This window comes from Leisingera sp. (assembly GCF_982940295.1).
On the sequence record NZ_CEYXRG010000012.1, the window covers coordinates 1 to 55,818 of the forward strand.

Below are 55,818 nucleotides of genomic sequence, written 5' to 3' on the forward strand. Positions count from 1 at the left end.
GCGCCAACAACCTGGCCGAGCCGGAAGGCCTGACTGCCTGAAGCGCAGAACAGCACTGAAAGTGATGCTCCCGCCGGACGCCTCCGGCGGGAGTATTTTTTGAAAGGTGAGCGGCGGGGGTCAGGCAGTGACCGGCACCATGGTGCCTTGCAGGATTGCGACCAGCTTTTGCTCATGTCCTGTTGCTGCGTGAACCTCTGCTGTGACGATGACCAGGCGGCGGCCTGGTTTGATGACCTTGCCGGTGGCGCGCAGGTGTTCTCCGGCGCCGGGAGCCAGCAGGTTGATCTTCATCTCCGCCGTCATGACTTCGCAGTCCTCGGGCATCATTGTCAGCGCCGCATAGCCTGCGGCCGTGTCGCCGATCGCAAAGCTGAGCGCGGCATGGGCCACGTCATGCTGCTGGCGGCTGCCAGGCAGGATGGGGGCGGTGATCACCACTTCACCTGCTGTGACGCTTTCAATCTCTGCACCCAGAGTTTGCATCATGCTCTGCTTGGCGAAGCTGCTGCGGATGCGGTCTTCCATTTCGGTGTCCTTCTGCTGGTTTGCCCGCAGCATAGAGGAGCGCCGGCGCCTTGCGCAGGTGACGCTGCGCCATTTGCCCGGTCAGCGCGGCATTGGCACCGGCAGCGGCCGCGGGCCGGTCAGGATGGCGAGAGCATCGGGCGCCATCAGCGGTGTAAACGCAGGATCGCTGCTGCGCAGGCCCCCGGTATAGGTGCCGAAGGCAGGCAGGATCACGCGGGCGGCATCCACCAGAAAGGCGGGCCGCGAAGTGCTGCGCAACCGTGCCTTGGGGTGGTAATGGCCGGAGATTTCCGCGCTCGCTTGCGGGTTGGCAATGTGGCGGAAGGTTAAGGGGCCCAGCGTCAGGGCGGCGGTGTGCTCTCCGCCCAGTCCCGGGGGGTCAGGGTCGTGGTTGCCCTCGATCCAGATCCAGCGGCGGTCCTGCATCAGGCGGGTGATGCGCTTCAGGTCTGCCTGCGGCAGCGCGCGGCCGGCTGCGTCATCGTCGAAACTGTCGCCGAGGCAGATGAGCGTTTCCGCGCGGGTTTCATTGAGAACAGCTTCGAGCCGGTCAAGCGTTTCGCGGGTTTCATAGGGGGGCAGAGCGCTGCCGCCGCGCCGCGCGTGGCGTTCGGACTTACCCAGATGCAGGTCGGAGACGCAGAGGGTGCGCTGCTGCGCCCACCAGAGAGCGCCGCTGCCGAGGGCGGTTAGGCGGACGCCCGCCAGAGTGAAGTCAAAGCCGTTCATGATGCGTTCTTAATGGTGCCAGCGGCACTGGCAAGGGTTATTGCGGCAGGGCGCTGAGACCGGACTGCTGCATCAGCGCTTCGGTTTCCCGCAGCAGCAGTTTCTCCTCTGCGGCGCCTTTGACCGGGACTTTGCCGGCCTCCAGCAGCAGCGGGGCGGCCAGCGGGGAGATGCGCTCCAGCCGCTGGAGGGTGATGCGGCCGCCGATGCGGGCGATCATCTCCTCGATACGGCCGAAGTCGACCAGTCCGCGCAGCGCTTCCTCGCGGGTGATGTCCAGCAGCAAGTGGCCCGGGTCGTATTTGCGCAGCGTGTCATAGAGGATGTCGGAGGAAAACGTCGCCTGCCGCCCGTTCTTGCGCTGGCCTGGCGTGTTGCGCTCGATCAGCCCGGCGATGGTGGCGGCCCCGCGGAAGGCGCGTTTCATTACCGCATTGCCGGCCAGCCAGCCCTCCAGTCCATCGCGCAGGGCGTGAATGTCGAACAGCGGCGCCGGATCGGTGAGTTCCTCCAGCCCCCAGATCAGGGTCGCGTAATCGGTGGAGACGAAGCCGAGGGGATCAAGGCCCAGTTCCTCCATCCGCTTGGTCAGCAGAAGCCCCAGTGTCTGCTGGGCATTGCGGCCTGCGAAGCCATAGACGCATGCGTGTTCGCGTCCGTCATGCGGAAAGCTTTCGATCAGCAGACTGCCGGCGCGGGGCAGCTCGGACACCTCGCGCTGAAGCTCCAGCCAATCGGCGGTATGGCTCGGCAGGCTGGGCCAGCTGTCCTGTTTGAACATCTCCAGAATGCGGGCGCTGAGCTGGGTGGAGGTGGCGAATTTGGTGCCGGAGAACACGGCGATCTTGGGTTTCTTGCCGGGGTTGCGGCTGACCTCCACCGTCATTTCCCGCAGCCCTTCGTAGCGCACCGTCTGGCCGCCGATCAGGAAGGTGTCGCCAGGGGTGAGGGTGGCGGCAAAGGCCTCCTCGATCTCGCCCAGCGGCTTGCCGCCGCGGCTGCGTTTCAGCCGGACCTTCACCAGGTCCGTGTCCTGGATTGTGCCGAGGTTCATACGGATACGGGCCGCGGCGCGGGGGTCGCGCAGCTGCCATCTGCCGTCCGGGCGTTGCAGCAGGCGCTGCCACTGGTCGTAAGCTTTCAGCGCGTAGCCGCCGGTGGCGCAGAAATCGAGACAGGCATCGAATTCCGCGCGCGTGAGGCCGGCATAGGCACCGGCCTGGGTCATCTCGGCATAAAGGCTGTCAGCGTTGAAAGGGCCTGCGCAGGCGGCGATCAGGATGTGCTGGCACAGGACGTCGCGGGGGCCTGCGCCGCGCGGCTCGCCGTCCAGGTCGCCTTCGCGCACCGCCTCCAGCGCGGCGCGGCATTCCACCACCTCAAACCGGTTGGCGGGCACCAGCAACGCCTTGGAGGGGGCGTTATAGCGGTGGTTGGCCCGGCCGATGCGCTGCACCAGACGTTTCACGTTCTTGGGGGCGCCGATCTGGATCACCAGGTCCACGTCGCCCCAGTCGATGCCGAGATCCAGGGAGCCGGTGCAGACGATGGCGCGAAGCTCGCCCCGGACCATTGCCGCCTCGACCCGCTCGCGCTGGACCCGGTCGAGCGAGCCGTGGTGGATGCCGATCGGCAGCGCATCCTCGTTGGCGAGCCAGAGGTTGTGGAAGAAAATCTCTGCCTGGGCGCGGGTGTTGTGGAAGATCAGCGTGGTGTTATGCGCCTTGATCTGCTCCATCACTGCCGGGATCGCATAGGCCGCGCCGCCGCCAGCCCAGGGGGGCGGTTCAGCGGTTTCCAGCATCCGGATATCGGGAGCGGGGCCGGGATCGGCCAGCACGATCTCGCAGGGGTCCGGATGGCGGGCCAGGTAGCTGGCAATCGCCTGCGGGTCGTCCACGGTGGCCGACAGCCCCACCCGGCGCAGGTCCGGGCAGAGGGTTTGGAGCCGGGCCAGTGCCAGCATCAGCTGATCGCCGCGCTTGCTTTCTGCCAGAGCGTGGATTTCGTCCACCACCACCCGCTTGAGCCCTTTGAAGGTGCGGGCAGCGTCCTCGTAGGAGGTGAGCAGGGCAAGGCTCTCCGGGGTGGTCAGCAGAATATGCGGCGGATCGGCTCGCTGGCGTTTCTTGCGGCTGGAGGGGGTGTCGCCGGTGCGGTCGTCGATGCGGATGGGCAGGCCCATCTCCTCTACCGGCGTGCGCAGGTTACGCTTGATATCGGCCGCCAGCGCCTTGAGCGGGGAGATGTAGAGTGTGTGCAGCCCTTCGTGGCTGCCGTCTGCCAGGTCTGCCAGGGTCGGCAGGAAACCGGCCATGGTCTTGCCGCCGCCGGTGGGGGCGATCAGCAGTGTGCAGGGCTGGGACGCCCGCTCCAGCATGGCGTGCTGGTGCGGGTGGATCGACCAGCCCTTAGAGGCAAACCAGTTTTCAATGACGGGTGGCAGATTGCTCATCCGTCCCATGTAGGGGCTGCCGCAAAACTTTTCTAAAGAGTTCTGCCCAAAGTTTTCAAAAAACTTTGGGGCCGGGTCATTTCACGATGGTCTCATCCTTGACGAACATGTTGGCCCAGGCGCGGTCGATCAATTCCGGCGACATTTGATAGGGGATGCCTTCGAACTCGCAGATCGCGATCATCTGGTCGACCAGGAATCCTGGCTGATAGTTGGCATAGATGTTGCGGATCGTCGGGTATTTGTTCCGGAGAAGGTGCACCAGGGTGCTTTCGTCCAAGGGCATACCCTTCTTGCGGGCGACCATGGCAAAGATCTTGAGGTAGTTTTCCTGGTCCGGCCCGTCGATCTTGATCTTGAAAAAGATCCGGCGCAGGGCGGCCTGGTCGAAGATCTCGTTCGGGTGGAAGTTGGTGGAGAAGATCACCAGGGTGTCGAAGGGCACCTCGAATTTTTCGCCAGACTGCAGCGCCAGGATGTCCTTGCTTTCCTCCAGCGGCACGATCCAGCGGTTGACCAGCGCCTGCGGCGGCTCTGCCTGGCGGCCGAGGTCGTCAACGATGAAAATGCCGCCGGTGGATTTCAGCTGCAGCGGCGCTTGGTAGGTGCGGGCAGTGGGGTTGTAGACCAGGTCCAGCATGTCCAGAGACAGCTCGCCGCCGGTGATCACGGTGGGGCGTTCGCACATGACATAGCGCTCGTCGAAGCGGCGGCGGCGGCGCAGGGCATTGGGATCATCCGGTTCCTGCTCGACCATGGTGTGCACGATCGGGTCGTAGACGGTGATCACCTGGCCTGCGTATTCGATGGCGCGGGGCACATAGACGTGATCACCCAGCGCATCGCGGATGCCGTTGGAGATCGAGGACTTACCGTTGCCCGGAGGGCCGTACATCAGGATCGAGCGGCCGGCGCTGACGGCCGGGCCCAGGTGGTCCAGCAGGCTGTTCGGCAGGATCAGGTGGCCCATCGCATTGGTCAGCTGATCGCGTGTTACCTGGATGTTGCGGATCGACTGGCGCTTGACCTGCTCGCGGTAGACCGCCAGCGGCACCGGCATGGCGCCAAAGTATTCGGACTGGCTGAGCGCATCCAGCGCACGCGCCTTGCCTGCGTCGGTCAGCTGGTAGCCCATCTCGTTGCCGCTGTTGGCGTTGAGCGTGCCGGTGGCCTCCAGCAGTTTCTGTTCGCGGGCCAGGTCGACCAGCTCCTGGGTGACGGCGCCGGGCAGGCAGATTGCTTCTGCGATTTCGCTTACCGTCTCGACGTTCTTGCGGAAGATGGTCTTGAGCAGGATGTCCCGCATCATCACCAGCGGCAGCTGCATCTGCTCCAGGCCCTTGGGGGCGGGAGGGGCCATCACGGCGAGGTTCTGCATGTTCATGGCGGTGCCTGTCCCTGAAATCCGGAAATCTGCCCCCAGCAGGAGGCGGTCTTGGAAACAGACTATTCAGGACTGTGGCAACAGCGGGGCGGGGGTGCAGCAATTCCGCGGAGGCGGCAGTAAATCCGGATGAATTTGAGGGACTAGCCCGGCTCAGCTGCCGAACAGGGCGGCCAGGGTCAGGTAGATTGCGAGGGTGCCGCCGAGGCAGAGCCCCATGGGAAAGCTCTTGCCGGTTTCCCAGCTTTGCCAATGCGGTGCCAGTTGGCGCAGGGGCGTGTATTTGGCGATCCGGTGGGCCGTGAAGCCTGCCAGCAGGGTGGCTGCGAAAATGATCATCAACAGCCGGAGGTCGCCAAGCGCAAAGAAAGGCGCGGCAACACCGGCAAACTTGGCATCGCCGGCGCCAACGGCGCCAGCGGAGTAGAACAGGAAACCCAGGCCGACCCCGACCGGCAGATGCAGCAGGTGCCAGCCGTAGTCCGCCCAGGAGGGCATCACCAGTGCCCCCACGGCCACATAGATCACCGCCAGCACATCAACCGCCCAATTGGGAATGCGCATGCCGCGCAGGTCGGTCAGCGCCACCGTGTAGCACAGCGGCAGCACGAAAGGCAGGAACCACAGGGCGGCATGGGCCGGGAATTGCATGGGTCAGCCGTTTTCCAGCGCCGCCAGCGAGCGTGAGGCTTCCTCGAAGTGCTGCGGGTGGGTGTCGATCGCCTCGCGCAGCAGGTTTTCGCCGACCTTAACGTCGCCTTGTTTGACCGCCGACAGCGCCAGCGTATGCAGCAGCAGCGCCCGTTCGGTCTGGTCCAGCGGGATCACGGGCAGGGTGTAGTTGCGCTGAGCGCCACGGGCGAGCACCAGGTTATTCTTGGCGGTGAACAGGGCCTGGTCCTGGCGGATCGCTTCGCCGAACAGACGCTCGGCACCGGCGAAGTCACCGCGGGTCAGCTTGGAGTAACCCCAGTTGTTCATCACCTTGGCCGGCTTGGTGGTCAGACCGGTGGCAATCTCATAAAAGCTGTCGGCGCGCTTCCAGTCCTTACTTGCATCCGCCACGACGGCCTCAAGCCGGTAGCGCTCATAGGTTTCATGGGTCGGCGGCACTTTGTCCAGAATAGCCTTGGCTGCGTCCCATTCGCCGCTGCGCACCAGCGCGCCTGCGAGTTGCACGTTGTCCTCGCTGGTGGAGCCCTTCATCGACACAACCTTTTTCCAGGCGGTGGTGCCCTCGGTGGTGCGCTTGGCGCGGATCAGCGAGTAGGCCAGGCCGCGCTGCAGCTCAATCCGGTCCGGGTTGTTCTTGAGGGTGCGCTGGAAATGCACCACCGCCTCATTCGGGTCTGCCACGGTCAGCATGACATCGTTGAGATTGCTCTCGTCGATGACATTCACTTCCTGGAAGGCCCGTTCGACGGTTTCATCGGCTTTCTCAGCGCAGGCCGATAAGACCAGCGCCCCTGCCAGAGAAGCGGATAGGAAAAACTGCTGGCGCATTTGTGCGTCCTTTTTACTGCTCTGCCTCGGTCATGGTGCTTGGCGAATCAGGTAGCTGCCGCCGCCCTGCCGCACCAATTTATAATCTTGGTTTTGCGGCTCAGTATGCGTGGGATTATCAAGTTTTGCGAGGGCCAGGCGCAAATTATCGCGGATTGCGTCACTTTCGCCATTGTCCAGCGCATAGGCGCGCTGGAACACCTGCACGGCTTCGGCGGTTTTGCGGCGTTCCATGAGCACGACGCCCAGGTTGTTCATCGGCTCCGGCCAGGCCGGGTCGGCGTCGACCGCCTGGCGCAGCAGTTCTTCTGCCTGGCCCAGCCGCCTGAGGCCCAGCTTGGCCGAGCCCATGCCGGACAGCACCTCAGCGGTCAGACCCTGGTCGAGCGCGGCGCGGGTGAAGGCCTCCAGCGCCAGCTCGTGCTCGCCTGCGGCCATCAGCCGGTGGCCGACCTGCAAGCCGTCCTCAGCGGACTTGCGGTGATCGGCGCCCGGCGCCCAGGGGCTGCCCTTGTCCTGTTTCAGACCGCCCGGCGCACAGGCCGCCGCCAGCGCAAGAACGCTGGCGGCGGCAAGAGCACGGCTGAGGCGGACAGGCGCAGCCCGTCCTTTTGATGTCATGTTCAGTTGCCTGCGTTGCCCATATTCATGATGCCCTGTATCGACGGGCCGACCAGAATGATCAGCAGCGGGGGCACCGTCAGGCCCATTGTGGCAAGGGTCATCTTCACGGGCAACTTGTTTGCGGCCTCTTCTGCGCGCATGACGCGTTTGTCACGCATTTCCCCGGCATAAACCCGCAGCGCATCAGCGATCGAGGTGCCGAAGCTGGCGGACTGGATCATCACCGTCACAAAGGAGGAGACGTCCAGCACCCCGCAGCGGGTGCCCATGTCGCGCAGGACCTTGTCCTTTTCCTTGCCCGCCTTCATCTCATAGGCGACGACCTCGAATTCTTCGGCCAGGTCCGGGTAGGAGGCGTGCAGCTCCTTGGCAACGCGGACAATCGCCTGGTCCAGCGACTGGCCGGCCTCGACGCAGACCAGCATCATGTCCAGTGCATCGGGGAACCCTTCGGTGATCTTCTGCTTGCGCTCTTCGATGCGGCGGGTGATCCAGTATTTCGGCAGCATGTAGCCGGCCGCGCCCGGGCCGATGATGCGGATTGCCATCTGCTGGCTGTCATAGTCGATGTCAGCTTTGAGCACATAGACAAAGAACAGGCCTCCCATCAGCCCCAGCAGGCCGAGGGCAAACTGGGCAAAGTGGAACAGACGGACCGAGTCCTTGGAGTGGTAGCCTGCCTGGCGAAGCTTCAGCTCCATCGCCGACAGCTCATCGGCGTTCTGCGGCTCCAGGAAGCCCGCGAATTTCTGCAGCTGCTCGTTGCGGTTGGCCTGGCGCAGACGCTCCTTCTTCGAGTCGGTCCGGGTTTCCGGCTTGATGTTTTTCTGCAGCTTCTTCAGCGGATCTTCCGGCTGGTTCAGCAGCAGCGGAACCGCCAGAAGGATCATGAACAAACCGGCAATGCCAAGCGCCAGGAGCGGGCCGAACTCGCCGAACTGCGATGTCAGGTAGTCGTTAATTCCGGTCAGAAAATCCACGGCCGCCTCCTCAGACTTTGATGTTGGTCAGCATGCGCATGACAAACAGGTTGGCTGTCAGCATCACGCCTACGGCGAAACAGGCGGGGATGAACCAGGGATGGTCCAGCACGTTGTCGTAATAGTTGGGATCTTTAACGAGGATGCCGACCAGGCAGAACAGCGGGAAACCCGAAAGGAACTTGCCCGACCATTGCGCCTCGGCAGTGATCGCCTTTACCCTGCGGAACAGGCGGAAGCGGGCACGGATCACCTTGGCAAGGCCTGCCAGAACTTCGGCCAGGTTGCCGCCTGACTGCTGCTGGATTGTCACGGCGACGGCCAGGAAGCGCATGTCCTGCATGTCCAGCCGCTCCGCCATTTCCTTGAGCGCCTCGCCCACATCGCGGCCATAGGCGCATTCGTCGGAAATGATGCCGAATTCAGTGGCCAGCGGGTCTTCGACCTCATTGGCGACGATCTGCACCGCAGACGTAAAGGGGTGGCCGACGCGCAAGGAGCGCACCATCAGTTCCACCGCGTCCGGCAGCTGCTCTTCGATCATTGCCATCCGCTTGGCGGCTTTCTTGTTGACCCAGAAGAACACCGCGCCGACGCCGATGACGACAGAGCCCAGAACCCGGACGGGCAGGGGGGCGGAGGTACCGATGCTGAGGCCGACAAAGGCTACGGCCGCCAAGCCGGCCATGATCAGGATCAGCTGCTTGGGGGAAAAGGCAATGGCGGCCTTTTGCGCCCGTTCCGACAGCAGGGAATACAGCGGGATCGACTGCGATCTTGCGTGCTGGCCCAGCTCCTTGCGCAGCTGCTCCAGCACCTGCTCGCGGTTGCTGCCCTTCTCCATCATCTCCAGCCGGCGGTTGACCCGGCTGTTGAGACTGATGGATTTGCCGAAGGTGAACAGATACAGGCCTTCGACCAGGGCAAGCACCCCAAAGAAGATCAGGCCGTAGATAAGCGGTTCCGCACTCAGTTGCATCAGCGCTTCTCCATCACGGTGGGTTCATAGATCGAGGGCGGCAGATCGAAGCCCCACAGGCGGAAGCGCTCGGAATAGTGGCTGCGCACGCCGGTGGCGGTGAAGTGGCCGATGATCTTGTTGTCCGGGGTCAGGCCGACGCGCTGGAAGCGGAAGATTTCCTGCATCGAGATCACATCGCCCTCCATGCCGGTGATTTCGGTGATTGAGGTCATCCGGCGTGAACCATCCTGCAGGCGCGAGGCTTGCACGATCAGGTTCACAGCTGACGCGATCTGACTGCGCACTGCCTTGATCGGCATCTCAATCCCGGCCATGGCGATCATGTTTTCCAAGCGGGAGATGCCGTCGCGGGCGGAGTTGGCGTGGATCGTCGTCATCGAGCCGTCGTGGCCGGTGTTCATCGCCTGCAGCATGTCGATCACTTCCTCGCCGCGGGTTTCGCCGACGATGATGCGGTCGGGGCGCATCCTGAGCGCGTTTTTCAGACAGTCGCGGGGGGAGACCTCGCCCTTGCCTTCGACGTTCGGCGGGCGGCTTTCCATCCGGCCCACGTGGGTCTGCTGAAGCTGCAGTTCCGCGGTGTCCTCGATGGTCAGGATGCGTTCGGCGTTGTCGATGAAAGAGGACAGCGCGTTCAGCGTCGTGGTTTTACCGGAACCGGTACCGCCGGAAACAATCACGTTCAGGCGGGTGGATACCGCAGCTTGCAGATAGGCCGCCATTTCCTCGGTGAAGGCGCCGAACTGAACCAGGTCGTCGATGCCCAGCTTGTCCTTCTTGAATTTCCGGATCGACACCAGAGAGCCGTCCACCGCGATCGGCGGCACCATAGCGTTGAAGCGCGAGCCGTCGGCCAGGCGGGCGTCCACATAAGGGTTGGATTCATCGACCCGGCGTCCCACGGCAGAGACGATCTTGTCGATGATCCGCATCAGGTGCTTTTCATCCTTGAAGGTGATGTCGGACAGCTGCAGCTTGCCGTTGCGCTCAACGAAGATCTGCTGCGGGCCGTTCACCAGGATATCGCTGACCGTGTCGTCCTGCAGCAGCGCCTCCAGGGGGCCAAGGCCGGTGACTTCGTCATACAGCTCCTTGTTCAGTTGCTGCCGGTCCTCGCGGTTCAGGACAATGCTTTTCTCGGCCAGGATCTCGGTGGCGATGGTGGCGATCTCAGAGCGCAGCTCCGCTTCGCCCGCGCGCTCCAAGGCGGCCAGGTTTAGGTTTTCCAGCAGCTCCCGGTGCAGCTGGATCTTGATCTCGCCCAAACGCTCCTTGCGCTTGCGCTCCTTGTCCATCGGCTGCGCTTCAGCCGCCTTGCGCTGGACCGGCCGGCGCAGCGAGGCAGCAGGCGCAGCAGCGGCTGCCTGAGCGGCAACCGGTTCAGGTGCCGGAGCGGCAGGCTTCGCCGCTTGCTTCTTGTACTTGGAAAACATCAAATCACCCCCAGTTCAGGCCGCTCAGGCGGCTTCTGCTTCGCTTCGGCCCAGCGCATGAAGCGAGGCCGCGAGCTTGGCGATTTCCTTGCGCAAGGGATTTTTCGCTGCCGAAACGGCCAGCGGCAGCCCGTGGTCGCAGCTCTGCAGAACCTGCTTGCCGCCGTCGGGCAGCTGCAGGTCGATGGAGATGCTGAGGGATTCTGCCATCCGTTTGACCCGGCTTTTGCCGGCAAGATCTGTGAATTTCGGCGCCCGGTTCAGGGCAAAGCGCAGCTTTTCGAAGGGCAGGTCCTCCGACTGCAGGGCCCGTTTCATCCGCAGAGCGTTCTGGGCAGACCGCATGTCCAGTTCGATCAGGGCGAAATATACGTGCGCCGTATTGAGCACTGTTTCGGTCCACTGCACCAGCGTGTGCGGCATGTCGATGACGACAAAGTCGAAATGGCTGCGCGCCATTTCGATAACCCGGGCGATGTCCTCGGGCGACAACAGGTCAAGCGGCACCATTTCCGAGGGTGCGGTCAGAACCTGCAGCTTCTCCTGGAACGGCAGCAGCGCCTGGCCGAACAGGTCCTCGTCCATGCTTTCGGACTCGCTGAGCATTTCCATCACCACCTCGCGGCGGGGCAGGTCCAGGTAGGTCGAGACCGAGCCATGCTGCAGGTCCAGATCCAGCAGGCAGACGCTGGGCTCCTCCCGCTCGCTGAGCGCGGCAAGCTCCCAGGCCAGGTTGACGGCCATGGTGGTTGAACCGGTGCCGCCTGCGAGCCCGTGGCAAACGATCACAGCGCCTTCGCGCTGGCTGCCGGATTGCAGCTGGTGCGGGTTCTGCTCCACGGCCGGGGGCGGCGCCTGCAGCCGTTCGATGGCCGCTTGCAATTCCTGCTCGGGCAGAGGGTAGGGGACAAACTCATCTGCGCCCTGGCGCAGCAGCGTGTGCAGCGCGGCCGGGGTCACGTCCTCGGCAATCAGGATCACCTTGATACCGCGCGCCTTGGCCTGGGTGATGATCTCGCCCATCAGCGGCAGGTCGCCCTCGTCGGCGCTGTCGATGGCCAGAGCGACGAACTGCAGCGGCTCCGCCTCGGTCTGGCCGAAGAAAGCCAGCGCCTCGGTAAAGCCCAGATCGCCCCAGGCTTCTCCCAATGCGGCTTCCATGTCTTCGATCAGGAGGTCGAAGTTCTGCACATCGCGGCTGATCGTGCAGGCAACAATTGCAGGTGTCTCTGTTTGCGGCATACCGCTGCTCATCGCCATCATCCTTGTTCACATGGGCGGAACCGGGCCATGGGCACAGTCCGCCTCTTGGAAACAATGTCGGTGGCAATCTAGGCGATATTGGGGCCAAAAATCCCCAAATATGGGGAATTGTTACTACTTCGTAACCGACCGCCAGCGCGGCGGGCTTATTGCAGGGTGCGCTCCAGCGACTTCTGCTGGGTCAGGGTGGTGCCAGGAATCGCGCTTTCCAGATACTCGCGGTAGATGATCTGGGCATATTTGCCGTCCAGCACCGACGGGTGGCGCTTGAGGAAGCCGCTGACCTCAGTCACGGTGCGGCGGTTGCGGCGTTCGCGTTCAGGCGTCGGGATCAGCGGCTGGGTTTCCCCGTGCGAGATCACCGCTTCCAGACGGCTGCGGCTGATGCCGCGGGAGACCAGGTAATTCACTGCCGCCCGGGCCCGGCGCAAGCCAAGCGCGCGGTTGTAGGCGTTGCTGCCCACCGCATCGGTGTGGCCGAAGACGCGGAACCGCACCTCGGGGAACTGCCGGATCCAATGCGCCTGCTGGTCCAGCACCGTTCGTGCGGTCTGGTCAAGCCGGGCGCTGTCAAAGTCAAAGGTGATGGTGGTGGGCACTTCCTGGGCGAACCGGCCGGCCAGCTGGATGGCAAAGCTGCGCTCGCCGCTCATCACCGCCGCGTTGTTGAGGGTGGCCTCGCCAAAGGTTCCCTTGCGGTTCAACTCGCGTCCGGCTTCCCGCTCGCAGGCGGCGGCGGTCAGGAGGAGGCCGAGAATTGCAGCGGTTCTGATCATCTGTGCCACTCCCTATCAGTCCAGCACGTAGCCGTAAGAGCCGTTGAAATCCTGCTTGGCGACCTCGGCGGCAGGCCCGGCCCGGTTGCGCGACGTGCGCCCGAACAGGAACAGATCCTTCTCGCTGGGCGGGGCCACACGGTCGGTCGGCAGTGTCAGCGCCTCGCCGCGGGTGGGGGTCACCAGATGGGCGCTGACGATGATCACCAGTTCGGTCTGCTCGCGCTGGTAGTCGGCGCTTCGGAACAGCGCGCCCAGCACCGGCACGTCACCCAGCCAAGGCAGCTGCGAGGAATTGTCGAGGAATTCGTCGCGGATCAGCCCGGCAATGGCAAAGCTTTCGCCGTCGCGCATTTCCACCGTGGTAGAGGTCTCGCGGCGGGAGAAGGCGTCGATGGTCAGGCCGCTGAGTTCCAGCGAATTGGTCGGGTCGATCGCAGAGACTGCGGCGTTCAGTTCCAGATTGATCAGATCGCCGTCAACCACACGCGGGATGAAGTTCAGCTCGATCCCGAAGGGTTTGAATTCGATGGTGATCACGCCGCCTTCCTGGGCGACCGGGACCGGGTATTCGCCGCCGGCCAGGAATTTCGCTTCCTGCCCCGAGAGGGCGGAGAGGTTGGGTTCGGCCAAGGTGCGGACAACGCCCTTTTGTTCCAGCGCTTCCAGCAGCAGGCTGACCTGGACGGAACCTGCGTTGAAGCCGAACAGGAAGGCGCCGGTGTTTTCGTTGGCCGCAGGGATGTTGCCGGCCAGAGAGTTGGCCAGGGCGCCGGAGGTGTTCAGCGTGTTGACGCCGCCGGTGCGGCCGTTGCCGGTGCCGCCGTTGAAGCCCAGCGAGGCGCTCAGCGATTTAGACACTGAGCGCTGCATTTCGGCGAAGCGGACTTTGAGCATCACTTGCTGCACGCCGCCCACCGACATCAGGTTGCTGACGCGCTCCGGGGCATAGCGCTCAGCCAGATCCAGCGCCCGCTGCAGCCGTGCCGAACTGGACACGGTGCCGGAAAGGACGATGCCATCATTGGCGGTCCGTACTTCGATCTTTTCATTCGGCAGAATCTGGCGCAGGCGCTGCTTGAATTCGGTGACATCGGCGGCCACCCGCACGTCAACGTTGGTGATCAGGCGGCCGGAGCCGTCGAGCAGCGTCAGCGTCGTCAGGCCCGGGGACTTGCCCAGAACGTAAATGGTGCGATCGGACAAAGACGAGATGTCGGCAATGCTGGGATTGGCGATGCTCAGCTCGGCAAAGGGGATTTCGCTTTCCACAACCACTGCACGGTTCATCGGCACGTCGAGCGTCGCCGCCGTGCCCTTTTTCACCACGCGCAAGGACTGCGCCCAGGCCCCATCTGCCTGCGGCATGCCAATAAGCGATAGCCCCATCAGGGCCGCCGCCACGAACCGTCGAATTGCCATGTGACCTGCCTTTCCGATCACGCCTCAAAATCCGGGTCTTTTCGCCCGCTCTTTCGGGCACTGTGGTGCAGATCCCGAAATATTGCAAGAATCAAAGGCTTCGGGGCCTTTCCTGAGGGGGCGCCGATGTGGAGCTTGCGCAACAGACAAAACAGCCGCCCTTCGCATGGAAGAGGCGGCTGAACCTGTTAAGGGTCTGTGCGAACAGGTGTTTTTCAGTTGGTGCAAGGGATCGGGATTTCCACAACCTCAGCACCGCGGCGGGTCCGGATGGTGCAAACCTTTTCCTTTTCCACCTCTTGCGGAGCTTCCAAAGCCCCCAAACCCAGTAGCGTTCGCTGGTCAACTTCCACCACCGAAGCGATGGTGTCATCGCCTGCACCTACCAGGGCCAGGGACAGCCGTCCGGTGGTCTGGGCTTGGGCCAGGGCCGCCACCTGTTCAGGCCGGACAGCAACGGTGACGGTGCGGGCGATGATAGCCTCGTTTATGTCGCCGCCAGCGCTTTGGTCGACTGCCACCAGTTCGACATTGGTCTGGATCAGCCGTGTGACTTCCCCGCGTGAGCCGCTGGCGCCGGGCATCATGCCGGTCCAGTAGACGTCCACCTTGTCACCGGGGCGCAGAAAGCCCGAGACGCCGGAGGACACGTCCACCTTGATCGCGAAGGCCCGCATGCCGCGCTGCAGCCGCGAGGTGATGCCGGCATCTTCGCCGGGGGCGGTGACCTTGACGGCCATCACCGCCTCATCCTTCTCCATGGCGCGCAGCACCACCCGCAGCTTCTCGCTGTTTTGGGGCGGGAACAATGCGTCGAGGGTGGTAAAGGCGCCCTCGGGGATAGCGTTCTGCGGCCAGCGCACGGCGCGCACTGCGTCCTTGGACAGGCGCTCGCCGTATTTCAGCGGTTTGGTGGCGACAAACACATCCACCGTCGGCACCGCCTCAGCGCGGGCTGCGCGCTCGCGCGCAAGTTCATTTTGATAGGCCGAGATGTAGTTCTTGGCCATCATCACGGCACCGCCGGCGAGGGCTACACCGACAATCAGCACAAGTCCGAAAACTGCCCGCATTGTGTTACCTCTCATCAACTTGAGCCGGTGTTCCGTGATCGGAACCGGCTGCTGGATATCTCAATTTGCCTGAAAACTGCCGGCTTCTGCCGGTTCTGTAACGGCGCCTTGGCGCGGCCTGACAGGGCCCGCCAATCACGCGCCTCAGCTGAACGACCAGTTTCGCATGAACGAAGCGATCCCGTTTGCCAGGCTCAATCCGCCGTCCCCGACGGAGCCTGCAATCAGCGCTGCCATAGCAACAGCCGCTGCGCTCAAAATCACCCAATCGACAGTTATCGCACCGTCTTCGTCTGTAAGGTAGGAGCTTAGTTTTTTCATGACCTGCGCCTCACTAAGAAACGGAAACTTGGGATGCAGCTGTGCCTTGGCAGGACCAAGGCACAGCATTTTCAGGCCAGCCTGTTAGGTGCCGCTGCCGTTCGGGTTTTTGCCGTCCATGAAGGTGTTGGTGTTGCTGGCCAGGTCGGATGCGCCGTCCTGGATGGCGGTGTAGACAACGCCGCCCAGAGCAGCAACGGCTGCGGTCAGAACAACCCAGTCAACGGTCACGGCGCCGGATTCGTCTTTGCGGAAGTTTTTGAAGAATTTGATCATGGCTTGGTCCCTCCAAGGAAACTTTAATGCTGTATCTGGTCCGCCGGGCAGTCTGGCCAGCTCTCTCCTTCTGGCCTGCCCGCCGGTTGATGAGTCCATTAAGCTTTATGAATGGGGCGTTAATTGGGCGTAATACTGTGCTTTTCGCCCAATAGTGCGGAAACCGGGAAAAGATTTTTCCAAGGCAGTCCTGCTTGGCGGTTGTCCGTTCTGGCGGGGGCGGCGAATACCCGCAAACAGCAAAACGGCCGCCCTGCGAACAGGGCGGCCAATGCTCAGGCAAATGCTGTGCAGCGTAGCTTAGGTGCCGCTGCCGTTCGGGTTTTTGCCGTCCATGAAGGTGTTGGTGTTGCTGGCCAGGTCGGATGCGCCGTCCTGGATGGCGGTGTAGACAACGCCGCCCAGAGCAGCAACGGCTGCGGTCAGAACAACCCAGTCAACGGTCACGGCGCCGGATTCGTCTTTGCGGAAGTTTTTGAAGAATTTGATCATGGCTTGGTCCCTCCAAAGGATCTCAGAATTTGCTTTATCCCGCCTTCTCGCCAGGGTCCGCTCTCTCACCTGCTTGACCTCTGTCCGGCTTGGATGAGCTTATATAGCCAGCCCAGCGTGGCAGGATTTGGGCTGAAAGCCGGAAATTGCCGCCCCAATTTTACTTTTCAGCAAGAATTTCGGCACCTGATTGATTTTGCTGGATTAATTTTTTGTTACCGCGTTAGGCCGCGTGGCATTTCCGCGCCAGGCACAGGGAAATATGGCGATTGCGCCAGATTCTGGGGGCCAAGCCTGGTTTTCAGCAGTTATTTTCCGAGTCTGAGCGGACAAAAAAACCTCTGGCAGGCAGAACATTGGCATTCCGTAACGCGATATTGGCACTGGCAGCCTATGCCGTGCCCATGGCGGCCTGGGGGCAGGACGCGCCGCAAGAACCGTTCCCCCAGTTTGAGGCAAAGCGGGTCAAACCGCCCGCACCCGGGGCCAGCAAGCGTATTACAGTGCAAATCGAGCCGGAACCGCAAACGGAAGCCGCCGCTCCGTTGCCGGATCTGGTAGACGATGCCGCGCAGCCCGCCGGACGCTACGGATGGTTCTGGGACAAAATTTCCCCCGGTTTGGAGCAGAGCGGGCCGGGCCGTCTGGACGATGCCCTGCAGGCGCTGGCAGGGGCCAAGGGGCTTGCAGCTCCGCGGCTGCAGCTGATGCAGGAAATCGCCCAGACCCGCGGAATCCAGATCCTGACCGAAAGCGCCAGCACCCAGGTCTCGCCTGCTTTGGTGCTGGCAGTGATCGCTGTCGAATCCGCGGGCAAGGCAGATGCCGTCAGCTCCGCCGGCGCCCAGGGGCTGATGCAGCTGATGCCGGACACCGCGGCGCGATTTGGCGTGACGGACGCTCTGGAAGCGCATCAGAACATTTCGGGCGGCATCCGCTATCTCGACTGGCTGATGGGGGAATTCGGCGGCGACCCGATTCTGGTGCTGGCCGGATACAATGCAGGCGAGGGCGCGGTGCGCAGCCACCAGGGCGTGCCGCCGTTTGCCGAAACCCGCGATTACGTGCCAAAGGTCCTGGCCGCCTATCAGGTGGCCCGCGGCCTTTGCCTGACCCCGCCGCAGCTGTTTTCGGACGGCTGCGTGTTCCGGGTGATGAACTAAGCCAGCCCGGCTCAGCCCTCCGCCAGATAGGGCTGCAGCAGCATCCGGGCGGTGTCCCGCGCGTCCCCAGCCGGATCCGGGGTCACCGACATGGCCGCCAGAACGATTGCGCCTTCCTTCAATGTCAAAAGCTGACGGGCCAGTCCTGCGGGGTCGGGCGCACCGGCTGCTTTGGCCAAGCCGGTGAAATGCTCCAGCAGCAGTTGCTTGTGCTCCGTAGACTGCTGATACACCGGATGAGCCCGGCTCTGGAACTCGGCGCTGGCTTTTATGAACATGCAGCCTGCAAATTCCGGTTTCCCGAACCATTCGCCAAGAGCGGTGAAAACCGCAAGCAGCTGCCCGGCCGGAGTGTTAGATAAAGCTTCCATCCGGCTGAACAGCCAACTGCGGAAATTATCGTCCCGCAGGCGCAGCACGGCAATAATCAGGTCGTCCTTGGTGCGGAAGTGCTTGTAGATCGAGGTCTTGGAGATGCCGGTTTCCTTGACCAGCATGTCCATGCCCGTTGCGTGGAACCCGTTTCGGTAAAAGACCTCCAGGGCATTGCTGACCAGTTCGTCTCGCTTGTTGGGGCGCATGATTCGTCCTCAGGTGTACCGTTCGGTACATATTGACGTCGGGATTGCGCGGCAAATCAAAATAATTTTTGCCGTAACACAAGGGCGTTAGGGCCAGACGCCGCTCTTCAGCCTTGGGCGGGTGAAAATTCCCTTGATTAAAAGTACCGATCGGTACACTTTACTGCGGTGAGTTTACAGATCGGTACACTTTGTTTGGGGAACTGGAATGAGACGTCTTTTCAAACCGATGGCTTCACCGTTCGGGCCGGTGATACTGGCTGCCTGCATTGCTGCTGCGCTGACGGCACCGGACGCGGGGACACGACCGAATGAGGCCTCCGGCACCGGCGTTCAATTCAGTGCAGGAGGGACCAAGGCATGATCAGACAGCCGGCGATGAATTGCGCGCGCCGTTGCGCGGGGGCTCACCCATGAAACGGGATATTCTCATGGCGGCACTGGCCGCTGTTCTTGCCGGCGGCGTTCTGCTGCCGGTGACACTGCCGCGCGCGCCCGCTGGGGCGGACGCTATCCAAGTCCCGAGCGGCGGCTGAAGCTGAGCAGTTGCTCAAGCTAGCGGAGCCTCTGAAGCGAACCGGTGCAGTGGATAATTTGCCGTACAGAGGTTCGCAGCGGCCCGATTAACGGAATTTTTTTGGAAAAAGCCTGCCATCTGCCCCGGGCCGCCGGTATGGTGGCCTGAAGCATATTTTTTAGCTTAAATTTTTGGAGAAATGATTTGGATTTGGGATTTAACCCATCGGAAATTGCCGTGGGCGCGCAAAGCCTTAATGGGAAGTTTCTGCTATTCGCCCTGTTGGCGTTCATCGGTTTCTTCGGGCGCATGGTCTTTGCCGCCTTCGGGCCGCAGTTGGCGGAGTTCAATCCGTTCCGGAACTTCTCTGGTGTGGGGTTCATCCTGCTGGCGGTGGCGCTGTTTGCAGGGGCCCTCTACGTCTCCGGCAAGCAGACCAAGGCAATGGTTCTGTTCAAGAGCAATCTGGTGGACCCGGTCATCGTCACCTTGCTGGGCCGTGACAGTTGCGACCCGGCCGATGGCAGCTATTGCGTGGTAGTTTTCGAAGACGGGCAGGAAAAGATTGTCAATTGGCACGATAAGCGCGTCTACATGTGGGAAATCGTGAACCCGCAGGAAGGCGCCGTCTGGCACACGCTGCGGCCGCGTCCGCGTCCAGGAGCAGCCGCCGGGGCGTGACCGCTATGACGACCCGCGACAAGAAAAGACCCGCCGGTATCCGGCGGGCCTTTTTTGCCAGTCAGCTCTACTCCAAGATCAGCCGACGATGGTGGCCTCAGTGGAGCTGCGCAGTTCTTCTTCGCTGACACCCTCGGCCAGCTCGACGATCTTCAGCCCGCCATCGACAACATCCAGAACGCCCAAGTTGGTGATAATGCGGTCCACAACGCCCTTGCCGGTCAGCGGCAGGGTGCATTCCTTCAGCACCTTGCTGTCGCCATGCTTGTTGGTGTGGTCCATCACCACGATCACGCGGCCGACGCCTGCGACCAGATCCATGGCGCCGCCCATGCCCTTGACCAGCTTGCCAGGGATCATCCAGTTTGCCAGGTCGCCTTTCTCATCGACTTCCATTGCGCCCAGGATCGCGGCCGCGATCTTGCCGCCGCGGATCATCCCGAAGGACGTGGCGCTGTCGAAGTAGGAGGTGCGCGCCAGCTCGGTGATGGTCTGCTTGCCCGCGTTGATCAGGTCCGGATCCTCCTCGCCCTCATAGGGGAAGGGGCCCATGCCCAGCATGCCGTTCTCCGACTGCAGGGTGATGTCCTTGTCGCCCACATAGTTCGCCACAAGCGTCGGAATGCCGATGCCGAGGTTCACATACATGCCGTCGTCCAGTTCCTGCGCGGCGCGCTCGGCCATTTGGTTGCGGTCCCAAGCCATGGTTCAAGCCTCCTCACGCTTGCGGGTGGTGCGCTGCTCGATGCGCTTCTCGTGCGTGCCCTGGATGATGCGGTGCACGTAGATGCCCGGCAGGTGGATCTGGTCGGGGTCAAGCTCGCCGCGGGGCACGATTTCCTCCACTTCCGCCACGCAGATCTTGCCGCACATGGCAGCAGGCGGATTGAAGTTGCGGGCGGTCTTGCGGAAGATCAGGTTGCCGGTGTCATCCGCCTTCCAGGCCTTGACGATGGAGAGATCGGCAAAGATGCCTTCCTCCAGGATGTAGGTCTCGCCGTTGAAGTCCTTGTGCTCCTTGCCCTCGGCGATCACGGTGCCGACACCGGTTTTGGTGTAGAAGCCCGGAATGCCGCAGCCGCCGGCGCGCATGCGCTCGGCCAGGGTGCCTTGGGGGTTGAATTCCAGCTCCAGCTCACCCGACAGGTACTGGCGCATGAATTCCGCGTTCTCGCCCACATAGGAGGAGATCATCTTTTTCACCTGCTTGGTCTGCAGCAGGATGCCGATGCCGAAATCGTCGACGCCGGCATTGTTGGAGGCAAAGGTCAGATCCTTGGTGCCTGCGTCCTTGATCGCTTGCAAAAGAAGTTCGGGGATGCCGCAGAGGCCAAAGCCCCCCGCGGCGATAAGCATGCCGTCGTGAAGCAGCCCGTCGAGCGCTTCGGCGGCGTTGGCGTAAACCTTTTTCATGGAGTTCTCCCAACAACTACCGTTTGACAGTGGTTCTGACGCCGGGGCGGGCACAAGTCAACGATACGGAGAAGTGTGCGTATTTCTACGGAGGGGTGCGCTCCCGCGCCTTCCCGGTGCCTCTGCCTGCGGCATTGACGCCGTCAGCCTTGGGCGTGGCGCCGCTGTGCGGCGCAAGGGGGATTGGCTGAGATGCCGTTTCAGGACAGGTTTGCCCTTTAACGGCATCTGCCAGTGCAGAACGCAAGGGGATTGTAGGGCAGCCCGCGCCGCGTTAGCGGCGCTGGGCCCAACGGGGAGGGCGCATGCCGATGCGCCCGGAGCCGGCGGGAGCGCGCCGGTCCGGTCACTCCTTGGCGGCGGCCTTCTTCGGGGCGGCTTTCTTCTTGGCCGCGGTTTTTTTGGCGGCGGCTTTCTTCTTGCCGCCCTTGGACGCTTTCTCGGAAATCAGCTCAACCGCCATTTCCATGGTCACGTCCTTTGGCTCCACGTCCTTGGGCAGGGTGGCGTTCACCTTCTCCCATTTGACGTAAGGCCCATAGCGGCCGTCCATGATATTGACCGCGCCGCCGCTTTCGGGGTGCTCGCCCAGCTCCTTCAGCGGCTTGGCAGCCGCGCGGCTGCCGCGGCGGCCGGGGTTGGCGCGCTTCTCCGCCAGCATCTCAACCGCCCGGTTCATACCGATCTCAAAGACGTCCAGCGTCTCCTTGAGGTTCACATAAACCGGCTTTTCCTCATCGGGCAGCTGGTGCGCGATGTAGGGTCCGAACCGTCCTAGGTTGGACTGAATTGCACCGCCGTCCGGATGCTGCCCGATTTCGCGCGGCAGAGTCAGAAGGGTCAGGGCCTGCTCCAGAGTGACCTCATTCGGGCCCCAGCCCGGCAGGAAATCCTTGCCCTGCTTTGGCAGAGAGGAGCGCGGCGGTTTCTTGTTCTCGGGCGTTGCTTCGCCACGCTGGACATAAGGCCCGAAGCGGCCGGATTTCAGATGAATTTCATCGCCGTCATCCTCTCCCAGGACGCGCTCATAGCCTTCGGCGCCTTCGCCGGAAATCGGGCGGGTGTAGTTGCACTCAGGGTAGTTGCCGCAACCGACAAAGCCGCCGGTGCGCGAGGTCTTCAGGTGCAACTGGCCCTGGCCGCATTTCGGGCAGATGCGCGGATCGGTGCCATCCTCGCGCGGCGGGTACAGCTGGGGCGCCAGGGCGTCATCCAGAACATCCAGCACTTCGGTGATACGCAGCTCGGATGTCTCGGCAATAGCGGCGGAGAAATCGCGCCAGAACTTGCCCAGGAGATCCTTGTAATCCCGGTCGCCGGCACTTACGTCGTCCAGCTCTTCTTCCAGGTTTGCGGTGAACTCGTACCCTACATATTTGCGGAAGAAATTCAGGAGGAAGATCGTGACGATCCGGCCCTTGTCCTCGGGGAACAGGCGGTTCTTTTCCTTGCGGACGTATTCGCGGTCCTGAATCGTTGTGATGACGGAAGCATAGGTCGAGGGGCGACCGATGCCCAACTCTTCCATGCGTTTGACCAGCGTCGCCTCGGTATAGCGCGGCGGCGGCTGGGTGTGGTGCTGCAGCGCCAGCACGGCGCCGTCTTCGGACAGGACGGAGGCGTCCTTGCCGGCCTTTTCGGCCTGCGCCGCCAGCGAGGAGGCGAACTTCATTGCCTCGCCTTCCATGATCTGCGGCAGGCGCTTGTCGTCCTCATCCGCGACATCATCGCGGCCTTCCTCGTAGACACGCATGAAGCCGTCAAACAGCACTACCTGGCCGGTTGCGCGCAGCACGACCTGCTGGTCGTCCGAGCCGATATCGACGGTGGTGCGCTCCAGCCGCGCGCCTTCCATCTGGCAGGAGAGCGTCCGCTTCCAGATCAGGTCATAAAGCTTGCGCTGATCGTCATCCGTGACCTTCAGCGCCTTGGCATCGCGGCTCATGTCCGTCGGGCGGATACATTCGTGTGCTTCCTGGGCGTTCTTGGCCTTGTTTTTGTAGATCCGCGGCGAGGAGGGGACATATTCGGCGCCGTAACGCTTCTCGATCTCGGCGCGGGCCTCCTGCACGGCCTCCGGCGCCATGTCGATGCCGTCGGTTCGCATATAGGTGATGTAGCCCGCCTCATAGAGCCGCTGCGCCGCATTCATGGTCTGGCGCGCGCCCATGCCGAATTTGCGGCTGGCCTCCTGCTGCAGCGTGGAGGTCATGAAGGGCGCGGAGGGGTTGCGGGCCGCAGGCTTGGCCTCGACCGACAGTACCTTGAGGCTGCGCGAGGCTACGGCCTGAACCGCCAGCTCGGCTGCGGTAGAATTCTTGAGGCTGTATTTGTCGAGCTTCTCGCCGCCCAGCACGGTCAAGCGCGCCTCGAACTCCTGGCCGCGCGGGGTCGCCAGCTGGGCGCGCACGGACCAGTATTCCTGCGGGTTGAAGGCCTCGATCTCCATTTCGCGTTCGACGATCAGGCGCAGGCAGACCGATTGCACCCGGCCCGCCGAACGCGCGCCAGGCAGTTTGCGCCACAGCACCGGCGACAGGTTGAAGCCCACCAGATAATCCAGCGCCCGGCGTGCCAGATACGCCTCGACCAGCGGCATGTCGACCTGGCGCGGGTTGCGCATCGCCTCGGTCACCGCTTCCTTGGTGATCGCGTTGAAGGTCACCCGGCTTACGGCGGTGTCCTTCTTGATCGAACGCCGCTTGGTGAGCGCTTCCTGCAAATGCCAGCTGATCGCCTCGCCCTCGCGGTCGGGGTCGGTCGCGAGAATCAGCGCATTATCGTCTTTCAGCGCATCGGCGATCGCTTTCACGTGCTTGCGGGAATCGTTGGCGACTTCCCAGGTCATACCGAAATCCGCGTCCGGGTCGACCGAGCCATCTTTTGCCGGCAGGTCGCGAACGTGGCCGTAAGACGCCAGAACCGTATAGTCGGAGCCAAGATATTTATTGATTGTTTTTGCTTTGGCCGGGGATTCGACAACAACTACTGGCATAAATTCTGATACCTCTTCGGACCACTTCTGCGGGTTCTATGGCGGGGCAACATGTGGGGCGCAAGAGGCGATTGTCAATCCGGGTGCATTGGACGCGGGGGCAAACCTGCCGTTTGCGCGGCCCTTGCGGTCAATCGCCATCATCCGGGAAAGCCTTGGACAGCAGCCCGCCCGGCTGGCGGCGGATCGCTCCGTCAAGCTCCAGATCCGTCAGCGCCGGCGCCAGCTCATGCGGCGGCAGGGACAGGTCGCGCAGCAGCTCGGTCTCGGAGGTGGGGGAGGGGCCCAGCCGACCCAGGATCTGCTGATGCAGGGCGTTGGTCTGCGCCAGGCTGCGCCGCTGGGGCGGCGGCGGGGGCAGACTCGCCAAGGCTTCTTGCAGGCTGTCCGCCGCAGCAGGCGCCGGCAGCGGATCCTGCTGCGGCAGCGCCTCCAGAACGTCGGCGGCGTCGCGCACAAGCATGGCACCGTCCCGGATCAGCCGGTTGCAGCCGGAGCTGCGGGCATCGAATGGATGGCCGGGCACCGCCAGCACCTCGCGCCCGTAATCCAGCGCATCCTGGGCGGTGATCAGGCTGCCGGACTTCGCCGCGGCCTCCACCACCACGACGGCGCGGGACATGCCGGCGATGATGCGGTTGCGTTTCGGAAAATCGCGCGCCTGCGGTGTCAGGCCCATGGGCTGTTCCGACAGCCGGAGGCCGGTTTCGCAGATATCTTCGGCCAGCTTGGCGTTTTCTGCGGGGTAGATGACGTCAACGCCACCTGCCAGCACTGCAATGGTGCCGGTTTTCAGCGCCGCCTGATGCGCCGCGGTATCGACACCGCGGGCCATGCCGGAAACCACGGTGCAGCCTGCCTCCCCCAGGTTCTGCGCCAGCGACCGGGCCATCCGCAGCCCCAGAGAAGACGCGTTGCGCGCCCCGACCATGGCAACCATCGGGCGCCTCAGCACAGACAGGTCGCCGATGGCCCACAGCAGGGGCGGGGCATTCTTCAGCCCGGCCAGGAGTTTGGGAAAGTCTGGGTCCGAAAAGCACAAAAGCCGCGCTTTGGCGGCTTTTGCGGCCTTAATTTCGGCGTCCACCGCTTTGGCAGGGCATGTTTCATACCCTTTTATGCCTGCGGAGCGTGCCACTTCGGGCAGCGCATCCAGCGCGTTCTGCGCTGAACCGTATTCAGCGAGCAGCCGGTGAAACGTCACCGGGCCGACCCGCTTGGAGCGCAACAGGCGAAGCCATGAAAACTGAGTGTCTTCCGTGGTGGGTGGGAGTGGGGGGTGAGTGGAAGAATGTGCTTCTTCAGTCATCCGCAGCTCCGCCTGTTTGCAGGATTAGAATTAACCCTTTGCCGGTTAACAGTTGGTGAACGGCAGAGAGTTTTCGGCCAATACCCTGAAAATTTTCCTAAGTGTCGAAAACAAATGGAGAATTGCAATCCGGCCTGAGTTCGAAGACTTCTTCTTCCGGTAGAAAAGGCCGGAAACACTGGCTTCCGGCCCGGAAATTTGCGGCAGAATCATGATTTTGCCGAGTTTTTGCGGACTGATTCAGGCGGCCGATCCGCCCACGGTCAGCCCGCCCATCAGCACCGAGGGCTGGCCGACACCCACTGGAACCCATTGCCCGGCCTTGCCGCAATTGCCCATGCCGGGGTCCAGCGCCATGTCATTGCCAAGGCCGCGAATCTGCTTGAGCGCAGTGGCTCCGTCGCCGATCAGCGTGGCTCCCTTAACCGGTGCGCCGACTTTGCCGTCCTTCACCCGGTAGGCCTCGGTGCAGGAGAACACGAATTTGCCATTGGTGATATCCACCTGGCCGCCGCCAAAGCCCACCGCCCAGATGCCGTCCTTGATCCCGGCCACCAGATCGCCGGGGTCGGCGCTGCCGCCCAGCATGTAGGTGTTGGTCATCCGCGGCATCGGCGCATGGGCATAGCTTTGGCGCCGCCCATTGCCGGTGGGGGAAACCCCCATCAGCCGCGCGTTCTGGCGGTCCTGCATGAAGCCGACCAGAATGCCGTCCTCGATCAGGGTGGTTTTCTGGCTCGGCGTGCCCTCGTCATCGACGGTGATCGAGCCGCGCCGGTCCGGGATGGTGCCGTCATCCAGCACGGTCACGCCTTTGGCCGCGATCTGCTGGCCCATCAGCCCGGCAAAGGCCGACGAGCCCTTGCGGTTGAAGTCACCCTCCAGGCCGTGGCCGATCGCCTCGTGCAGCAGGATGCCGGGCCAGCCGGGGCCAAGCACCACGTCCATCTCCCCGGCCGGGGCGGGGACCGCGTCCAGGTTGACCAGCGCAATCCGCAGCGCCTCCTTCACCTGGGCCTGCCAATGCTTGGGGTCGACCAGCCCATCCAGGCCCAGCCGCCCTCCGCCGCCCGCCGAGCCGCTCTCGCGGCGGCCGTCCTTTTCCACGATCACCGACACGTTGAGCCGCGCCATCGGGCGAGTGTCGCGAACCCGCACCCCGTCGGCGCGCAGGATCTCCACTTCTTGCAGTGAGGCGGCCAGTGACGCGGAGACCTGCACCACGCGTTGATCCAGATCACGTGCATAGGCATCAATTTCGCGCAGCGTTTCCACCTTGACCGGGAACGGCATGGCGCTGATCGGATCGGCATCGGTATAGAGCTTCTTGTTGGTCGCCTGCGGCGCGTCCGAATAGGTACCGCCGCCCTCTCCAACGGCCAGCTTGGCTGTCTCAGCCGCCCGCTTCAGCGACGCGATCGATACATCGGTGGAGTGCGCATACCCGGCCACATCGCCGTTAACCGCCCGCAAACCAAAGCCCTCAGACGCATCATAGCTGGCGCTGCGCAGCCGCCCGTCGTCAAAGGACAGTGCTTCCGACTTGCGGCGTTCGGCAAAGATCTCCCCGTCCTCCGCACCATTCAGCGCATCCCGCAGGGCGGCCAGCGCCTCATCCTCCGGAAGCGCGGTTTCAAAGGGTCGGAAGGCTGGGTTTTCCATGGCACGGTCCTCAGATTTTTTTGATCTAAATCAAGAAAGCGACGGTTTGACGCTTGGCTGCCTCTTTATCTGTACGCCCGAATATGATTTTAAGCGGCGTCAAAGACAACGGGGCTGGTGCGTTTTGTGGAATCATTGATTCCCCCCATTCGTGCTGCCGCAGAAAAATGCGATCAACCGATCAGGACAGAACATGAAAAACGCTTTGATGCTTTCGGGCCTTTTTGCCGGCCTTTCGAGCCTTCCAGCAATGGCGCAAGAAGGTCTGGAAACCATTGGTAAGCCGGTTGACGGCGGACTGAACTTCCAGCCGGCGGCGACCTCGCTGGCGGAAGGCCTGCAGCGCCTGGACTACATGATCCTGGTGATCATCACCGTGATCTGCGTGTTCGTTGCGGGCCTGCTGCTGTGGGCGATCCTGCGGTTCAACCGCCGCGCCAACCCGACCCCGGCCAAGTTCACCCACCACACCCCGATCGAGATTGCCTGGACCGTGATCCCGATCCTGATCCTGGTCTTCATCGGCTCCTTCTCGCTGCCGCAGCTGTTTGCCCAGCAGGAGATTCCCGAAGGCGACATCAACATCAAGGTGACCGGCTATCAGTGGTACTGGGGCTATGAGTACACCGACCACGAGTTCGGGTTTGAAAGCTTCCTGCTGCCGAAGGAAGACCTGGCTGCAAACGGTTACGCCGAGGACGAGTACCTGCTGGCCACCGACACTGCCGTTGTCGTGCCGTCGGGCAAGACCATCGTGATGAACGTGACCGCGGCGGACGTGATCCACTCCTGGACCATCCCGGCCTTCGGCGTGAAGCAGGATGGCGTTCCGGGCCGCCTGGCTCAGCTGTGGTTCAAGGTCGATGAAGGCAAGGAAGGCATCTACTTCGGTCAGTGCTCCGAGCTGTGCGGCAAGGACCACGCCTACATGCCGATCACCGTCAAGGTCGTGACCCAGGAAGAGTATGACGCCTGGCTGGAAGGCGCCAAGGAAGAGTACGCGGGCATCCCGCAGGCCTACCAGGTTGCTTCCAACTGATAGCTGGCAGGCGGGGCGCATGCCGCTCCATCTGCCGCAGTGACAAGACCAGGGTGCGCAGCGATGCGCACCTGTTGCCGCCAAAGGACCCAAGATGAGCGACGCAAGCATCAACGCAAGCCGGGCATATGAGGACGAGGCCAGCTTTGGCGATTACTTCGCCCTGCTGAAACCCCGTGTGATGTCGCTGGTGGTGTTCACCGCTTTGGTCGGGCTGCTGGCCGCGCCCGTCTCCGTGCATCCCGTCGTCGGTTTCTGCGCCATCCTGTTCATCGCCATCGGCGGCGGCGCCTCCGGTGCGCTGAACATGTGGTGGGACGCCGATATCGACAAGGTGATGAAGCGGACCAAGGGCCGCCCGATCCCCGCAGGCAAGGTGGAGCCGGGCGAGGCGCTTGCACTGGGCTTGGCGCTGTCCGGCCTGTCGGTGATCATGCTGGCGCTGGCCGCCAACGTCTTTGCCGGCGCGTTCCTGGCCTTCACCATCTTCTTCTACGTGGTGGTCTACACCATGTGGCTCAAGCGGGCGACGCCGCAGAATATCGTCATCGGCGGTGCAGCCGGGGCCTTCCCGCCGGTGATCGGCTGGATTGCCGCCACCGGCACCATGTCGGTTGAGCCCTGGCTGATGTTCCTGCTGACATTCATGTGGACGCCGCCGCATTTCTGGGCGCTGGCGCTGTTCATGCGGTCTGACTATGACGACGCGGGCGTGCCGATGCTGACCGTGACCCATGGCCGCCGCGCCACCCGTGTCCATATCCTGGTCTACACCGTGCTGCTGGCGCTGCTGGCCGTCGGCACCGCGTTTTCCGGCATTGGCGGCCCGCTTTACCTGGCCGCGGCGCTGGTGATGAACGCGCTGTTCCTGCACGGCGCATGGAAGATCACCCGCCGCGACGAGGACGATTCCGAGGCCGACAACTTCAAGGTCGAGCGCAGCTTCTTCAAACTGTCGCTGCTCTACCTGTTCCTGCACTTCGGCGCGATCCTGGCCGAAGCGCTGCTGAAGCCCTACGGGCTGGGAGGCTGGTAACATGGCACTGCGCAAGGAGCATGAAATCCACAAGCGCCGGTCGGGCCGCAACATCGGTGTCGGCGTCCTGCTGGCCGCCTTTGTGGTGCTGATCCTGGCCCTGACCATGGTCAAGGTCACCTCCAACGGCTTCTCTTTCCCCGACACTCAGGCGGAGCAGAACTGATGGCGCTGAAAGGTCCCCAGAAAACCGTTCTCCAGTTGGTCGGCGTTGTCGTCCTGATGGGCGGCCTGTCCTGGGCCTCGGTGCCGTTTTATGACTGGTTCTGCCGGGTCACCGGCTTTGGCGGCGTGACCGGCGTGGCCAGCACCGGCTCCGACACCATTCTGGACGAAACCATCACGGTGCGCTTCGACGGCTCCAAGCAGCGCGGCATGCCGTGGGAGTTCAAGCCGGTCCAGCGCGAGATGGAAGTCCGGCTGGGCGAAACCGGCCTGGCCTTTTACGAGGCCTACAACCCGACCGACCGCCCGGTGGCGGGGCAGGCGTCGTATAACGTGGCGCCTTATCAGGCCGGCGGGTTCTTTTCGAAAATCGACTGCTTCTGCTTTACCGAGCAGGTGCTTCAGCCGGGGGAGCGGGTTCAGATGCCCGTGACCTTCTATGTGGATCCCGAAATCATTGACGACCGGGACGCAAAATACGTGCATACGATCACGCTGTCGTACACGTTCCATGAAATCGATCTGCCCGAGGGCTATGCCGCCCTCGACACCGGGGAAGGCACCGGGGCAGGCACAACAACGAACTAGGCCGCTAGGTGAGGGACACTTAAATGGCGCACGCTAAAAATCACGATTATCACATTCTGCCGCCGTCGATCTGGCCGCTGGCCGCTTCGGTGGGCACTTTCGTCATGCTGGTTGGCGCAGTGTTCTGGATGAAGGGCATCACCGCCTGGCCGTTCTGGATCGGCTTTGTTGCGGTTCTGTACTCCGCCTTTGCCTGGTGGTCCGAAGTGGTGGCCGAAAGCCGCCAGGGCGACCACACGCCGGTGGTGCGCATCGGCCTGCGCTACGGCTTCATCCTGTTTGTGATGTCCGAGGTGATGTTCTTCTTCGCCTGGTTCTGGTCGTTCTTCAAACACGCCATGTACCCGATGGAGACCTACGTCGGCACCGAATACGTGGCGCCGGAAATCTACGCGGTCGACCCCTTCCACCTGCCGCTGATCAACACCCTGATCCTGCTGCTGTCCGGCTGTGCAGTGACCTGGGCGCACCACGCGCTGGTTCACAACAACGACCGCAAGGCGCTGATCCAGGGCCTGGCCATCGGTATCGCGTTCGGCATCGCCTTCACCTTCCTTCAGGGCTATGAATACGCGCACCTGCTGCACGAGGGCTGGAAGTTCGGCGAAGACGAGTTCTACTCGAACTTCTTCATGGCCACCGGTTTCCACGGCTTCCACGTGGTCATCGGCACCATCTTCCTGACCGTCTGCCTGATCCGCGCGATGAAGGGCGACTTCACCCCGGAACAGCACGTCGGCTTCGAGGCCGCCGCCTGGTACTGGCACTTCGTGGACGTCGTCTGGCTGTTCCTGTTCGTGGCCGTCTACATCTGGGGCACTTCCGGCCTGTAATGGGCGGTTTGTAACGGTTACATGTTTGCGGTTGATTATCCGCAAGCTTGAAGTCACACACGGGGCGCGCAAGGAGTTACCTTGCGCGCCCTAAGTTTTGAAGCGGAGCAGCGTCGATGCGGCGTGTCATCTTCCTGTTGATCATCAGCGGCGCGGGCCTGGCCATTCTGATCGGCCTCGGCACCTGGCAGTTGCAGCGCAAGGCCTGGAAGGAAGGTATCCTCGCCACCATCGATGAGCGTATCGCAGGCGAGCCCGCCGCCGGACTGCCTGTGCAGCTGGACCCTGAAACCGACAAATACCTCCCCGTGCGGCTGCAAGGCGAAATCGGTGCGCAGGAGCTGCACGTCCTCACCTCTATCAAGGACGTCGGCCCCGGGTACCGCGTGATCTCCCCTTTCACTCTGGACGACGGCCGCTCGGTCCTGCTGGACCGCGGCTTTGTCCCGGTGAAGGACAAGCAGGCTGAGCGCCTGGCTGGCCCGGCCGCCATCGAAGGCAATATCCACTGGCCGCAGGAGGTGGACAGCTACACGCCTGCACCGGACCTTGCGGCCAATATCTGGTACGCCCGGGACGCAGACCGCATGGCGGACCAGCTGGGCACCGAACCGGTGATTATTGTCCTGCGTTCCAATCCCGAAGGGGAGGCGGGCCTGCGACCGGTTCCTGTTTCCGTCTCCGGCATCCCCAATGACCACTTGCAATATGCGATCACCTGGTTTTCGCTGGCCTTTATCTGGGCGGCGATGACCATCTATTTCCTGCGGCGCAGCCGCCCCTGAACCAAAGAGCTAAGGCGATGAAATATATCTCGACCCGGGGCCAAGCGCCCGAGCTGACCTTTGAAGACGCGATGCTGACGGGCCTGGCCCGCGACGGCGGCCTGTATGTGCCGGCGGAAATTCCGCAGATGTCCCAGGACGAGATCGCGGCGCTGGCTGGCCTGTCCTATGAGGAAACCGCCTTCCGTGTCATGCGCCCCTTCCTCGGCGACTGCTTCACTGATGACGAGTTCCGCGGCATCATCGCCCGCGCCTATGAGAGCTTCGGCCATGCCGCCCGCGCGCCGCTGAAGCAGCTGGCGCCCAACCACTTCCTGCTGGAGCTGTTCCACGGCCCGACGCTGGCGTTCAAGGACTTTGCGATGCAGCTGATCGGCCAGCTGTTCCAGACCGCCCTGGAACGCCGCGGCGACCGGGTGACCATCGCCGGTGCCACCTCCGGCGACACAGGCTCTGCGGCGATGGAAGCCTTCCGGGGTCTCAGCAACGTGGATGTCTTCATCCTCTACCCGCATGGCCGCGTATCCGAAGTGCAGCGCCGCCAAATGACCACGCCGCAGGACAAGAACGTACACGCGCTGGCCGTCGATGGCGACTTCGACGACTGCCAGGCCCGTGTGAAGGACATGTTCAACGATTTCGACTTCCGCGATGGCGTGAAGCTGGCGGGCGTCAATTCGATCAACATCGCGCGCGTACTAGCGCAGGTGGTCTATTACTTCTCCTCCGCCGTTTCGCTGGGGGCACCGCACCGCAAGGTGAGCTTCACGGTGCCCACCGGCAACTTTGGCGACATCTTCGCGGGCTTCATTGCCAAGCAGATGGGCCTGCCGATCGACCAGTTGGTGGTCGCCACCAACCAGAACGACATCCTGCACCGCTGCCTGTCGGGGCAGGGCTACTACAAGGGCGACACACAGCCCTCCATCTCGCCCTCGATGGACATTCAGGTGTCATCGAACTTCGAGCGTGCTCTGTTTTACGCCTACGGCGAGGACAGCAAGGCAGTGGCACTGCTGATGGACGAGCTGAAGAACGGCGGCTTTGACGTGTCGCAGGGGGCGATGCAGGCGCTTGCGGAGAATTACGAATCCGGCCGTACCTCCGAAGAGGAAACGCTCGCTACCATCAAGTCCGAGCTGGCCGCCTCGGGTGAGCTGGTCTGCCCGCATGGCGCCGTTGCCGTGAAAGTGGCGAATGAGCACCGCAAGGCCGACGTTCCGATGATCACGCTGGCCACCGCGCACCCGGCAAAATTCCCGGCAGCAGTCGAAGACGCCAGCGGCATTCATCCGCCTCTTCCCCCGCGCATGGCGGACCTGTATGACAGGCCGGAACGGGTCACCCGGATCGCCAATGATCTGGCTGCCCTTGAGGATCACATCAGAAAGAACATCGCGAATTGACAGTTCAGCAGCACACACTCGCCAACGGGTTCCGCATCGTCTCCGAGCATATGCCGGGGCTGGAATCCGCGGCGGTCGGGATCTGGGTCACTGCCGGCGGCCGCCACGAGCGGCTTGAACAGAACGGCATCGCCCATTTTCTGGAGCACATGGCCTTTAAGGGCACCAAGCGGCGCTCGGCCCTGCAGATCGCCGAGGAGATCGAGGATGTGGGCGGCTATATCAACGCCTACACCTCGCGTGAGGTGACGGCCTATTATGCCCGTGTGCTCAAGGACGATGTGCCGCTGGCGGTGGATGTGATCGGGGACATCCTGCTGAATCCGGTGTTCGACCAGCGTGAGATCGAGGTTGAGCGCGGGGTGATCCTGCAGGAGATCGGCCAATCGCTGGACACGCCCGACGACGTGATCTTTGACTGGCTTCAGGAGGAAAGCTACCGCGGCCAGCCGCTGGGCCGCACAATCTTGGGCCCCGCAGAACGGGTGCGCGCGTTCTCGCGCGAGGATCTGCAGGGGTTTGTGGCCGAGCATTATGGTCCTGGCCAGATGATCCTGGCCGCCGCCGGGGGCGTGGATCACGACGAATTGGTCAAGCTGGCAGAGCGGCTGTTCGGCCACATGGAAGCCAAGCCGGATTTCACCGCTGAAGGCGCCACTTTCACTGGCGGCGAGGCGCGGCAGGTCAAGGACCTGGAACAGGCGCATTTCGCACTGGCGTTCGAAGGTCCCGGCTACCGTGACCAGTCGATGTATACCGCGCAGATTTATGCCAGCGCCCTAGGCGGCGGCATGTCCTCGCGGCTATTCCAGGAGGTGCGCGAGAAGCGTGGCCTCTGCTACACCATCTTCTCGCAGGCGGGCTCTTACGCCGATACCGGGTCGATGACGGTCTATGCGGGCACCTCCGGTGAGCAGCTGGCGGAGCTGGCGGGTATCACCATCGACGAGATGAAGCGCGCCGCCGATGATATGAGCGATGCCGAGGTCGAACGCGCCCGCGCCCAGATGAAGGCGGGGATGCTGATGGGGCTGGAAAGCCCCTCGAACCGGGCTGAGCGGCTGGCGCGGCTGGTGCAGATCTGGGGCAAGGTGCCGTCGCTGGAACGCACGGTGGAGCGGATTGACGCGGTAACGACCAAGGACGTGCGCGAACTGGCCGAAACCATGGCGGTGACGGCGCCGGCGGCGCTGGCGCTTTATGGCCCAGTGGACGGTGCGCCTGCGCTGGAGAGGCTGCAGGAGAGGCGCGCCGCCTGATGCTGCTCACCCGCCGCAAGGTCCGCATCGAAACCGAGCGCCTGACCCTCAGGCCGCCGGTGCATGCGGATTTTCACGGCTGGGCCGCGCTCAGACTGCAGAGCCAGGCCTACCTGACGCCGTGGGAGCCCAGCTGGGCGGCGGATCACCTCAGCCGCAAGAGCTTTACTAACCGGGTCTATTGGGCGCGCCGCTCGGTATCCTCGGGCTCAGCCATGCCGCTGTTCCTGATCCGCCGGACAGACCAGGTTCTGGTGGGGGCGATCACGCTCGACAACATCCGCCGTGGCCCGGCCCAGGCCGGCACGCTGGGCTATTGGACGGGCCAGCCGTTTGCCCGCCAGGGCTACATGCGCGAGGCGATCGGCGCAGTGGTGCATCACGCGTTCACCAAGCTGGACCTGTCCCGGATCGAGGCCGCTTGCCTGCCGGAAAACCAGGCCTCCCGCGGGCTGCTGGAGAAATCCGGCTTCAAGTATGAGGGCGTTGCCCAGTCTTACCTGCAGATCAACGGCCGTTGGCGCACCCATGTGCTTTACGCCGCGCTGCGCCACGACCGCCGTGGCAAGACTTTGGCCGGCCAGGCTTAAGCAGGGGTCGCCCCGTAAAGCGCAAAGGCTCTCGCCCGTCGCTGGTGCATTGAACGTTCACCGCTCCCGTTGGGCCTGGCGCCGCACCTGCGGTGCGGCGCCTCCCGGCCTTCCGGCCTCGCGACCGGGCGTCTTGGTTTTCCGCCGGCTGCGGCCTCGCCGGGCCGCAGGCCCGGCGCCACGCCCAACAGCAAGGCGGAATTTCCAATTCAGCCGGAGCGGACGGGAGTGCCCTGGCAGGTTTTTCGAGCTTGGGGGCTGACAGCGGTGGATTGCGCCCTAGAACCTGCTTCATGCGCGCGCTCTGTTGTTTTCTTTGGCTGATCCTCTGTGCCAGTGCCCTCCACGCTCAGGAGCGGCGGCCCAGCCACTGCATCGCGCTGGCACAGGAAACGCCCGGCCTGAGCTACCTGCACAGGGCCAGCTGGCAGGACCCAGTGACCAAGGACAGCGTGCTGATCCGGTATATCGCCCATGCCTCCTTTCTGCTGCGCACAGAAGGCGGGCTGAACGTGGTCACCGATTTCACCGGCTTCACCGGCTCTGCGCCGCTGATCCCCGATGTGGTCACCATGAACCACGCCCATGAAACCCACTGGACCGCGCACCCCGACCCGGCGATCCCGCATGTGCTGGAGGGCTGGGGGCCGTTCGGCGCGGGAATCGACCATCACCTCGACCTGGGCGAGATGCTGATCCGCAATGTCCCGACCGATATCCGCAACATGTTCGGCGGGGTGGAGGAGCGGGGCAACTCGATCTTTGTTTTCGAGGCCGCGGGCCTTTGCATCGGCCACTTGGGCCACCTGCACCATGTGCCGACGCCGGAACAATACGCGGCGCTGGGGCGGCTGGATGTGGTGATGGCGGCGGTGGACGGCGGCATCACCCTGCCGCTGGATCAGATGCTGGAGGTGCTCGGGCGGCTGCGGTCCTCTGTCATCATCCCGATGCATTGGTTCAGCGACTATTCTCTGGACCGCTTTCTGGCGCGCATTGGCCCGGAGTTCGATGTGGTCGATGACGGCAGCAGCACGCTCACCGTCTCGCTGCGCAGCCTGCCCAGCCGCCCGACCATCCACGTGCTGCGGCCCAAGTACCTGCTGGACGGGGAATGAGCCCGCTTGCCAGCTGCCAGGCCTTGCGGCATGGATAAGGCATGAGCCTGACCCCCGCCGACCCCGCCTTTGCCGCCCGTCTCTCCGCCCTGCTGCCCGAAGGCGTGCTGCGCCAGCCGGAGCCGCGCCACCTGGAGGAGCCGCGCGGGCGCTATCAGGGGCAGGCCGGCATGCTGGCGCTGCCGCAGAACGTGGAGCAGGTCTCAGTTTTGGTTCGCGAGGCCAATGCCGCCCGGGTGCCGGTGGTCCCCTACGGCGGCGGCACCGGGCTGGTCGGCGGCCAGGTGATGCCGGAGGGCCCCGCGCCGCTGCTGCTGTCGCTGGAGCGGATGACCGCGATCCGCGCAGTCCACCCGCAGGAAAACGTGATCATCGCCGAGGCCGGCGCCATACTGGCGGACGTTCAGGCCGCGGCGCGGGATGCCGGACGGCTGTTCCCCCTGTCGCTGGCAGCGGAAGGTTCGGCCCGGATCGGCGGCAATCTCTCGACCAATGCGGGCGGCGTCAATGTGCTGCGCTACGGCAATGCCCGGGACCTCTGCCTGGGGCTGGAAGCGGTGCTGCCGACGGGTGAGATCTGGCACGGGCTGTCGCGGCTGAGGAAGGACAACACAGGCTACGACCTCAAGAACCTGCTGATCGGCGCGGAAGGCACCTTGGGGGTGATCACCGCTGCGGCCCTGAAACTGTCGCCGGTCCCGGCGGGGCAGGGCACGGCGATTTTCACCGTGACAGACCCGGAAGCGGCCATCGCGCTGCTGGCACTGGCCCGGGATCAGGCAGGGGAGGCCGTCAGTGCCTTTGAACTGATCCACCGGCAAGGGCTGGAGTTTCTTGCCGAAACCCAGCCTCAGGTGCGCCAGCCGTTTGCCCGGGCGCCGGAGTGGTCGGTGCTGATCGAACTCGGCCTGCCGCGAGGGCTGGACCCGGAAACTGCCCTGGCAGAGCTGTTCGCGGCGGCGGAACAGGCCGGTCTTGCTGAGGATGGCGTCATCGCCCAGTCCGAGGCGCAGCGGCAGGCGCTGTGGTCGCTGCGCGAGCATATCCCGGTCGCCAACAAGGCCATCGGCGCCATTTCCAGCCATGACATCTCTGTGCCGATCTCGGAAATCCCGGAGTTCATTGAACGCGGGCATGAGGCGGTGGCGGCAGTGGGTGCCTTCCGCATCAACTGTTTCGGACATTTGGGCGACGGCAACTTGCACTACAACGTCTTCCCGCCCAAAAGCCGCAAGCGGGAAGACTACGACCACTTACGCAGTGCGGTAAAGGAGGCTGTGCATGATCTGGTCCACAGCTTTGGCGGCTCGTTCAGCGCTGAGCACGGCGTAGGGCGGATGAAAACCGGCGACCTGGAGCGCTACGGTGATCCGGTCAAGCTGGCGGCCATGCGGGCCATCAAGCAGGCGCTTGACCCGAACGGGATCATGAACCCGGGCGCGGTGCTCAAAACCGTCTGATAACATTGCAAACGGGTAGGCTCCCGCACCCGCGGCTGCCCGGTTGCGCCGGACCGCCTGGCGGATTTGGGCCCGGCGCCGCGCAGATGCGCGGCGCGCCTTTCAGGTGCCCTTCCGGGGCTCCTGAAAGGCCATGCCTAACCGACAAAGTCATTCATTACAAAAATGGCGCATGGCGGGCGGGAGAGCCGCGCCGTCAGCGCTTAACGCACGGGGCCGTTTGACAGCTCCGGCTCAGAGGCCTTCGAACTCGCAGAGCACGTGCACGTCCATACCCATGCTCTCCAGCAGTTTGCGGCCGCCCAGCTCCGGCAGGTCGACGATGAAGGAGCAGGACACGATCTCACCGCCCAGCCGTTCAATCAGCTTGATGCCTGCGCCTGCGGTGCCGCCGGTGGCCAGCAGGTCGTCAACCACCAGGATCTTCTCGCCCGGCTTGATCGCGTCATCGTGGATTTCCACGATCGCCTCGCCGTATTCCAGCTTGTATTCTTGACTGATGGTGGTGCCGGGCAGCTTGCCCTTCTTGCGGATCGGCACGAAACCGACGCTCAGCTGATGCGCAATTGCGCCGCCCAGGATAAAGCCGCGCGCCTCAAGCCCCACAACCTTGTCGATCTGCTCGCCTGCGTACGGGTGCAGCATCTGGTCGATCGCCATGCGGAACCCACGCGGGTCGGCGAACAGGGTGGTCACATCGCGGAACATGATCCCTTCATGCGGGAAGTCGACGATGGTGCGGATGTAATCCTTGACGGCGGTCTTCTTGGGCATCGGCTTGGCTCCCCTTGGCGCATCGGTTCCGGCGGCCCGGCAGCGCTGCCGGGCACAGGGGGTTTGGCCGAAGCCGCGCCGTCATGCAAGGGGGAACCGGCCGCCAAGCCGGTGACGTTACTTTGCGTGCCGGATTTTCCGCCGCGAGAGGTAGCTGCGGTAGAGGCTTTCCGGAATCCAGGCCAGATGCGCGCGGCGCCAGTCGCGGCGGCGCAGGACAAGAAGACTTTGGGCGGCATTGATGTTCATGGTAGATCTGCCTCGACTGTTTAACATTACACTGGTTTTGCGCAGCTTCAGGCGGCTGCGGGGTATATTAAATGTATATACAAATGCGCCGCAAATCAACGCAGCGGCACAGAGGGGAGCAGGCGGGTGGCCAAGAAGGATAAGGAGGCCGGCAAGAAAGACAGCCAGCTGATCCTGCGCCTGAACAAGGAGGACCGCGACGCATTTGTCGAGTTGTGCAAGGACCTGGACACCTCGGCGGCCCGGGAGATCCGGCACTTCATCCGCAAGTTCTTGAAGGAAAACAGCAAACGCTAGTGGAGCAGCGGCAAGCTTGCCAGCGGACCTCACCGGGGCAAGCTGGTGCTCCAGCGCATCAGCGCCTCCAGCGGCCCGCGTTTGGCAAAGAGGTTCCAGACCCAGGCCGCCACCATGCACAGGGCGCAGAAGCCCAGCGAGTAGCCAAAGATCTGCTCAGCCGTCAGTGAGCCGTCAAGCTGCCCCATCGCCTCCAAGGTCCCCATGCCGAGCAGGATGTGCGCTGCATAGAGGCTGAGTGCCTGCTGGCCCGGGGCGGCCAGCCATTCGGCAAGGCCCGCCTTGTCCAGTGCCGGGGTGATGGCGAGCGTCAGCCCGATGACCGCCAGCGCGCTGCCGGAGGCCGCGAGGATGTAGAACGGTCCGGGAGGAATGGCGCTGGTGCCCAGAAGCTCTGCCAGCTCCGGGTCCTGCACCAGCAGCCCGGGCAAGGCCCCCAGCACCGCTGCTGCTGCTCCCCACAGCACCAGGCGCGCCTGCACGGCCCGGCTCGCCAGGTTCAGGCGGCCGATCCACATGCCCAGGAACAGGAAGGCCGCCCAGGGAAACACGGGGTGCCAGCCGTTGAAGAAGGAATGCCGCAGGAAGCCTTCCAGCGTCCAGAACTCCGCGTAGGTCAGCGTCTCCCAGTTCCAATGCGCCTCGTAATCCAGTGCCAGAAGGCTGATCAGGCCGATCAGCACCGTGCTGCCGGCGGCCAGCAGCAGGACCCGGCAGGAGGCAGTCAGGAACGGCAGCGCCACCAGGAAGTAAAGCGCGTAGAAATGCAGGATGTCGGCGTCGAAGATGGTCAGGTTCAACAGGCCGATCAGGAACAGGAATACCGCGCGGCGGAACAGGGTTGCGCGGTCCGGTTTGCCGAGTGACAGGCCAACCCCCGCGAGGACGACGAACAGCGCCGCAGCCCTTCCCTCCAGACTGTTGGTGAACAGCGAGATGGCATCCGTGCCCGGGGTCACTTGCGCCGCGATCCGGAAGTTGACCAGCACCATGCCGCAGAAGGCGAGGAAACGGGCGATGTCCAATCCGTGAAGGCGCATGAAAAGGTCCTGAAATCCTGAGGCAAATCCTACCGACCGATAAAGGTACCCGGTTGGCAAAAGAAAAGGGGCGGCACCTTGCGGCCCGCCCCGGAACTTTCAACCTGTTGCCGCTGGGGATCAGCCCAGCACCCGGCCCGCCACCGCGTCGAGTTTGGCCAGCAGCGCCGGATCCCGCCGCTCCGGCGCGGTCATGATGGCGTACTCCAGCGCCTTGTCGCAGCCGTGCGGGCAGTCCGCGCGCTGCTGTCCCAGAAGGTCCGGCAGGCGGCGCACCAGCTCGCGGGCGTTGGCGGAGTTGCCCTGCAAAGTCGCAATGATATCAGTTATTTCCACCGCGCCATGCTCCGGGTGCCAGCTGTCGTAATCGGTGACCATGGCGACGGAGGCGTAACACAGCTCTGCCTCGCGGGCGAGCTTGGCTTCGGGCATGTTGGTCATGCCGATCACGTCGCAGCCCCATTGCTCTCGGTACATCTTGCTTTCCGCCACCGAGGAGAACTGCGGCCCTTCCATACACAGGTAGGTGCCGCCGCGGTGGATCTTGATGCCCGCATCCCGGCCTGCCGCTTCTGCCGCGTCCGAGAGCCGCTCGCAGGTTGGATGCGCGACGCTCACGTGGGCGACGCAGCCGGTGCCGAAGAAGCTCTTTTCGCGCGCAAAGGTCCGGTCAATGAATTGATCGACAACAACAAAATCGCCCGGTGCCATTTCCTCGCGGAACGAGCCGCAGGCGGAGACAGAGAACACGTCAGTCACGCCCAGCCGCTTCAGCGCGTCGATATTGGCACGGTAGGGGACCTCGGTCGGGGAATGCACATGGCCGCGGCCGTGGCGGGGCAGGAAGGCCATCTTCACGCCGCCCAGAGAGCCGGTCAGAATGTGATCCGACGGCGCTCCCCAGGGGGTGTCGACCGAGACCCACTCGGCGCCTTCCAGCCCGTCGATCTCATAAATGCCCGAGCCGCCGATCACGGCAATCATGGTTTCACGGGTGTCTGTAGCGGTCACGTGCTGCCCTCCTGATGCTGTTGTTCGGGTTATGCGCAAGCGGGGCGGGATTTGGCAAGCCCGGGGAGAAAAACAGGGGGTGGCATGCGTGCACCCCCTGTGCACCCCCTGTACACCGGGCGGCGGGACGGGAGTATTTGAGGAAAGATGAAGCCGGCCATCCCGCCAAAAGGCTCGTGTGTGCCGGGATGGCGGGCTTGCTGTAAGGCTAGCACGGACTTTGCAGGGCAGAATTGCCGACCTTCTCCCAAGGGCTATTTCACAAGACTGCGCGCTTGGGCGGCGGCCCGGAAGTTAGCGAAGGCTGAATCGAACCCTTCGAGCGGCCAGGTGAGATCCTGCGCCTGACCGTGCCGGTCGCGGAAGGTGAAGCGGAAGGCGCCGCCGTCCTTCATCTGCGCGATCAGCCTGTCCGCGCCCGCGCCGGTGAAGCTGCAGCTGAGGCCGGTGAGGCAGCCGGGGTGCAGGCTGCGCCAAGTGACCTCTCCCTCCTGTTCGATACGGAACCCGCCGGGGCTGAACAGGGTTCCGGGTTCGATGCCGAACTCCACTTTCCAGCCGTCCTCGTCTGGGGTGAGAAACAGGAACTGGCCGGCGAACTTGGGGCGCGGTGAAAACACATCCACCCAGCGGATGTAACAGCGCTGCATCAGCGCGCCAGCTTCCTCGCGCTCATCGCAGACCGAGGTCCAGATGCCAAAACTCTCATAGTGTTTGACCCGCCAGTCGCTGGCGGTGTCATTTCCGGCCCGGTCCTGCGCAACGGCAGGAGGGGCGGCGAGGGCAAGGCAGGCAAGCAGGATGCGCATCATCATTCCCCAGAGGAGTTTACTGCGGTTGAACCTGTGTATGGCAGGCTGTTGTTGCAATTCACGTTCGCGCGACGGGCTGCACGCACCCCGCACCCTTGCCCCGTTGGCGTATTTCCGCTAGGGGCGGACAGCGAACACTCCCCTCCCGAGCACAGGTACCAGACATGAGACGCGCAGCCATGGCTTTGCTGGCCAAGCAGATATCCCCGCCCAACCTCTCCATCATGCAGGACGAGGGCTTTACCGTGGCCCGAGTGCGCACCGAATTGCTGTCCGGCCTCACCGTGGCGCTGGCGCTGGTGCCGGAGGCGGTGGCCTTTGCATTCGTGGCAGGCGTGCATCCTCTGGTCGGGCTTTACGCGGCCTTCATGGTGGGTCTGATCACCGCGGTGTTCGGCGGCCGGCCGGGGATGATCTCCGGCGCGACGGGCGCGCTGGCGGTGGTGATGGTGGCGCTGGTGGCCGAGCATGGGGTGGAATACCTGTTTGCCACCGTGGTGCTGATGGGGATTCTGCAGATCTTTGCAGGCGTCATGCATTGGGGCAAGTTCATCCGGCTGGTACCGCATCCGGTGATGCTGGGGTTTGTGAACGGTCTGGCGATCGTGATCTTCCTGGCGCAGCTGACCCAGTTCAAGGATCCTGCAACCGGCGGCGCGGAGTGGCTGCAGGGCGGCTCGCTGCTATTGATGCTGGGGCTGGTGGCGCTGACCATGGTGATCATCTGGGGGATGCCCAAGATCACATCGGTGATCCCGGCGCCGCTGGCGGGGATCGGCATCGTGGCGGTGCTGGTGATCGCCATGGGTCTGGATGTGCCGCGGGTGGGCGACATGGCCTCGATCGAGGGTGGGCTGCCGGCCTTCCATATCCCGATGGTGCCGCTGAACTGGGAGACCTTTGAAATCATCCTGCCCTATGCGGTGATCCTGGCCGCCATTGGCCTGATCGAGAGCCTGCTGACCCTGAACCTGGTGGGTGAGATCACTGGCAAGCGCGGCGGTGCCTCGCAGGAGTGCATTGCGCAAGGCGCCTCCAATGTGGTGACCGGCTTCTTTGGCGGCATGGGCGGCTGTGCGATGATCGGCCAGTCGATGATCAACGTGAAATCGGGCGGGCGGACGCGGATTGCGGGCATTGCCGCGGCGCTGTTCCTGCTGGCCTTTATCGTGGTGGCCTCGCCGCTGATCGAGCAGATCCCGCTGGCCGCGCTGGTGGGCGTGATGTTCATGGTGGTGATCGGCACCTTTGCCTGGAACAGCCTCAAGATCATGACAAAGGTGCCGCCGATGGACGCCTTTGTGATCGTGCTGGTGACTGTGGTGACGGTGATGACCGACCTGGCGATTGCGGTGGTTGTGGGGGTGATCGTCTCGGCGCTGGCCTATGCCTGGAACAACGCGCGCCGCATTCACGCCACCACGCGCGAGTCGGTGACCGACAAGGGCGCCAAGGTTTATGAGATCGAGGGCCCGCTGTTCTTCGGCTCCACCGACGGGTTCATCGAGCTGTTTGATGTGGAAGGCGATCCGGACCATGTGATCGTGGACTTTGCACGCAGCCGGGTGGTGGACCAGTCGGCGCTGCAGGCGATCGAGGCGGTCGCTGCCAAGTATGAGGCCGAGGGCAAGAAGCTGGTGCTGCGCCATCTGAGCCGCGACTGCCACCAGCTGCTGACCAAGGCGGGACACCTGATGGTCGATAGCGATGACGACCCGGAATACGAGGTGGCAGTGGATTACTCGGTCAGGACCGGGATCCTGGGCGGCCACTGAAGGCTAACGTCTGGAAATAAGAACCCGCGGTTCCGGTGAGCCGCGGGTATTTTGTTTGAAAGGGGGCTTCTGGCTCACCATACCAGCAAACGCTGGTCTGGATCCCCCCTCACCTGATCCGTGCCTGCCACCGCTCCTCGCGCCGGGCAAGCACAATGGCCGTATCCACGCCTGGCGGCGCGGAGCCTCGGCAATTCTGCTGGCCCGCCGCTGCGGGCGGTGCCCGTTCGGTCTCAGGCGACGGCGACTCCGGACCAGCAGAGGCTTAGTCGGGGGCGAGGGTTTCGAGCATGTCGAGGTCGCCGGACAAGAGCGCGGGTTCGGCGCGGGTGATCAGCTCAGCCGGCCAGTCCCACCATTTGAGCGCCAGCAGCCGGGCAATCTGCGGTTTGGAGAAGCGGAAGCTTTGCACCGTGCCCGGGTTGCCGGTGACGATGGCATAGGGCGGCACCGTGCCGCGCACCACGGCGCCTGCGCCGATGATGGCGCCGTCACTGACGCGGGCGCCGGGCAGGATCAGCGCGCCGTAGCCGATCCAGACATCGTTGCCAATGACCGTGTCGCGGGTGTCGGGCTGGAAGCCGGCCATCTGGCTGGGGTCGAACACCGGGAACGGGTAGCAGCTAAGGCCTTCCTGCGCGTGGTTGGCTGAGGCGGTGATGAAGCGGGCGCCGTGGGCGATCTGGCAGAAACGGCCGATCACCAGCCGTTCGCGGGCGCCGGGGAACAGGTAGGGGGCAAGGTGCTGCGCCCAGTTCTCCGGCGGGTCGAAATCGGAGGCATAGCTGTAGTCGCCCGCCTGGATGTTCGGATGGTCCAGCACCCGGCTGAGCATCACGGTGCCCGCGTGCGGCGTGCCGTCGGGCAGGATGATCGGGTTGCGTTTGCGGGGGTCAGGCAGCGGCATCGGGGGCCTCAATCATCCGGGCGGGTGAGCGGGAACAGGTCGCGCACCACCGAATAATCGCGGTAGCCGAGACGCGCGAGCGGCTGGAAGGTGGTGACGTCGAAGGCGCCGTCCTTGAGGCACTCATCGCGCATGTGCACGCCGGTCACCTCTCCGAACACCACCTTGTTGGCCTCGCCGGGCAAGGTCACGATCCGGGTGAGCTTGCATTCCAGCGCCGCCGGGGCTTCGGCGACGCGGGCGCAAGCGATGGTTTCGCACTCCACGGCGGTCAGGCCGGCATGGGCGAACTCGTCCTCGTCCTTGGGCAGCGCGCCGGAGCTGGCGTTCATCGCATCGCGCAGCGCATAGGAGACCACGTTGACGCAAAACACGCCGGTGGCCTCGATATTGGCGACGCTGTCCTTGGTGCCGTCCTGGTCAGGTTTGGCACTGGTGGAGGCAAACATCACCTGCGGCGGCGTGTAGGCGACCGCATTGAAAAAGGAATAGGGCGCCAGGTTATTGATCCCGTCCGCGGAGCGGGTGGAGATCCAGCCGATGGGCCGCGGCGTGACAATGGCGTTGAACGGGTTGTGGGGCAGGCCGTGGCCATCCTCGGGGCGGTAGAACATTCTGGCTTCCTGTTCTGTGGCTTAGGTGTTTGCCCAAGCCTTACGCCCGTGTTAGGCCAAATGCCAGCCCGCAGGGGATATTGGCGGAGGCAGGGCAGCGTGATCGAATTGCAAGCGGAACAGGCGGACGACCGGTGGGAGGTCGAGGCGCTGTATGACCTGTGCTTTGCGCCGGGCCGCGAGGCGCTGTCCTCGTACCGGCTGCGCGACGGGGTGCCGCCGGTGGCTGGCCTCAGCCAAGTGGCGCGCGACAGCGACGGTATCCTGGCCGCGGCGATCCGGTTCTGGCCGGTGCTGATCGGGGACGCGCCGGCGCTCTTGCTGGGGCCGGTGGCGGTGCACCCGACGCGCCAGGGCGAGGGGTTGGGCGGGTCGCTGATTCGCGACAGCCTGGCCAAGGCGGAGGAAACCGGCTGGGCGCGGGTGATGCTGGTGGGCGATGCGCCCTATTACCTGCGCTTTGGCTTCACCCGCTTGGAGGGGGTGGAAATGCCGCCCCCAACCAACCCGGACCGGGTTCTGGGGCTTGCCTTGCAGGATGGCGCCTGGGACGGCATCCGGGGCCAGGTCACCCGCTGGCAGGGTTGAAATCACCGCCGGTTCCGCCGATCTCTTAGGCAGTTACAGGAGGCGGATGTGGCGGACATTTTGAGCAACGCGCGGGAACTTAGCCCGCAGGAGATCGAGTCGGAGCTGGATGCGCTGGCCGAACGCTATCACGCGGCGGGCGGGTTCGGCGTGGAGCTGATGACCCGGCTGGGCGGCAGCGGCGAGAGCCTGCTGGAGCGCCTGCCCGCGCCGGTACGGGCCGGGCTGACCGGCGCCACGGAAACCGCGTTGCGGCTGGCGATGAAAAGCGCCACCACCTCGCGCCGCCTGGTGCCTGACCAGAAGCCTGGCGTCGACCGGGTGGTGAGCGCCGCCATGGGCGCGGCGGGCGGCGCGGCGGGTCTGCCCGGGGCGCTGGTGGAGCTGCCTGCAACCACTGCCTTTCTGCTGCGGACCATTCAAAGCGCCGCTGCCGCCGAGGGCTTTGACCCGGAGGCCGAGAGCGTGACCTTCGACTGCATCCAGGTGTTTGCGGCGGCGGGCCCGCTGGCAGAGGATGACGGCGCGGACCTGGGCTTTGTCTCATTGCGGCTGGGGCTGCCCGGCGGGGTGCACAAGCTGATTGCCCAGGTGGCGCCCAAACTGGGGGCCGTGCTGGGGCAGAAGCTGGCTGCACAGGCGGTGCCGGTTGCCGGGGCGGTTGCAGGGGCTGCGGTGAACTATGTCTTCTCTGGCTATTACCGGGAGATGGCGCATGTGCATTTCGGCCTGCGGCGGCTGGCGGTGGAGGCCGGAACGCCGCAGGAGGAGCTGGCGGCGCGGCTGCGGCAGCGGCTGCAACGCCCCGGTGCGGCGGTTTAGGCGCACTGCGCTCTTGCACTTGCAGGAAAGGGAGATTTAATCGCCCCTTCCTGCTATGAGGGAAAACATGATTCAATACAGCCTCAAATGCGCGGAGGGCCACAGCTTTGACAGCTGGTTCCAGTCTGCGGCGGCGTTTGACAAGCTGGCGGCGGCCGGCATGGTGTCCTGTGCGGTTTGCGGCGGCACCGGGGTGACAAAGGCGATCATGGCGCCGCGGGTGCGCCCGGGGCGCAAGGCAGTGTCCGGTGTTGGCGAGCCTGAACCGAAGTCTGCCGAACCCGCAGCTCCGCCTGCATCTGCCGCACAGGTGCCGGCAGCGGCGTCCGAAGCAGCGCAGTCCGGGCCGGGGCTGTTGAGCCGCCCGTCGGGCGAGGTTGAAAAGGCAATCGCCGAACTGCGCCGCAAGGTTGAGGAAAATTCCGACTACGTCGGCAGCAGTTTCGTCCGGGAGGCGCGGGCGATGCATTTGGGCGAAGCGCCGGAACGGGCCATTCATGGCGAGGCCAATCTGGAAGACGCGCGGGCGCTGATCGAGGAAGGCGTGCCGGTGATGCCGCTGCCGTTCCGCCCCGGGCGAAAATCGAATTGAGGGACAGGGCAATATGCATGCAGTTGTGACGGGAACCAGCCGCGGCATCGGCAAGGAGCTGGTGAAGCAGCTGCGGGAAGCGGGCCACGAGGTGACCGGCACCTCGCGGGATCATTCCTCGGGAGTGAAGCTGGATGTCTCCGACCCCGGCCAGCAGGCGCGTTTTGCGGCCCAGATCCGGAACCGGCCAGTGGATTTGCTGATCTGCAATGCAGGTGTTTATATCGACAAGGCGATGGGGCTGGAGGATTACTCCGCCGAGGTCTGGACCAAGACGCTGGCGGCCAATGTGACGGGCGTGTTCCTGACGGTGCAGGCGATGCTGCCGAACCTGCGGCTGGCGGAAGAGCCGAAGATCGCCATTATGTCGTCGCAGATGGCAAGCCAGGCGCGGGCGCCGGGCGGCAGCTATGCCTACCGCGCGTCTAAGGCGGCGGCGCTCAACATCGGCCGCAACCTGGCCACCGACCTGCAGCCCGAGGGCATTGCCGTCGGCATCTATCACCCGGGCTGGGTGCGCACCGACATGGGCGGCGATGAGGGCGACATCACGGTGGTGGAATCGGTCGCCGGGCTGATCAACGAGTTCGAGGTGCTGTCGCTGGAAACCACCGGCTGCTTCCACACCTGGGACGGCCGCATCCACCCGTACTAATCGAAAGACGCGCCCGGCAGGCAGCAGCGGGCTCCCGCGCCCTCAGGTGCCATCAGCCGTGCTGATGCCCCCTTGGCGGACTTGGGCCGGGCGCCGCGCCTGCGCGCGCCGCGGCACCGCACGCAGGTGCGGTGCCATGCCCAACGGGCTGAGGGCCTGAAAGGGCCCGAAGCCGGGCGGGAGCTGTCCCTTGCGCCACAAGCGCAAAGTTCTCAATCAGGTGCGGCACCCGCCGCAAAAAAAGCCGGCGCGGTGTGCGCGCCGGCTGATGTTTTCTGAACCTCAGCGCCCGTATCCGGGCCGGGTGCTTACTCCCAGCAGCTGACCAGGACGGTCATGCCGGAGGCGAGCCGGGCGATTGCTGCGCTGGGCAGGCTGCCTGCAGCGGGGGACTTGCTGGCCGCGGTCACCCCGGCCGCGCTCAGCGCGCCGCGGAGGGCTTCGGCGTTGACCGCAAAGCTCACACCCTCGGGCAGCTGCTTGCCGTCGGGCTGCCGCGGCAGCAGCATGCCGTGCACCGCGCCGGTGCTGTCGAGCACCGGGCCGCCGGCGTCGCCGGGCTGGGCGGCCAGGTCGAGGCGCGCCACGGCGGTGTTGCCATCGAGGCTTTTGACGTCGGCGATCTTGCCCCAGGTGAGGCTCGGTGCGCCCAAAACGCCCTCGTAGGAGAAGCCGGAGACCGCGACCTCGGACTGCAGCCGCGGCGAGGAGGTGCTGAGCTCGGCCACTGCGGCCGGGGCCAGCGGTTCTGCCGGGCGCAGGATGGCGATGCCGCCGGCGGCGTCATTGGCCGCAACCTCGGCCTGATAGCCGTGGTCCAGGGTGATCCGGGAGCAGCCCGCCACCACGTCCGATGTGGTCAGCACGCTGCCGTTGCCGTCCACGAAGAAGCCCGAGCGAGACAGTTTCGGCTTGCGGATCTCCAGGCCGGCGACCAGGTCGATGTCCTGTACCGCGTCGCCGCCTGCGGCCGGGTCCAGCACGCCGCCGAGGCGGGTAAAGCTGGCCTGCATCGCGGCCAGAACCCGGGTGCGGCGGTCTTCGTCACCGGCGGGCCAGATCAGGGTGAACCCCTTCACTTCGCCGTTCTTCAGGCTGGCCTGGGTGAAGGAGACGATCCGGTCGTTGCGGCCTTCGATGGTGAAGCTGTCGCTGCCGCGCTGGCGCGGGCCTTCCAGCGGCACGATTTCCAGCGTTTGCAGGATGTCGTACAGGCCGAACAGGGTGCGCTTGTCGCCGGGCTGGCTGATCAGCAGCACCTGCGCGCCGAAATCCCCCTTGCTGGTGTAATGAGCGAAGGGCGATTCATAGCGGTCGAAAGCTACCTCATCCGCGGGCATCTGCAGAGCGATGCCGGCCTTGGCGTCCTCAACTCGGGCCATGCCGACGGAGAGCAGCGGCGCGTTGTATTCGTCCATCAGCACCTGGCGCTGCGCAGTGGTCAGCACGCCGGTCGGCTCAAAGCCGCGGGCGGCCTGCCAGTTGCTCATCGAAGCGCGGGTGCCGCGGCCGAAGGCGCCGTCGATGCCGGCGTCGTAAAAGCCTGCGGCCTTCAGCGCCACCTGCAGCTCCATCCGCTGCTCGCGGCTCAGCGCGCGTTCGCTGCGCCGGGCCTCGGCGGGAGACTCATCGGGCAGAGTGGTCTGGATGGCCGCCTGCTGCTGCGGTTCCGGTTCTGCCGTCGCCGGGGCTTCAGGGGCAGGGGCCGGTTCTGCGGGCTGGGTGGCATCCGCGGCCACGGGGTAGAACTGGCTGCCCAGGTTGCGGCGGAAGGCGATGAAGCTGTCGCGCGGGATCTGGCCCTCGGCGCGGTAGACCTGCAGCACCCGTTCGGCGTCATCGCGCGCATAGGGGCCCAGAACCACGCCGTACCAGCCGCCGCCAAGCGCATAGCCGGAGACATCCGGCAGGCGCGCGGCATAGCGGCGGGCCTCGGTTTCGGCCTCGCGCAGAGAGGAGCGGGCGGCGATCTGGATCCAGACCGCATCCCGGCTGCTTTGCGCCGTTACCGGCGCAGAGAACGCAATGGCCAGCGCGATCAGCGGCAGGGCCAGAGCGGCAAACAGTTTTTTCATGTGTGGGCCTCGTATCCCGGAAGAACTCTTATTCTTTGCCGCGGAGGTAAAGCATTTTGAGCGGCCGAAGGGAACTCCTCTTGGCAGGGGGAATTCCCGGCCCGTTGCCGCATTCCCGCACTTTTGTTGCCGATCCGCTGCGTGCGGCGCGCCGCAGCGGCGGTGCCAGCGCCCGCAGGGCGTTGACCCTGACCATAGGCTTGCATAGGAAGATCCCCGCAATTGCTGCCCCGGCCGGCCCTGAAGGCCCGCTGCCCCAAAAGGGATGAGAGATGACCCAGACCAACGGCGCGCCGCGCTCCTTCCAAGAGATTATCCTGAGGCTTCAGAGCTACTGGGCCGCCAAAGGCTGCGCGGTGATGCAGCCCTATGACATGGAAGTCGGCGCCGGGACCTTCCACCCGGCGACCACGCTGCGCTCGCTGGGGTCCAAGGCCTGGGCCGCGGCCTATGTGCAACCCTCGCGCCGCCCGACCGACGGGCGCTATGGCGAGAACCCGAACCGTCTGCAGCACTATTACCAGTACCAGGTGCTGATCAAACCGAGCCCGCCGGATCTGCAGGCGCTGTACCTGGGCTCGCTGGAGGCGATCGGCATCGACATGTCGCTGCATGACATCCGCTTTGTCGAGGACGACTGGGAAAGCCCCACGCTGGGGGCCTGGGGGCTGGGCTGGGAAGTCTGGTGCGACGGCATGGAAGTCAGCCAGTTCACCTATTTCCAGCAGGTCGGCGGCCATGACTGCCATCCGGTCTCGGGCGAGCTGACCTATGGTCTGGAGCGTCTGGCGATGTATGTTCTGGGCGTCGATCACGTGATGGACATGCCCTTCAACGATCCGGACGCGCCGATCCCGCTGACCTATGGCGATGTGTTCAAGCAGACCGAGGAAGAATACGCGCGCTGGAACTTTGACGTGGCCAACACCGAGGTGCTGCTGCGCCAGTTCGAGGAGGCCGAGGCCGAATGCGCCACGATCCTGGCGCAGGAGCATCAGGACCCCAAGACCGGCAAGCGGATCGTGATGGCGCATCCGGCTTATGACCAGTGCATCAAGGCCTCGCATATCTTCAACCTGCTGGATGCCCGCGGGGTGATCTCGGTCACCGAGCGCCAGGCCTATATCGGCCGCGTCCGTGCGCTGGCCAAGCAATGCGCCGACGCCTTTGTGCAGACCGAGGCCGGCGGCCATCCGGCTGAAACCGCGGCCTAAGCAGGGGACAGCGTGTTATGGGGAAATTCCTTGCCCTGATCCTGATCGTCTCCGGCCTCGCGGCCGGAGGGGCGATGTATTACCTGCAGGTCTATGGCTTCTATGACGAGGTTGCGCTGCAACCCGGCCGCGATGTGATGCTAGTGCCGCTGGACGGCGGCGAGGGGCAGCCGATTGCCTATTCGGACTTTGAGGCAATTGATGCTGACAGCTCTCCGATCCGCTATCGGGCCTGTTTCACCACCAAGGTTTCTCCGGACGAGCTGGCGCAGGTCTTTACCCTGTCGGACAAGACTGAGCCGCGCAATGCGCCGGAGTGGTTTGAGTGCTTCGAAGCTGCGGCCATCGGCGCCAAGCTGGCCGATGGCTCGGCCAAGTCGTTCCTGTCGGTCAAGAACATCTCCTATGGCGTTGACCGCATCGTCGCCGTCACCAATGAGGGCCGCGGCTATGTCTGGCATGAGCTGAATGACTGCGGCCAGAAAGCCTATGACGGCACCGTGGTGGGCGAGGAATGCCCGCCACGGCCCGGGAACTGACAGGCCGTTCTGTGGGTGAAGCCTACCAGATACCCGGTTTTCTCACGCTGACGCTGGGATTTGCCATCTATCTTCTGGGGGCGGAGATCAACGCGCGCGTAAACGCTCTGCGGCGTTTCAATATTCCTGAGCCGGTGACGGGCGGGCTGCTGGGGTCGCTGGCAGTGCTGGGCATGTACGCGCTGCTTGATTTAGAGCTGTCCTTTGACCTGGCGCCGCGGGACTTTCTGCTGGTTCTGTTTTTCGCCTGTATCGGCCTCAACGCACGGCTTTCGGATCTGATTGCAGGCGGGCGGCCGCTGCTGCTGCTGCTCGTGCTGACTTTGCTGGCCATCGTTTTGCAGAATGTGGTTGGTATTGCCGGGGCAATGCTGTTCGGCTACCCGTTGCAGACCGGTGTGCTGTTCGGCTCAGCGGCGCTGATCGGCGGGCATGGCACCGCCATCGCCTGGGCCCCGGAAGTCGCGCAAGCTGCCGGAATTGAAGGGGCTGCCGAGCTGGGCGTGGCCGTTGCCACCCTGGGGCTGGTGCTGGCTGCCTTGGTTGGCGGGCCCATCGCGCGGCTGCTGGTCGAAGGCCGCAGCCTGGCCCCGGACCGCCCGTATGAGCAGCACACGGTCGGGCTGCCGGATGAGGCCCGCCCGGCGGTGTCCAGGATCGACCACCTGACTGTGATGCGGGTGCTGCTGTATCTGAACCTGGCAATCATCTCGGGCTTTATCCTGCATGGCGCAATTGCCGCTGCGGGGTTGAAACTGCCCTTGTTCGTGCCTTGCCTGATCATGGGCATCGTGATTTCGAACCTGCGCAGCGCTTTGGTGCCCGCCGCCGCTCCGGTCTCGCGCACGCCGACGCTGGCGCTGATTTCGGAATTCGCCCTGGGCGCCTTCCTGGCAATGTCCCTCATGAGCCTGCAGCTTTGGACGATTGCCGAACTGGGGCTTGTGATTGCCGTGATCATGGCCGCGCAAACCCTGCTGACGGTAGCCTTTGTGATCTGGGTCCTGTTCCCGTTCATGGGACGCAACTACCGAGCCGCGGTGCTGGCTGCCGGATTTGGCGGCTTTGCGCTGGGCGCCACCCCGACCGCCATTGCCAATATGACCGCTGTCACGAAACGGTATGGGCCGTCGCCTATTGCCTTTGTCGTGCTCCCCCTTGTATCCGCCTTCTTTGTTGATATCGCCAATGCGATCGTCATCCAGGCGATTGTGAACTTCTGAGGACATCCAGATGCCCGACCTGCTCATTGAACTCTTTTCCGAGGAAATCCCGGCCCGCATGCAGGCGCGTGCCGCCGAGGACCTGAAAAAGCGCGTGACCGATGGCCTGGTCGAGGCGGGCCTCACCTACGCTGGTGCCGCGGCGCTTTCGACGCCGCGCCGCCTGACCCTGGCGGTGGACGGCCTGCTGGCCGAAAGCCCCACCGTCCGCGAAGAGCGCAAGGGCCCCAAGGTTGGCGCACCGGACAAGGCAATCGAGGGCTTCCTGCGCGGCGCGGGGCTGACCCGTGACCAGCTGGAGGAGCGCGAGACCCCCAAGGGCGCGGTCTACTTCGCCATGATCGAAAAGCCGGGCCGCCCGGCGGCGGAGATCATTGCCGAAGTGCTGGAAGACACCATCCGCAACTTCCCCTGGCCCAAGTCGATGCGCTGGGGCGCAGGCGCGTTGCGCTGGGTGCGGCCGCTGCACTCGATCCTGTGCATCCTGTCGGATGAAAACGGCACCTCCGTGGTCGATCTGGATATCGACGGCATCAAGTCAGGCAACACCACCCGCGGCCACCGCTTCATGGCGCCGGAGGAGATCACTGTAAGCGGCTTTGACGACTACGCTGCCAAGCTGAAGCGCGCCTATGTCGTGCTGGACGCCCGCGAGCGGGCGGAGGCGATCTGGCAGGAGGCCACCAATCAGGCCTTTGCCAGTGGTCTGGACGTGGTCGAGGACAAGGGCCTGCTGGCCGAAGTCGCCGGTCTGGTCGAATGGCCGGTGGTGCTGATGGGGGCGATTGACGCGGAGTTCCTGGAGCTGCCGCCGGAGGTGCTGCAGACTTCGATGAAGGAGCACCAGAAGTTCTTCTCGGTGAAGAACCCCAAGACCGGGCGGATCGAGAAGTTCATCACCGTTGCCAACCGCGAGACCGCCGACAACGGCGCCACTATTCTGGCGGGCAATCAGAAGGTGCTGAGCGCGCGTCTGGCCGATGCCAAGTTCTTCTGGGAAAACGACCTGCGCACGGCGAAGTCCGAGGCTGGCATGAGCGCCTGGGTCGAGAACCTCGGCAACGTGACCTTCCACAACAAACTGGGCACCCAAGCCGCGCGCATTGACCGGATTGCCGCGCTGGCGCGGGAGATCGCGCCGGTGGTCGGTGCCGATGCCGGTCTGGCGGAGCAGGCGGCGCGGGTGGCGAAGGCGGACCTGTCGTCTGAGATGGTCTATGAGTTCCCCGAGCTTCAGGGCCTGATGGGCCGCTACTACGCCGAGGCTGCAGGGCTGCCGCAAGAAGTGGCAAACGCCTGCGAACTGCATTACTCGCCGCTGGGTCCGGGTGACGATGTGCCCTCGGAGCCGGTCTCTGTCGCCGTTGCGCTGGCCGACAAGCTGGACACGCTGACCGGCTTTTGGGCAATTGACGAAAAGCCTACCGGCTCAAAAGACCCCTTTGCTCTGCGCCGTGCCGCTCTGGGGGTGATCCGGCTGGTGCTGGAGAATGACGTGCGGATCCGGCTGGACCGGTTCTTCGACAGCCAGCTTCTGCGGGCAGAAAGCGCAGCCAACGATGCGCTTCCGGAAGAAAACGTGAATGACTTGCTGAAAGAGATTGCCGAGCACGGAGTGTTCGGTTCGGCTTTCGAGGCCGTGAAAGCCAGCATCGGCGACACCGCGGCAGAGGCCTTTCTGACGCTGGGGCGCAAGGTGCCGGATGCCTCGGACAATCTGCTCTCCTTCTTCCACGACCGCCTCAAGGTCTTCCTGCGCGACCAGGGCATCCGCCATGACGTGATCGACGCCTGCATCGCGATGGACGGCAATGACGACCTGACCCTGCTGGTGAAACGCGCCCGGGCGCTGGAGGATTTCCTGAAGACCGAGGACGGCGAAAACCTCTTGCAAGGCTTCAAGCGCGCCAACAATATCCTCAGCCAGGCGGAGGAAAAGGACGGGGTGGAATACTCCTTCGGTGCCGACCGCAAGTTTGCCGAGGACCCGGCGGAGAAAGCGTTGTTTGACGCGCTGGAGGCAGGCGGGGCGGCGATCTCTCCGGCCATCGAGGCCGAAGATTTCGCGGCAGCCATGCGGGGCATGGCCGCCCTGCGCGCGCCGGTCGATGCGTTCTTTGAAGCGGTGCAGGTGAACGCCGAGAACGAGGTGCTGCGCCGCAACCGCCTCAACCTCCTGAGCCAGATCCGCCAGGTCTGCGGCCAAGTGGCTGACCTTACCAAGATCGAAGGCTGAGAGGGCGCGGCCGCCCTTTCAGCTTTCCAAAAATACTCCCGCCGGAGGCTCCGGTTTCGGGCTCCGCCCGTTCAGCTCTGAAACCGTCCCCCGGACGGTTTCCTGGACGGGCCTCACTCCGCAAGGCAAGGCCGGATTTTCGTTTCCAGACCGCTTTCCGCCTCCGCAGGCCGTTACAAGGCTCTTGCGCCATCGCTGCATCCCCTTATGGTGACAGGCAAAGGAGACGTGCTGCAGTGCAGAAAGATTTCGAACAGACCCCGCCGGCCAGCCTCATAACCGCCACCGCACCGATTGCCACCGCCACCCATGGCGGGCGGGCGAAATGCCTGCAGCGGCTGGTGCGTCTGGACCTGCCGGTGCCGCGCACGGTGGCGCTGTCCTTTGATGCGGTGCATGCGATTGCCGAGGGCCAGATGCCCGACCTGTCGGCTGTTCTGAGCGAATTCGACCCGGAGGCGCTGCTGTGCGTGCGCCCCTCGTCCGAGGACCCGGACTGGGGCGGGCCCGGTGCGATCCTGAACATCGGAATGAATGATGCGCGCTATGTCGACCTGTGCGACACCCTGGGCCGCGAGGCGGCGGCGGCGCTGTATCTGCGGTTCGTGCAGTCCTACGCCGTGCATGTGGCGCGGCTGGACCCGGATGTGTTCGACGATGTCGAGGACGGCGGCCCGGATGCGCTGAGCGAGATCCTGCATGCCTATGAGGCGGAAACCGATGAGCCGTTCCCGCAGGACCCGGGCGAGCAGCTGGCGGCGGTGCTGCGCTCGATGGCGCGGGCGTGGGAGGGCACCTCGGCGCGGATCCTGCGCCAGGCCAAGGGCGCGCCGGCCGATGCCGGTCTCGGGCTGGTGGTGCAGGAAATGATCCCCGGTGTGGGGCAGGGCGAATGCGGCTCCGGCGTGCTGCAGCTGGTGAACTCTACCACCGGCAAACCGCAGCTGACCGGGCGCTACCTGAGCCAGAGCCAGGGCCGTGATGCGCTGGGGGCCGGAGCGGGCGCGCTGTACCTGGCCAAGGACGCCCGCGGGCTGTCGCTGGAGGAACTGGCGCCGGAAGCCTTTAAGGATCTGCAGGCCCATGCCGCGCTGATGCGCCGCAAGCTGCGCGAGGAGATGCAGCTGGAATTCGTCGTCGACAACGGCCGGGTGCATATCCTGGACGGTGTGCGGGTGGTGCGCTCGGCGCAGGCGGCGGTGCGGATTGCGGTGGCGCTGGCGGAGGATGGCATCATCCCGCAGGAAGAGGCGCTGATGCGGGTTGATGCGCATATCCTGAACGAGCTCTTGCACCGGCAGGTGGCACCTTATGCCAAGCGCGACGTGATCGGCCGCGGGATTGCCGCGAGCCCTGGCGCGGCCACTGGCAAGCTGGTCTTTACCGCCGCCGGGGCACAGGCAAGTGCCGCCCGCGGCGAGCCTTGCATCCTGGTGCGCCGGGAAACCTCGCCGGAGGATGTGCGCGGCATGCACGCCGCCGCCGGGGTACTGACCGAGAAGGGCGGCATGACCAGCCACGCCGCGGTGATTGGCCGCGGGCTGGGGCTGC

Annotated in this window: 56 protein-coding genes (1 of these 56 only partly in view); 25 read left to right on the top strand and 31 right to left on the bottom strand. The window is 64.2% G+C overall.

From position 1 onward, the window contains the following. Positions 1-120 precede the first annotated feature (120 nt). From AC4HIX_RS12170 to AC4HIX_RS12250, 17 genes are all read right to left on the bottom strand, one after another. Positions 121-528 carry a PaaI family thioesterase gene (locus tag AC4HIX_RS12170; protein ID WP_490399112.1) on the bottom strand — a complete coding sequence of 136 codons (408 nt, stop codon included), beginning with the start codon at positions 526-528 and terminating at the stop codon, positions 121-123. An 81-nt stretch (positions 529-609) separates the two neighbouring features. After that, positions 610-1,260, bottom strand: a complete 651-nt coding sequence (pdeM, locus tag AC4HIX_RS12175) for a ligase-associated DNA damage response endonuclease PdeM (protein WP_490399113.1) — start codon at positions 1,258-1,260, stop codon at positions 610-612. 37 nt (positions 1,261-1,297) lie between these two features. Beyond that, entirely contained in the window at positions 1,298-3,715 is a 2,418-nt protein-coding gene (locus tag AC4HIX_RS12180; protein ID WP_490399204.1) for a ligase-associated DNA damage response DEXH box helicase, read from the bottom strand. 76 nt (positions 3,716-3,791) lie between these two features. Next, the gene (locus tag AC4HIX_RS12185) at positions 3,792-5,099 is read right to left on the bottom strand and encodes a DUF8689 domain-containing protein (RefSeq protein WP_490399114.1); all 1,308 of its coding nucleotides are present in this window, start codon (positions 5,097-5,099) and stop codon (positions 3,792-3,794) included. Positions 5,100-5,252: 153 nt separating this feature from the next. Beyond that, on the bottom strand, positions 5,253-5,750 hold the full coding sequence (locus AC4HIX_RS12190) for a prepilin peptidase (protein ID WP_490399115.1): 498 nt from the start codon (positions 5,748-5,750) through the stop codon (positions 5,253-5,255). Positions 5,751-5,753: 3 nt separating this feature from the next. Further along, positions 5,754-6,602 (bottom strand): tetratricopeptide repeat protein, encoded by an 849-nt coding sequence (locus AC4HIX_RS12195; protein WP_490399116.1) that lies wholly within the window; start codon positions 6,600-6,602, stop codon positions 5,754-5,756. A 30-nt stretch (positions 6,603-6,632) separates the two neighbouring features. Then, complete coding sequence (locus AC4HIX_RS12200) at positions 6,633-7,223, bottom strand: tetratricopeptide repeat protein (protein WP_490399117.1); 591 nt, start codon at positions 7,221-7,223, stop codon at positions 6,633-6,635. 2 nt (positions 7,224-7,225) lie between these two features. After that, positions 7,226-8,206, bottom strand: a complete 981-nt coding sequence (locus AC4HIX_RS12205; protein ID WP_475046917.1) for a type II secretion system F family protein — start codon at positions 8,204-8,206, stop codon at positions 7,226-7,228. 10 nt (positions 8,207-8,216) lie between these two features. Then, on the bottom strand, positions 8,217-9,185 hold the full coding sequence (locus AC4HIX_RS12210) for a type II secretion system F family protein (RefSeq protein ID WP_475046915.1): 969 nt from the start codon (positions 9,183-9,185) through the stop codon (positions 8,217-8,219). Next, on the bottom strand, positions 9,185-10,621 hold the full coding sequence (locus AC4HIX_RS12215) for a TadA family conjugal transfer-associated ATPase (RefSeq protein WP_475046913.1): 1,437 nt from the start codon (positions 10,619-10,621) through the stop codon (positions 9,185-9,187). Before AC4HIX_RS12215 ends, AC4HIX_RS12210 begins: the two co-directional genes overlap by 1 nt. A 24-nt stretch (positions 10,622-10,645) precedes the next feature. Beyond that, a complete protein-coding gene (locus AC4HIX_RS12220; RefSeq protein ID WP_490399118.1) occupies positions 10,646-11,875 on the bottom strand; it encodes a CpaE/TadZ family protein in 1,230 nt (409 codons plus the stop codon). Positions 11,876-12,030: 155 nt separating this feature from the next. Next, on the bottom strand, positions 12,031-12,660 hold the full coding sequence (locus AC4HIX_RS12225) for an OmpA family protein (protein ID WP_490399119.1): 630 nt from the start codon (positions 12,658-12,660) through the stop codon (positions 12,031-12,033). 15 nt (positions 12,661-12,675) lie between these two features. Further along, positions 12,676-14,082, bottom strand: a complete 1,407-nt coding sequence (locus AC4HIX_RS12230) for a type II and III secretion system protein family protein (protein WP_475046909.1) — start codon at positions 14,080-14,082, stop codon at positions 12,676-12,678. Between the two features lie 215 nt (positions 14,083-14,297). Next, positions 14,298-15,155: a Flp pilus assembly protein CpaB gene (gene cpaB / locus AC4HIX_RS12235; protein WP_490399120.1), complete on the bottom strand. Its 858-nt coding sequence runs from the start codon at positions 15,153-15,155 to the stop codon at positions 14,298-14,300. Between the two features lie 144 nt (positions 15,156-15,299). After that, complete coding sequence (locus tag AC4HIX_RS12240; RefSeq protein WP_475046905.1) at positions 15,300-15,476, bottom strand: hypothetical protein; 177 nt, start codon at positions 15,474-15,476, stop codon at positions 15,300-15,302. A gap of 84 nt (positions 15,477-15,560) precedes the next feature. Further along, positions 15,561-15,752: a Flp family type IVb pilin gene (locus tag AC4HIX_RS12245; RefSeq protein ID WP_475046903.1), complete on the bottom strand. Its 192-nt coding sequence runs from the start codon at positions 15,750-15,752 to the stop codon at positions 15,561-15,563. Positions 15,753-16,052: 300 nt separating this feature from the next. Continuing rightward, positions 16,053-16,244: a Flp family type IVb pilin gene (locus tag AC4HIX_RS12250; protein ID WP_475046903.1), complete on the bottom strand. Its 192-nt coding sequence runs from the start codon at positions 16,242-16,244 to the stop codon at positions 16,053-16,055. A 404-nt stretch (positions 16,245-16,648) separates the two neighbouring features. Here AC4HIX_RS12250 and AC4HIX_RS12255 point away from each other — a divergent pair, with 404 nt between their 5' ends. Beyond that, positions 16,649-17,407 (top strand): lytic transglycosylase domain-containing protein, encoded by a 759-nt coding sequence (locus AC4HIX_RS12255; RefSeq protein ID WP_490399205.1) that lies wholly within the window; start codon positions 16,649-16,651, stop codon positions 17,405-17,407. A gap of 11 nt (positions 17,408-17,418) precedes the next feature. Here the strand turns inward: AC4HIX_RS12255 and AC4HIX_RS12260 are convergent, their stop codons facing one another. Continuing rightward, a complete protein-coding gene (locus AC4HIX_RS12260; protein ID WP_490399121.1) occupies positions 17,419-17,988 on the bottom strand; it encodes a TetR family transcriptional regulator in 570 nt (189 codons plus the stop codon). Between the two features lie 413 nt (positions 17,989-18,401). Between AC4HIX_RS12260 and AC4HIX_RS12265 the strand changes: the two genes are divergently transcribed. Both AC4HIX_RS12265 and AC4HIX_RS12270 read left to right on the top strand, forming a co-directional pair. Next, on the top strand, positions 18,402-18,524 hold the full coding sequence (locus tag AC4HIX_RS12265; RefSeq protein WP_475046899.1) for a hypothetical protein: 123 nt from the start codon (positions 18,402-18,404) through the stop codon (positions 18,522-18,524). Positions 18,525-18,742: 218 nt separating this feature from the next. After that, positions 18,743-19,186 carry a hypothetical protein gene (locus AC4HIX_RS12270; RefSeq protein WP_490399122.1) on the top strand — a complete coding sequence of 148 codons (444 nt, stop codon included), beginning with the start codon at positions 18,743-18,745 and terminating at the stop codon, positions 19,184-19,186. Between the two features lie 78 nt (positions 19,187-19,264). Here AC4HIX_RS12270 and AC4HIX_RS12275 read toward each other — a convergent pair whose 3' ends face one another. The 5 genes from AC4HIX_RS12275 to tldD all read right to left on the bottom strand — a co-directional run bounded on the left by AC4HIX_RS12275 (position 19,265) and on the right by tldD (position 26,565). Next, positions 19,265-19,891 carry a CoA transferase subunit B gene (locus tag AC4HIX_RS12275; protein ID WP_490399123.1) on the bottom strand — a complete coding sequence of 209 codons (627 nt, stop codon included), beginning with the start codon at positions 19,889-19,891 and terminating at the stop codon, positions 19,265-19,267. A 3-nt stretch (positions 19,892-19,894) separates the two neighbouring features. Beyond that, entirely contained in the window at positions 19,895-20,599 is a 705-nt protein-coding gene (locus tag AC4HIX_RS12280) for a CoA transferase subunit A (protein WP_490399124.1), read from the bottom strand. 346 nt (positions 20,600-20,945) lie between these two features. Further along, positions 20,946-23,594 (bottom strand): type I DNA topoisomerase, encoded by a 2,649-nt coding sequence (topA, locus tag AC4HIX_RS12285; protein ID WP_490399125.1) that lies wholly within the window; start codon positions 23,592-23,594, stop codon positions 20,946-20,948. A gap of 130 nt (positions 23,595-23,724) precedes the next feature. Continuing rightward, positions 23,725-24,903, bottom strand: a complete 1,179-nt coding sequence (dprA, locus tag AC4HIX_RS12290; protein WP_490399126.1) for a DNA-processing protein DprA — start codon at positions 24,901-24,903, stop codon at positions 23,725-23,727. A 240-nt stretch (positions 24,904-25,143) separates the two neighbouring features. Then, positions 25,144-26,565, bottom strand: coding sequence for a metalloprotease TldD (gene tldD / locus AC4HIX_RS12295; protein ID WP_475046888.1), 1,422 nt, complete (start codon positions 26,563-26,565; stop codon positions 25,144-25,146). A 193-nt stretch (positions 26,566-26,758) separates the two neighbouring features. Between tldD and coxB the strand changes: the two genes are divergently transcribed. The 11 genes from coxB to AC4HIX_RS12350 all read left to right on the top strand — a co-directional run bounded on the left by coxB (position 26,759) and on the right by AC4HIX_RS12350 (position 36,844). Continuing rightward, the gene (coxB, locus tag AC4HIX_RS12300) at positions 26,759-27,604 is read left to right on the top strand and encodes a cytochrome c oxidase subunit II (protein WP_490399127.1); all 846 of its coding nucleotides are present in this window, start codon (positions 26,759-26,761) and stop codon (positions 27,602-27,604) included. A 94-nt stretch (positions 27,605-27,698) separates the two neighbouring features. Further along, a complete protein-coding gene (cyoE, locus tag AC4HIX_RS12305; RefSeq protein ID WP_475046885.1) occupies positions 27,699-28,640 on the top strand; it encodes a heme o synthase in 942 nt (313 codons plus the stop codon). A 1-nt stretch (position 28,641) separates the two neighbouring features. Then, the gene (locus AC4HIX_RS12310) at positions 28,642-28,806 is read left to right on the top strand and encodes a cytochrome c oxidase system small membrane protein (RefSeq protein ID WP_475046883.1); all 165 of its coding nucleotides are present in this window, start codon (positions 28,642-28,644) and stop codon (positions 28,804-28,806) included. Then, positions 28,806-29,393, top strand: a complete 588-nt coding sequence (locus tag AC4HIX_RS12315; RefSeq protein ID WP_490399128.1) for a cytochrome c oxidase assembly protein — start codon at positions 28,806-28,808, stop codon at positions 29,391-29,393. The genes AC4HIX_RS12310 and AC4HIX_RS12315 overlap by 1 nt, the downstream gene beginning before the upstream one ends. Before the next feature lie 23 nt (positions 29,394-29,416). After that, positions 29,417-30,226, top strand: coding sequence for a cytochrome c oxidase subunit 3 (locus AC4HIX_RS12320; protein WP_475046880.1), 810 nt, complete (start codon positions 29,417-29,419; stop codon positions 30,224-30,226). 116 nt (positions 30,227-30,342) lie between these two features. After that, positions 30,343-31,011, top strand: coding sequence for an SURF1 family protein (locus tag AC4HIX_RS12325; RefSeq protein WP_490399129.1), 669 nt, complete (start codon positions 30,343-30,345; stop codon positions 31,009-31,011). A gap of 17 nt (positions 31,012-31,028) precedes the next feature. Beyond that, positions 31,029-32,417, top strand: coding sequence for a threonine synthase (gene thrC, locus AC4HIX_RS12330; protein WP_490399130.1), 1,389 nt, complete (start codon positions 31,029-31,031; stop codon positions 32,415-32,417). Further along, on the top strand, positions 32,414-33,676 hold the full coding sequence (locus AC4HIX_RS12335) for a M16 family metallopeptidase (protein WP_490399131.1): 1,263 nt from the start codon (positions 32,414-32,416) through the stop codon (positions 33,674-33,676). Before thrC ends, AC4HIX_RS12335 begins: the two co-directional genes overlap by 4 nt. Continuing rightward, positions 33,676-34,266: a GNAT family N-acetyltransferase gene (locus AC4HIX_RS12340; RefSeq protein ID WP_490399132.1), complete on the top strand. Its 591-nt coding sequence runs from the start codon at positions 33,676-33,678 to the stop codon at positions 34,264-34,266. The genes AC4HIX_RS12335 and AC4HIX_RS12340 overlap by 1 nt, the downstream gene beginning before the upstream one ends. A gap of 293 nt (positions 34,267-34,559) precedes the next feature. Next, positions 34,560-35,384 carry an MBL fold metallo-hydrolase gene (locus AC4HIX_RS12345; RefSeq protein WP_490399133.1) on the top strand — a complete coding sequence of 275 codons (825 nt, stop codon included), beginning with the start codon at positions 34,560-34,562 and terminating at the stop codon, positions 35,382-35,384. Positions 35,385-35,425: 41 nt separating this feature from the next. Beyond that, the gene (locus AC4HIX_RS12350) at positions 35,426-36,844 is read left to right on the top strand and encodes an FAD-binding oxidoreductase (RefSeq protein WP_490399134.1); all 1,419 of its coding nucleotides are present in this window, start codon (positions 35,426-35,428) and stop codon (positions 36,842-36,844) included. A 234-nt stretch (positions 36,845-37,078) separates the two neighbouring features. Here the strand turns inward: AC4HIX_RS12350 and AC4HIX_RS12355 are convergent, their stop codons facing one another. Together AC4HIX_RS12355 and AC4HIX_RS12360 are read right to left on the bottom strand one after the other, a co-directional pair. Next, the gene (locus tag AC4HIX_RS12355; RefSeq protein WP_008556837.1) at positions 37,079-37,618 is read right to left on the bottom strand and encodes an adenine phosphoribosyltransferase; all 540 of its coding nucleotides are present in this window, start codon (positions 37,616-37,618) and stop codon (positions 37,079-37,081) included. 117 nt (positions 37,619-37,735) lie between these two features. Then, on the bottom strand, positions 37,736-37,867 hold the full coding sequence (locus AC4HIX_RS12360; protein ID WP_475046869.1) for a hypothetical protein: 132 nt from the start codon (positions 37,865-37,867) through the stop codon (positions 37,736-37,738). A gap of 126 nt (positions 37,868-37,993) precedes the next feature. Here AC4HIX_RS12360 and AC4HIX_RS12365 point away from each other — a divergent pair, with 126 nt between their 5' ends. Continuing rightward, positions 37,994-38,164, top strand: coding sequence for a hypothetical protein (locus AC4HIX_RS12365; protein ID WP_490399135.1), 171 nt, complete (start codon positions 37,994-37,996; stop codon positions 38,162-38,164). Between the two features lie 29 nt (positions 38,165-38,193). Here AC4HIX_RS12365 and AC4HIX_RS12370 read toward each other — a convergent pair whose 3' ends face one another. From AC4HIX_RS12370 to AC4HIX_RS12380, 3 genes are all read right to left on the bottom strand, one after another. Continuing rightward, positions 38,194-39,204, bottom strand: coding sequence for a DUF418 domain-containing protein (locus tag AC4HIX_RS12370; protein WP_490399136.1), 1,011 nt, complete (start codon positions 39,202-39,204; stop codon positions 38,194-38,196). A 120-nt stretch (positions 39,205-39,324) separates the two neighbouring features. Next, positions 39,325-40,188, bottom strand: a complete 864-nt coding sequence (locus AC4HIX_RS12375; protein WP_490399206.1) for an S-methyl-5'-thioadenosine phosphorylase — start codon at positions 40,186-40,188, stop codon at positions 39,325-39,327. 281 nt (positions 40,189-40,469) lie between these two features. Beyond that, a complete protein-coding gene (locus AC4HIX_RS12380; protein WP_490399137.1) occupies positions 40,470-41,024 on the bottom strand; it encodes an invasion associated locus B family protein in 555 nt (184 codons plus the stop codon). A 167-nt stretch (positions 41,025-41,191) separates the two neighbouring features. Here AC4HIX_RS12380 and AC4HIX_RS12385 point away from each other — a divergent pair, with 167 nt between their 5' ends. Beyond that, positions 41,192-42,802, top strand: a complete 1,611-nt coding sequence (locus AC4HIX_RS12385) for a SulP family inorganic anion transporter (protein WP_490399138.1) — start codon at positions 41,192-41,194, stop codon at positions 42,800-42,802. A 265-nt stretch (positions 42,803-43,067) separates the two neighbouring features. Here the strand turns inward: AC4HIX_RS12385 and AC4HIX_RS12390 are convergent, their stop codons facing one another. After that, entirely contained in the window at positions 43,068-43,709 is a 642-nt protein-coding gene (locus AC4HIX_RS12390; RefSeq protein ID WP_490399139.1) for a CatB-related O-acetyltransferase, read from the bottom strand. Positions 43,710-43,717: 8 nt separating this feature from the next. Then, complete coding sequence (locus AC4HIX_RS12395) at positions 43,718-44,323, bottom strand: flavin reductase family protein (protein WP_490399140.1); 606 nt, start codon at positions 44,321-44,323, stop codon at positions 43,718-43,720. Positions 44,324-44,422: 99 nt separating this feature from the next. On the opposite strand from AC4HIX_RS12395, the gene AC4HIX_RS12400 reads away from it, so the two are divergent. From AC4HIX_RS12400 to AC4HIX_RS12415, 4 genes are all read left to right on the top strand, one after another. Beyond that, complete coding sequence (locus AC4HIX_RS12400; RefSeq protein WP_490399141.1) at positions 44,423-44,911, top strand: GNAT family N-acetyltransferase; 489 nt, start codon at positions 44,423-44,425, stop codon at positions 44,909-44,911. 48 nt (positions 44,912-44,959) lie between these two features. Further along, on the top strand, positions 44,960-45,733 hold the full coding sequence (locus tag AC4HIX_RS12405; RefSeq protein WP_490399142.1) for an EcsC family protein: 774 nt from the start codon (positions 44,960-44,962) through the stop codon (positions 45,731-45,733). 67 nt (positions 45,734-45,800) lie between these two features. Then, positions 45,801-46,325, top strand: coding sequence for a DUF1178 family protein (locus AC4HIX_RS12410; RefSeq protein ID WP_490399143.1), 525 nt, complete (start codon positions 45,801-45,803; stop codon positions 46,323-46,325). A 13-nt stretch (positions 46,326-46,338) separates the two neighbouring features. Then, on the top strand, positions 46,339-46,980 hold the full coding sequence (locus AC4HIX_RS12415; RefSeq protein WP_490399144.1) for an SDR family oxidoreductase: 642 nt from the start codon (positions 46,339-46,341) through the stop codon (positions 46,978-46,980). A gap of 308 nt (positions 46,981-47,288) precedes the next feature. Here the strand turns inward: AC4HIX_RS12415 and AC4HIX_RS12420 are convergent, their stop codons facing one another. After that, a complete protein-coding gene (locus tag AC4HIX_RS12420) occupies positions 47,289-49,055 on the bottom strand; it encodes a trypsin-like peptidase domain-containing protein (RefSeq protein WP_490399145.1) in 1,767 nt (588 codons plus the stop codon). Between the two features lie 272 nt (positions 49,056-49,327). Here AC4HIX_RS12420 and AC4HIX_RS12425 point away from each other — a divergent pair, with 272 nt between their 5' ends. The 5 genes from AC4HIX_RS12425 to AC4HIX_RS12445 all read left to right on the top strand — a co-directional run. Then, positions 49,328-50,269, top strand: coding sequence for a glycine--tRNA ligase subunit alpha (locus AC4HIX_RS12425; protein WP_475046850.1), 942 nt, complete (start codon positions 49,328-49,330; stop codon positions 50,267-50,269). Positions 50,270-50,286: 17 nt separating this feature from the next. Further along, a complete protein-coding gene (locus AC4HIX_RS12430; RefSeq protein WP_490399146.1) occupies positions 50,287-50,808 on the top strand; it encodes a DUF6446 family protein in 522 nt (173 codons plus the stop codon). Next, positions 50,784-52,031, top strand: a complete 1,248-nt coding sequence (gene gltS, locus AC4HIX_RS12435) for a sodium/glutamate symporter (protein ID WP_490399147.1) — start codon at positions 50,784-50,786, stop codon at positions 52,029-52,031. The genes AC4HIX_RS12430 and gltS overlap by 25 nt, the downstream gene beginning before the upstream one ends. 10 nt (positions 52,032-52,041) lie before the next feature. After that, positions 52,042-54,267, top strand: a complete 2,226-nt coding sequence (gene glyS / locus AC4HIX_RS12440) for a glycine--tRNA ligase subunit beta (RefSeq protein ID WP_490399148.1) — start codon at positions 52,042-52,044, stop codon at positions 54,265-54,267. Between the two features lie 236 nt (positions 54,268-54,503). Beyond that, positions 54,504-55,818, top strand: the 5' portion of a protein-coding gene (locus tag AC4HIX_RS12445; RefSeq protein WP_490399149.1) for a putative PEP-binding protein. Its footprint extends 1,262 nt past the window's final position; 1,315 of the gene's 2,577 nt are visible here — the first part of the coding sequence; the start codon lies at positions 54,504-54,506; its stop codon lies beyond the right edge, outside the window.

Coding starts and splice junctions, on each gene's coding strand:
- AC4HIX_RS12170 (WP_490399112.1), bottom strand. CDS start 528: ATGGAAGACCGCATCCGCAGCAGCTTCGCCAAGCAGAGCATGATGCAA.
- pdeM (WP_490399113.1), bottom strand. CDS start 1,260: ATGAACGGCTTTGACTTCACTCTGGCGGGCGTCCGCCTAACCGCCCTC.
- AC4HIX_RS12180 (WP_490399204.1), bottom strand. CDS start 3,715: ATGAGCAATCTGCCACCCGTCATTGAAAACTGGTTTGCCTCTAAGGGC.
- AC4HIX_RS12185 (WP_490399114.1), bottom strand. CDS start 5,099: ATGAACATGCAGAACCTCGCCGTGATGGCCCCTCCCGCCCCCAAGGGC.
- AC4HIX_RS12190 (WP_490399115.1), bottom strand. CDS start 5,750: ATGCAATTCCCGGCCCATGCCGCCCTGTGGTTCCTGCCTTTCGTGCTG.
- AC4HIX_RS12195 (WP_490399116.1), bottom strand. CDS start 6,602: ATGCGCCAGCAGTTTTTCCTATCCGCTTCTCTGGCAGGGGCGCTGGTC.
- AC4HIX_RS12200 (WP_490399117.1), bottom strand. CDS start 7,223: ATGACATCAAAAGGACGGGCTGCGCCTGTCCGCCTCAGCCGTGCTCTT.
- AC4HIX_RS12210 (WP_475046915.1), bottom strand. CDS start 9,185: ATGCAACTGAGTGCGGAACCGCTTATCTACGGCCTGATCTTCTTTGGG.
- AC4HIX_RS12215 (WP_475046913.1), bottom strand. CDS start 10,621: ATGTTTTCCAAGTACAAGAAGCAAGCGGCGAAGCCTGCCGCTCCGGCA.
- AC4HIX_RS12220 (WP_490399118.1), bottom strand. CDS start 11,875: ATGAGCAGCGGTATGCCGCAAACAGAGACACCTGCAATTGTTGCCTGC.
- AC4HIX_RS12225 (WP_490399119.1), bottom strand. CDS start 12,660: ATGATCAGAACCGCTGCAATTCTCGGCCTCCTCCTGACCGCCGCCGCC.
- AC4HIX_RS12230 (WP_475046909.1), bottom strand. CDS start 14,082: ATGGCAATTCGACGGTTCGTGGCGGCGGCCCTGATGGGGCTATCGCTT.
- cpaB (WP_490399120.1), bottom strand. CDS start 15,155: ATGCGGGCAGTTTTCGGACTTGTGCTGATTGTCGGTGTAGCCCTCGCC.
- AC4HIX_RS12240 (WP_475046905.1), bottom strand. CDS start 15,476: ATGAAAAAACTAAGCTCCTACCTTACAGACGAAGACGGTGCGATAACT.
- AC4HIX_RS12245 (WP_475046903.1), bottom strand. CDS start 15,752: ATGATCAAATTCTTCAAAAACTTCCGCAAAGACGAATCCGGCGCCGTG.
- AC4HIX_RS12250 (WP_475046903.1), bottom strand. CDS start 16,244: ATGATCAAATTCTTCAAAAACTTCCGCAAAGACGAATCCGGCGCCGTG.
- AC4HIX_RS12255 (WP_490399205.1), top strand. CDS start 16,649: ATGGCGGCCTGGGGGCAGGACGCGCCGCAAGAACCGTTCCCCCAGTTT.
- AC4HIX_RS12260 (WP_490399121.1), bottom strand. CDS start 17,988: ATGCGCCCCAACAAGCGAGACGAACTGGTCAGCAATGCCCTGGAGGTC.
- AC4HIX_RS12265 (WP_475046899.1), top strand. CDS start 18,402: ATGAAACGGGATATTCTCATGGCGGCACTGGCCGCTGTTCTTGCCGGC.
- AC4HIX_RS12275 (WP_490399123.1), bottom strand. CDS start 19,891: ATGGCTTGGGACCGCAACCAAATGGCCGAGCGCGCCGCGCAGGAACTG.
- AC4HIX_RS12280 (WP_490399124.1), bottom strand. CDS start 20,599: ATGAAAAAGGTTTACGCCAACGCCGCCGAAGCGCTCGACGGGCTGCTT.
- topA (WP_490399125.1), bottom strand. CDS start 23,594: ATGCCAGTAGTTGTTGTCGAATCCCCGGCCAAAGCAAAAACAATCAAT.
- dprA (WP_490399126.1), bottom strand. CDS start 24,903: ATGACTGAAGAAGCACATTCTTCCACTCACCCCCCACTCCCACCCACC.
- tldD (WP_475046888.1), bottom strand. CDS start 26,565: ATGGAAAACCCAGCCTTCCGACCCTTTGAAACCGCGCTTCCGGAGGAT.
- coxB (WP_490399127.1), top strand. CDS start 26,759: ATGAAAAACGCTTTGATGCTTTCGGGCCTTTTTGCCGGCCTTTCGAGC.
- cyoE (WP_475046885.1), top strand. CDS start 27,699: ATGAGCGACGCAAGCATCAACGCAAGCCGGGCATATGAGGACGAGGCC.
- AC4HIX_RS12310 (WP_475046883.1), top strand. CDS start 28,642: ATGGCACTGCGCAAGGAGCATGAAATCCACAAGCGCCGGTCGGGCCGC.
- AC4HIX_RS12315 (WP_490399128.1), top strand. CDS start 28,806: ATGGCGCTGAAAGGTCCCCAGAAAACCGTTCTCCAGTTGGTCGGCGTT.
- AC4HIX_RS12320 (WP_475046880.1), top strand. CDS start 29,417: ATGGCGCACGCTAAAAATCACGATTATCACATTCTGCCGCCGTCGATC.
- AC4HIX_RS12325 (WP_490399129.1), top strand. CDS start 30,343: ATGCGGCGTGTCATCTTCCTGTTGATCATCAGCGGCGCGGGCCTGGCC.
- thrC (WP_490399130.1), top strand. CDS start 31,029: ATGAAATATATCTCGACCCGGGGCCAAGCGCCCGAGCTGACCTTTGAA.
- AC4HIX_RS12340 (WP_490399132.1), top strand. CDS start 33,676: ATGCTGCTCACCCGCCGCAAGGTCCGCATCGAAACCGAGCGCCTGACC.
- AC4HIX_RS12345 (WP_490399133.1), top strand. CDS start 34,560: ATGCGCGCGCTCTGTTGTTTTCTTTGGCTGATCCTCTGTGCCAGTGCC.
- AC4HIX_RS12350 (WP_490399134.1), top strand. CDS start 35,426: ATGAGCCTGACCCCCGCCGACCCCGCCTTTGCCGCCCGTCTCTCCGCC.
- AC4HIX_RS12355 (WP_008556837.1), bottom strand. CDS start 37,618: ATGCCCAAGAAGACCGCCGTCAAGGATTACATCCGCACCATCGTCGAC.
- AC4HIX_RS12360 (WP_475046869.1), bottom strand. CDS start 37,867: ATGAACATCAATGCCGCCCAAAGTCTTCTTGTCCTGCGCCGCCGCGAC.
- AC4HIX_RS12370 (WP_490399136.1), bottom strand. CDS start 39,204: ATGCGCCTTCACGGATTGGACATCGCCCGTTTCCTCGCCTTCTGCGGC.
- AC4HIX_RS12375 (WP_490399206.1), bottom strand. CDS start 40,188: ATGATTGCCGTGATCGGCGGCTCGGGCATTTATGAGATCGACGGGCTG.
- AC4HIX_RS12380 (WP_490399137.1), bottom strand. CDS start 41,024: ATGCGCATCCTGCTTGCCTGCCTTGCCCTCGCCGCCCCTCCTGCCGTT.
- AC4HIX_RS12385 (WP_490399138.1), top strand. CDS start 41,192: ATGAGACGCGCAGCCATGGCTTTGCTGGCCAAGCAGATATCCCCGCCC.
- AC4HIX_RS12390 (WP_490399139.1), bottom strand. CDS start 43,709: ATGCCGCTGCCTGACCCCCGCAAACGCAACCCGATCATCCTGCCCGAC.
- AC4HIX_RS12395 (WP_490399140.1), bottom strand. CDS start 44,323: ATGTTCTACCGCCCCGAGGATGGCCACGGCCTGCCCCACAACCCGTTC.
- AC4HIX_RS12410 (WP_490399143.1), top strand. CDS start 45,801: ATGATTCAATACAGCCTCAAATGCGCGGAGGGCCACAGCTTTGACAGC.
- AC4HIX_RS12415 (WP_490399144.1), top strand. CDS start 46,339: ATGCATGCAGTTGTGACGGGAACCAGCCGCGGCATCGGCAAGGAGCTG.
- AC4HIX_RS12420 (WP_490399145.1), bottom strand. CDS start 49,055: ATGAAAAAACTGTTTGCCGCTCTGGCCCTGCCGCTGATCGCGCTGGCC.
- AC4HIX_RS12425 (WP_475046850.1), top strand. CDS start 49,328: ATGACCCAGACCAACGGCGCGCCGCGCTCCTTCCAAGAGATTATCCTG.
- AC4HIX_RS12430 (WP_490399146.1), top strand. CDS start 50,287: ATGGGGAAATTCCTTGCCCTGATCCTGATCGTCTCCGGCCTCGCGGCC.
- gltS (WP_490399147.1), top strand. CDS start 50,784: ATGCCCGCCACGGCCCGGGAACTGACAGGCCGTTCTGTGGGTGAAGCC.
- glyS (WP_490399148.1), top strand. CDS start 52,042: ATGCCCGACCTGCTCATTGAACTCTTTTCCGAGGAAATCCCGGCCCGC.